Annotated in this window: 59 protein-coding genes (2 of these 59 running past the window's edge); 17 read left to right on the forward strand and 42 right to left on the reverse strand. The window is 61.9% G+C overall.

Annotated features, from left to right (window positions below; translation table 11 throughout):
• The 4 genes in view from AAC029_RS13845 to maiA are tightly spaced (at most 42 nt apart) and all read left to right on the forward strand, a layout consistent with a single transcriptional unit that may run on beyond the window.
• Positions 1 to 66, forward strand: the 3' end of a protein-coding gene (locus tag AAC029_RS13845) for a hypothetical protein (protein WP_339748878.1). Its footprint begins 396 nt before the window's first position; 66 of the gene's 462 nt are visible here — the last part of the coding sequence; the start codon falls outside the window, past its left edge; it ends in the stop codon at positions 64 to 66.
• Positions 67 to 108: 42 nt separating this feature from the next.
• On the forward strand, positions 109 to 639 hold the full coding sequence (locus AAC029_RS13850; protein WP_339748881.1) for a paraquat-inducible protein A: 531 nt from the start codon (positions 109 to 111) through the stop codon (positions 637 to 639).
• Between the two features lie 39 nt (positions 640 to 678).
• Positions 679 to 1,374 carry a fumarylacetoacetate hydrolase family protein gene (locus tag AAC029_RS13855; RefSeq protein WP_339748883.1) on the forward strand — a complete coding sequence of 232 codons (696 nt, stop codon included), beginning with the start codon at positions 679 to 681 and terminating at the stop codon, positions 1,372 to 1,374.
• Between the two features lie 23 nt (positions 1,375 to 1,397).
• Positions 1,398 to 2,042 (forward strand): maleylacetoacetate isomerase, encoded by a 645-nt coding sequence (gene maiA / locus AAC029_RS13860; protein ID WP_339748885.1) that lies wholly within the window; start codon positions 1,398 to 1,400, stop codon positions 2,040 to 2,042.
• A gap of 3 nt (positions 2,043 to 2,045) precedes the next feature.
• Here maiA and AAC029_RS13865 read toward each other — a convergent pair whose 3' ends face one another.
• Positions 2,046 to 3,248: a DUF418 domain-containing protein gene (locus AAC029_RS13865; RefSeq protein WP_339748888.1), complete on the reverse strand. Its 1,203-nt coding sequence runs from the start codon at positions 3,246 to 3,248 to the stop codon at positions 2,046 to 2,048.
• 137 nt (positions 3,249 to 3,385) lie between these two features.
• Between AAC029_RS13865 and AAC029_RS13870 the strand changes: the two genes are divergently transcribed.
• Positions 3,386 to 3,649: a hypothetical protein gene (locus AAC029_RS13870; RefSeq protein ID WP_339748891.1), complete on the forward strand. Its 264-nt coding sequence runs from the start codon at positions 3,386 to 3,388 to the stop codon at positions 3,647 to 3,649.
• A gap of 170 nt (positions 3,650 to 3,819) precedes the next feature.
• Complete coding sequence (locus AAC029_RS13875; protein WP_339748894.1) at positions 3,820 to 5,862, forward strand: hypothetical protein; 2,043 nt, start codon at positions 3,820 to 3,822, stop codon at positions 5,860 to 5,862.
• Positions 5,863 to 5,898: 36 nt separating this feature from the next.
• On the opposite strand, the gene AAC029_RS13880 is transcribed toward AAC029_RS13875, so the two are convergent.
• Genes AAC029_RS13880 through AAC029_RS13900 form a run of 5 tightly spaced genes read right to left on the reverse strand, consistent with a single transcriptional unit; the run spans position 5,899 to position 10,577 of the window.
• Positions 5,899 to 6,519: an ABC-type transport auxiliary lipoprotein family protein gene (locus AAC029_RS13880; RefSeq protein WP_339748896.1), complete on the reverse strand. Its 621-nt coding sequence runs from the start codon at positions 6,517 to 6,519 to the stop codon at positions 5,899 to 5,901.
• Positions 6,516 to 7,466 carry an MlaD family protein gene (locus tag AAC029_RS13885; protein WP_339748898.1) on the reverse strand — a complete coding sequence of 317 codons (951 nt, stop codon included), beginning with the start codon at positions 7,464 to 7,466 and terminating at the stop codon, positions 6,516 to 6,518. Before AAC029_RS13885 ends, AAC029_RS13880 begins: the two co-directional genes overlap by 4 nt.
• Positions 7,467 to 7,469: 3 nt before the next feature.
• A complete protein-coding gene (locus AAC029_RS13890; RefSeq protein ID WP_339748901.1) occupies positions 7,470 to 8,243 on the reverse strand; it encodes an ABC transporter ATP-binding protein in 774 nt (257 codons plus the stop codon).
• Complete coding sequence (locus AAC029_RS13895; RefSeq protein ID WP_339748904.1) at positions 8,240 to 9,394, reverse strand: ABC transporter permease; 1,155 nt, start codon at positions 9,392 to 9,394, stop codon at positions 8,240 to 8,242. Before AAC029_RS13895 ends, AAC029_RS13890 begins: the two co-directional genes overlap by 4 nt.
• Positions 9,395 to 9,404: 10 nt before the next feature.
• Positions 9,405 to 10,577, reverse strand: a complete 1,173-nt coding sequence (locus AAC029_RS13900; protein WP_339748907.1) for an MFS transporter — start codon at positions 10,575 to 10,577, stop codon at positions 9,405 to 9,407.
• Between the two features lie 125 nt (positions 10,578 to 10,702).
• On the opposite strand from AAC029_RS13900, the gene AAC029_RS13905 reads away from it, so the two are divergent.
• The 3 genes from AAC029_RS13905 to AAC029_RS13915 are packed head-to-tail and all read left to right on the forward strand — an operon-like array spanning position 10,703 to position 13,818.
• Entirely contained in the window at positions 10,703 to 12,001 is a 1,299-nt protein-coding gene (locus tag AAC029_RS13905) for a glycosyltransferase family 4 protein (protein WP_339748909.1), read from the forward strand.
• Entirely contained in the window at positions 12,001 to 12,720 is a 720-nt protein-coding gene (locus AAC029_RS13910) for a methyltransferase domain-containing protein (RefSeq protein WP_339748912.1), read from the forward strand. Before AAC029_RS13905 ends, AAC029_RS13910 begins: the two co-directional genes overlap by 1 nt.
• Positions 12,721 to 13,818 carry a hypothetical protein gene (locus AAC029_RS13915; protein WP_339748915.1) on the forward strand — a complete coding sequence of 366 codons (1,098 nt, stop codon included), beginning with the start codon at positions 12,721 to 12,723 and terminating at the stop codon, positions 13,816 to 13,818.
• Here the strand turns inward: AAC029_RS13915 and AAC029_RS13920 are convergent.
• Positions 13,775 to 14,380 (reverse strand): class I SAM-dependent methyltransferase, encoded by a 606-nt coding sequence (locus AAC029_RS13920; RefSeq protein ID WP_339748919.1) that lies wholly within the window; start codon positions 14,378 to 14,380, stop codon positions 13,775 to 13,777. The genes AAC029_RS13915 and AAC029_RS13920 overlap by 44 nt on opposite strands.
• Positions 14,380 to 15,054 (reverse strand): hypothetical protein, encoded by a 675-nt coding sequence (locus AAC029_RS13925; RefSeq protein ID WP_339748921.1) that lies wholly within the window; start codon positions 15,052 to 15,054, stop codon positions 14,380 to 14,382. Before AAC029_RS13925 ends, AAC029_RS13920 begins: the two co-directional genes overlap by 1 nt.
• A gap of 113 nt (positions 15,055 to 15,167) precedes the next feature.
• Here AAC029_RS13925 and pip point away from each other — a divergent pair, with 113 nt between their 5' ends.
• Entirely contained in the window at positions 15,168 to 16,133 is a 966-nt protein-coding gene (gene pip, locus AAC029_RS13930) for a prolyl aminopeptidase (RefSeq protein ID WP_339748923.1), read from the forward strand.
• Here pip and AAC029_RS13935 read toward each other — a convergent pair.
• The 19 genes from AAC029_RS13935 to AAC029_RS14025 form a co-directional block, all read right to left on the reverse strand.
• Positions 16,130 to 17,497 (reverse strand): sodium-dependent transporter, encoded by a 1,368-nt coding sequence (locus AAC029_RS13935; RefSeq protein ID WP_339748925.1) that lies wholly within the window; start codon positions 17,495 to 17,497, stop codon positions 16,130 to 16,132. The two genes, pip and AAC029_RS13935, sit on opposite strands and share 4 nt — an antisense overlap.
• Positions 17,498 to 17,690: 193 nt before the next feature.
• Positions 17,691 to 19,043: a sodium-dependent transporter gene (locus tag AAC029_RS13940; protein WP_339748927.1), complete on the reverse strand. Its 1,353-nt coding sequence runs from the start codon at positions 19,041 to 19,043 to the stop codon at positions 17,691 to 17,693.
• Positions 19,044 to 19,181: 138 nt separating this feature from the next.
• A complete protein-coding gene (rodA, locus tag AAC029_RS13945; RefSeq protein WP_339748930.1) occupies positions 19,182 to 20,327 on the reverse strand; it encodes a rod shape-determining protein RodA in 1,146 nt (381 codons plus the stop codon).
• Complete coding sequence (gene mrdA, locus AAC029_RS13950) at positions 20,327 to 22,201, reverse strand: penicillin-binding protein 2 (RefSeq protein ID WP_339748932.1); 1,875 nt, start codon at positions 22,199 to 22,201, stop codon at positions 20,327 to 20,329. Before mrdA ends, rodA begins: the two co-directional genes overlap by 1 nt.
• A 12-nt stretch (positions 22,202 to 22,213) precedes the next feature.
• On the reverse strand, positions 22,214 to 22,735 hold the full coding sequence (gene mreD / locus AAC029_RS13955; RefSeq protein ID WP_339748935.1) for a rod shape-determining protein MreD: 522 nt from the start codon (positions 22,733 to 22,735) through the stop codon (positions 22,214 to 22,216).
• The gene (mreC, locus tag AAC029_RS13960) at positions 22,732 to 23,661 is read right to left on the reverse strand and encodes a rod shape-determining protein MreC (protein ID WP_339748937.1); all 930 of its coding nucleotides are present in this window, start codon (positions 23,659 to 23,661) and stop codon (positions 22,732 to 22,734) included. The genes mreD and mreC overlap by 4 nt, the downstream gene beginning before the upstream one ends.
• A gap of 32 nt (positions 23,662 to 23,693) precedes the next feature.
• Positions 23,694 to 24,734, reverse strand: a complete 1,041-nt coding sequence (locus AAC029_RS13965) for a rod shape-determining protein (protein ID WP_339748941.1) — start codon at positions 24,732 to 24,734, stop codon at positions 23,694 to 23,696.
• Positions 24,735 to 24,855: 121 nt separating this feature from the next.
• Positions 24,856 to 25,599 (reverse strand): VTT domain-containing protein, encoded by a 744-nt coding sequence (locus AAC029_RS13970; protein ID WP_339748945.1) that lies wholly within the window; start codon positions 25,597 to 25,599, stop codon positions 24,856 to 24,858.
• A gap of 66 nt (positions 25,600 to 25,665) precedes the next feature.
• The gene (locus AAC029_RS13975; RefSeq protein ID WP_339748947.1) at positions 25,666 to 26,172 is read right to left on the reverse strand and encodes a hypothetical protein; all 507 of its coding nucleotides are present in this window, start codon (positions 26,170 to 26,172) and stop codon (positions 25,666 to 25,668) included.
• A gap of 60 nt (positions 26,173 to 26,232) precedes the next feature.
• On the reverse strand, positions 26,233 to 27,237 hold the full coding sequence (ilvC, locus tag AAC029_RS13980) for a ketol-acid reductoisomerase (protein ID WP_339748949.1): 1,005 nt from the start codon (positions 27,235 to 27,237) through the stop codon (positions 26,233 to 26,235).
• Positions 27,218 to 27,751 carry a DUF4440 domain-containing protein gene (locus AAC029_RS13985; protein WP_339748951.1) on the reverse strand — a complete coding sequence of 178 codons (534 nt, stop codon included), beginning with the start codon at positions 27,749 to 27,751 and terminating at the stop codon, positions 27,218 to 27,220. The genes ilvC and AAC029_RS13985 overlap by 20 nt, the downstream gene beginning before the upstream one ends.
• 158 nt (positions 27,752 to 27,909) lie before the next feature.
• Positions 27,910 to 28,827: a tRNA (adenosine(37)-N6)-dimethylallyltransferase MiaA gene (miaA, locus tag AAC029_RS13990; protein WP_339748954.1), complete on the reverse strand. Its 918-nt coding sequence runs from the start codon at positions 28,825 to 28,827 to the stop codon at positions 27,910 to 27,912.
• On the reverse strand, positions 28,824 to 30,212 hold the full coding sequence (locus AAC029_RS13995) for a Do family serine endopeptidase (RefSeq protein WP_339748956.1): 1,389 nt from the start codon (positions 30,210 to 30,212) through the stop codon (positions 28,824 to 28,826). Before AAC029_RS13995 ends, miaA begins: the two co-directional genes overlap by 4 nt.
• A gap of 123 nt (positions 30,213 to 30,335) precedes the next feature.
• A complete protein-coding gene (locus tag AAC029_RS14000; protein ID WP_339748958.1) occupies positions 30,336 to 30,524 on the reverse strand; it encodes a DUF2065 domain-containing protein in 189 nt (62 codons plus the stop codon).
• A gap of 2 nt (positions 30,525 to 30,526) precedes the next feature.
• Positions 30,527 to 31,408 carry a protease modulator HflC gene (locus tag AAC029_RS14005; RefSeq protein WP_339748961.1) on the reverse strand — a complete coding sequence of 294 codons (882 nt, stop codon included), beginning with the start codon at positions 31,406 to 31,408 and terminating at the stop codon, positions 30,527 to 30,529.
• Positions 31,405 to 32,562 (reverse strand): FtsH protease activity modulator HflK, encoded by a 1,158-nt coding sequence (hflK, locus tag AAC029_RS14010; RefSeq protein ID WP_339748966.1) that lies wholly within the window; start codon positions 32,560 to 32,562, stop codon positions 31,405 to 31,407. Before hflK ends, AAC029_RS14005 begins: the two co-directional genes overlap by 4 nt.
• Before the next feature lie 109 nt (positions 32,563 to 32,671).
• Positions 32,672 to 33,187 carry a dihydrofolate reductase gene (locus AAC029_RS14015; protein ID WP_339748969.1) on the reverse strand — a complete coding sequence of 172 codons (516 nt, stop codon included), beginning with the start codon at positions 33,185 to 33,187 and terminating at the stop codon, positions 32,672 to 32,674.
• Positions 33,184 to 33,516, reverse strand: coding sequence for a MazG nucleotide pyrophosphohydrolase domain-containing protein (locus AAC029_RS14020; RefSeq protein WP_339748972.1), 333 nt, complete (start codon positions 33,514 to 33,516; stop codon positions 33,184 to 33,186). The genes AAC029_RS14015 and AAC029_RS14020 overlap by 4 nt, the downstream gene beginning before the upstream one ends.
• The gene (locus AAC029_RS14025) at positions 33,513 to 34,376 is read right to left on the reverse strand and encodes a thymidylate synthase (protein WP_339748975.1); all 864 of its coding nucleotides are present in this window, start codon (positions 34,374 to 34,376) and stop codon (positions 33,513 to 33,515) included. Before AAC029_RS14025 ends, AAC029_RS14020 begins: the two co-directional genes overlap by 4 nt.
• A gap of 216 nt (positions 34,377 to 34,592) precedes the next feature.
• Here AAC029_RS14025 and AAC029_RS14030 point away from each other — a divergent pair, with 216 nt between their 5' ends.
• On the forward strand, positions 34,593 to 34,961 hold the full coding sequence (locus AAC029_RS14030; RefSeq protein ID WP_339748982.1) for a VOC family protein: 369 nt from the start codon (positions 34,593 to 34,595) through the stop codon (positions 34,959 to 34,961).
• Between the two features lie 528 nt (positions 34,962 to 35,489).
• Positions 35,490 to 35,966, forward strand: a complete 477-nt coding sequence (gene gspG, locus AAC029_RS14035) for a type II secretion system major pseudopilin GspG (protein WP_339748984.1) — start codon at positions 35,490 to 35,492, stop codon at positions 35,964 to 35,966.
• Between the two features lie 36 nt (positions 35,967 to 36,002).
• Here gspG and AAC029_RS14040 read toward each other — a convergent pair whose 3' ends face one another.
• The 10 genes from AAC029_RS14040 to AAC029_RS14085 all read right to left on the reverse strand — a co-directional run bounded on the left by AAC029_RS14040 (position 36,003) and on the right by AAC029_RS14085 (position 45,881).
• On the reverse strand, positions 36,003 to 36,437 hold the full coding sequence (locus tag AAC029_RS14040; RefSeq protein ID WP_339748987.1) for a hypothetical protein: 435 nt from the start codon (positions 36,435 to 36,437) through the stop codon (positions 36,003 to 36,005).
• Complete coding sequence (locus tag AAC029_RS14045; RefSeq protein WP_339748989.1) at positions 36,434 to 36,946, reverse strand: hypothetical protein; 513 nt, start codon at positions 36,944 to 36,946, stop codon at positions 36,434 to 36,436. Before AAC029_RS14045 ends, AAC029_RS14040 begins: the two co-directional genes overlap by 4 nt.
• Positions 36,943 to 37,824 (reverse strand): hypothetical protein, encoded by an 882-nt coding sequence (locus tag AAC029_RS14050; protein WP_339748991.1) that lies wholly within the window; start codon positions 37,822 to 37,824, stop codon positions 36,943 to 36,945. The genes AAC029_RS14045 and AAC029_RS14050 overlap by 4 nt, the downstream gene beginning before the upstream one ends.
• Positions 37,824 to 38,312 (reverse strand): hypothetical protein, encoded by a 489-nt coding sequence (locus tag AAC029_RS14055; RefSeq protein WP_339748994.1) that lies wholly within the window; start codon positions 38,310 to 38,312, stop codon positions 37,824 to 37,826. Before AAC029_RS14055 ends, AAC029_RS14050 begins: the two co-directional genes overlap by 1 nt.
• A 2-nt stretch (positions 38,313 to 38,314) precedes the next feature.
• A complete protein-coding gene (locus tag AAC029_RS14060) occupies positions 38,315 to 38,707 on the reverse strand; it encodes a prepilin-type N-terminal cleavage/methylation domain-containing protein (protein WP_339748996.1) in 393 nt (130 codons plus the stop codon).
• On the reverse strand, positions 38,704 to 39,891 hold the full coding sequence (locus tag AAC029_RS14065) for a type II secretion system F family protein (RefSeq protein ID WP_339748998.1): 1,188 nt from the start codon (positions 39,889 to 39,891) through the stop codon (positions 38,704 to 38,706). Before AAC029_RS14065 ends, AAC029_RS14060 begins: the two co-directional genes overlap by 4 nt.
• The gene (locus tag AAC029_RS14070; protein WP_339749000.1) at positions 39,888 to 41,525 is read right to left on the reverse strand and encodes a GspE/PulE family protein; all 1,638 of its coding nucleotides are present in this window, start codon (positions 41,523 to 41,525) and stop codon (positions 39,888 to 39,890) included. Before AAC029_RS14070 ends, AAC029_RS14065 begins: the two co-directional genes overlap by 4 nt.
• Positions 41,522 to 42,358 (reverse strand): hypothetical protein, encoded by an 837-nt coding sequence (locus AAC029_RS14075; RefSeq protein WP_339749002.1) that lies wholly within the window; start codon positions 42,356 to 42,358, stop codon positions 41,522 to 41,524. The genes AAC029_RS14070 and AAC029_RS14075 overlap by 4 nt, the downstream gene beginning before the upstream one ends.
• The gene (gene gspD, locus AAC029_RS14080) at positions 42,351 to 44,330 is read right to left on the reverse strand and encodes a type II secretion system secretin GspD (RefSeq protein WP_339749004.1); all 1,980 of its coding nucleotides are present in this window, start codon (positions 44,328 to 44,330) and stop codon (positions 42,351 to 42,353) included. Before gspD ends, AAC029_RS14075 begins: the two co-directional genes overlap by 8 nt.
• 144 nt (positions 44,331 to 44,474) lie before the next feature.
• The gene (locus AAC029_RS14085; protein ID WP_339749007.1) at positions 44,475 to 45,881 is read right to left on the reverse strand and encodes a right-handed parallel beta-helix repeat-containing protein; all 1,407 of its coding nucleotides are present in this window, start codon (positions 45,879 to 45,881) and stop codon (positions 44,475 to 44,477) included.
• 77 nt (positions 45,882 to 45,958) lie between these two features.
• Here AAC029_RS14085 and AAC029_RS14090 point away from each other — a divergent pair, with 77 nt between their 5' ends.
• Both AAC029_RS14090 and AAC029_RS14095 read left to right on the forward strand, forming a co-directional pair.
• Positions 45,959 to 46,219 (forward strand): hypothetical protein, encoded by a 261-nt coding sequence (locus tag AAC029_RS14090; RefSeq protein WP_339749012.1) that lies wholly within the window; start codon positions 45,959 to 45,961, stop codon positions 46,217 to 46,219.
• 243 nt (positions 46,220 to 46,462) lie between these two features.
• A complete protein-coding gene (locus AAC029_RS14095) occupies positions 46,463 to 46,921 on the forward strand; it encodes a transposase (RefSeq protein WP_339749093.1) in 459 nt (152 codons plus the stop codon).
• Between the two features lie 707 nt (positions 46,922 to 47,628).
• Here AAC029_RS14095 and AAC029_RS14100 read toward each other — a convergent pair.
• From AAC029_RS14100 to AAC029_RS14120, 5 genes are all read right to left on the reverse strand, one after another.
• Complete coding sequence (locus AAC029_RS14100) at positions 47,629 to 47,856, reverse strand: hypothetical protein (protein WP_339749014.1); 228 nt, start codon at positions 47,854 to 47,856, stop codon at positions 47,629 to 47,631.
• 11 nt (positions 47,857 to 47,867) lie between these two features.
• The gene (locus AAC029_RS14105) at positions 47,868 to 52,175 is read right to left on the reverse strand and encodes an RHS repeat-associated core domain-containing protein (protein WP_339749016.1); all 4,308 of its coding nucleotides are present in this window, start codon (positions 52,173 to 52,175) and stop codon (positions 47,868 to 47,870) included.
• 63 nt (positions 52,176 to 52,238) lie between these two features.
• Positions 52,239 to 52,439, reverse strand: a complete 201-nt coding sequence (locus AAC029_RS14110) for an RHS repeat domain-containing protein (RefSeq protein ID WP_339749021.1) — start codon at positions 52,437 to 52,439, stop codon at positions 52,239 to 52,241.
• Between the two features lie 480 nt (positions 52,440 to 52,919).
• Entirely contained in the window at positions 52,920 to 53,348 is a 429-nt protein-coding gene (locus tag AAC029_RS14115; protein ID WP_339749024.1) for an A24 family peptidase, read from the reverse strand.
• Between the two features lie 213 nt (positions 53,349 to 53,561).
• Complete coding sequence (locus AAC029_RS14120) at positions 53,562 to 53,807, reverse strand: helix-turn-helix transcriptional regulator (protein WP_339749027.1); 246 nt, start codon at positions 53,805 to 53,807, stop codon at positions 53,562 to 53,564.
• 453 nt (positions 53,808 to 54,260) lie between these two features.
• Here AAC029_RS14120 and AAC029_RS14125 point away from each other — a divergent pair, with 453 nt between their 5' ends.
• The 3 genes in view from AAC029_RS14125 to AAC029_RS14135 are tightly spaced (at most 55 nt apart) and all read left to right on the forward strand, a layout consistent with a single transcriptional unit that may run on beyond the window.
• The gene (locus AAC029_RS14125; protein ID WP_339749029.1) at positions 54,261 to 55,394 is read left to right on the forward strand and encodes a patatin-like phospholipase family protein; all 1,134 of its coding nucleotides are present in this window, start codon (positions 54,261 to 54,263) and stop codon (positions 55,392 to 55,394) included.
• 12 nt (positions 55,395 to 55,406) lie between these two features.
• Positions 55,407 to 56,153 (forward strand): acetoacetate decarboxylase, encoded by a 747-nt coding sequence (locus AAC029_RS14130; protein WP_339749034.1) that lies wholly within the window; start codon positions 55,407 to 55,409, stop codon positions 56,151 to 56,153.
• 55 nt (positions 56,154 to 56,208) lie between these two features.
• Positions 56,209 to 56,503, forward strand: the beginning of a protein-coding gene (locus tag AAC029_RS14135) for a 3-hydroxybutyrate dehydrogenase (RefSeq protein WP_339749037.1). 488 nt of this gene lie beyond the right edge of the window; the window shows 295 of its 783 coding nt (coding positions 1–295); it begins with the start codon at positions 56,209 to 56,211; the stop codon falls past the right edge of the window.

Consider the following 56,503-nt stretch of genomic DNA (forward strand, 5'->3'; position numbering starts at 1 on the left):
GTCGTCCTCGACAGCGAAGCCGGCTGTGAAGCCCTGCTGCAGAGCGCCCGCGAAAGGCTGCGTTAGCGCTGCCGTTGTTTTGCCTGTTTTCGGTTCCAACAATTGCTGATGGGGAAAGCTAACGGGGACATCGCGCCGCGCGCGCTGGCTGATCACGGCGCCGGGCAGGCCAATACGGCCCTGCTCTTGCTGACCTCCTGCCTGTTACCGCTCGGCCTCCTCCTGCCAGCCCTGCGCACGACTCAATTCGGGCTATGGAGCGGCGAGCACTCGATTCTCGGTTTCGGCTGGGCCCTGTTGCGGGATGGCGAATTCCTGCTCGCGGCTGTGGTCCTGGGATTTTCGGTCGTGTTTCCGGGCTTCAAGCTGATCTGGATGTGGCGGCTGCAATTTTCCCGCGCGCCGGGCATCGGAGCCGGCGATCTGCGCTTTCTGGAAATGCTCGGCAAATGGTCAATGGCCGATGTCCTGGTGTTGGCACTGGTGATTTTCAGCGTGCGCGACAGCTTCGTCTTCGCCGCCTCGACCCTGCCCGGCGTCTATATTTTCGCGACCGCGACCGTGTTGGCCATGCTCGCCTCGGGCCGGATCGCCCGCCAGCTGGGAACGCGAATCCGGGCGGTGACACCCCGAAGCTGACGGTTGCCTCAGAGGCTTCGGGCCGGTGAGGCAAACCGGTTGCAGCAACACGCCATTTCCGGCTCGACGTCGCCCCGTTTGTCGCGCTATTTCATCACCATGACCGATATTATCCCGACAGCCGACCTGCCAAGCCTGCCGATCGAAGGTGATGAGCGCCGCTTTCCCGTCCGCCGCGTTTTCTGCATTGGCCGCAATTATGCTGACCACGCCAAGGAAATGGGCGCTGCCGCCGAGGCGATCTTCTTCATGAAGCCGACCGATGCGGTTTTTACAGGCTCGCGCCTGCCCTATCCGCAAGCCACCTCGGACCTGCATCACGAGGTCGAGCTGGTGCTCGCACTCGGCGATGGCGGCGCGATCATGGGCTGTGCCGTCGGCGTTGACCTGACCCGGCGCGATCTGCAAGGCGCGATGAAGGCCAAGAGCGGGCCATGGGAGATCGGCAAGGCGTTTGAAAATTCCGCGCCGGTCGGACTGCTGCGCTTCGGACCGGTGCCCGAACGCGGCAAGATCTCGCTGAAGGTCAATGGGGTGCGCCGCCAGTCCGGCGATCTGTCGGAAATGATCCTGGCCCCGCGCCGCGTGCTGTCGGAACTGGCGCGCTATTTCACCCTCAAGCCGGGCGACCTCGTCTTCACCGGCACGCCGGCCGGCGTCGGACCATTGCAGCGCGATGACCGCGTCAAGGCCGAGATTGACGGCCTGCCACCGCTTGAGTTCACCATCACCTGAGCCCCGCCCGATTGGAGATCGCGATGAAACCTGTCCTTTATGGCTATTGGCGTTCCGGCGCCGCCTACCGGCTGCGCATCGCGCTCAATCTCAAGGGCGTCGAGTATGACCAGGTCGCGATCAATCTGAAAACGGGTGAGCAGAAGAGCGAGGCTTGGCTGGCGATGCAGCCGCAAGGCCTGGTGCCGGTGCTCAAATATGGCGATGCGCTGTTGATGCAATCGCCAGCCATCCTGGAATGGATCGAGGAGACCTGGCCTGAGCCCGCCCTGCTGCCCTCCGATCCGCTGGAGCGTTGCCGGGTGCGCGCCTGGGCGGCCGTGATCGGCTGCGATACGCATCCGGTGCAGAACTTGCGCATTCTCAAGGCGATCGGCGACGACCTCGGACAGGGCCCGGCGGGGATGAAAGCCTGGGCGCATCGCTGGACCCAGAGCGGGCTGGCGGCGCTGGAGACACTCGTCAAAGAGGTGCCTCGCAAGACAGCCTTCCTGCACGGCGACGCGCCGGGCATGGCCGAGATTTACCTGCTGCCGCAATTGGTCAATGCCCGCCGTTGGGAGGTCGATCTGGCAGCCTTCCCGACCCTGATGGGCGCCGAAGCCGCCTGCCTCGCCCTGCCGGCATTCCAGCGTGCGGCGCCGGAAAATCAGCCCGACGCCGAATAAGGATTAGCGCAGCCAGGCCTGAACCCGCCCGGCGGCGAGGGAGCGCCACAGCCATTCCACCGGGCCGTATTGGTAGCGCTGCAGCCAGAAGATCGAACCAAACACCTGCGCCACCCAGATCGAGAGCACGATCAGCGCCTGGCCGAGCCGGTCGACCTGGCCAAACTGGCCCAGCCCCGGAAAGCCAACGAACAAGAATGTCATCAACAGAGTCTGCAGGAAATAATTGCTGATCGGCATCCGGCCAACCGCCGCCAGCGCCGCACGCCCGGCCCGGGCGAGATCCAGCTGAGCCGCGAGCACGAAAGCGGCAGCATACCCGAGCGCCAGCGCGAGGCTGCCGAAATACTGCGTCACCCGGTTTTGCAACACGGCCGCCGGCGAAAAGCCTGACGCCAGTGAATGCCAAGCCCCGGCGGCGCACACGATCACGCCCAGCGCCAGGGCAATCGCCGCGATCAGGCCATACTGGCGCTGTGTCCAATGCCCGGTCAGAAAACCCGACCTCACCCCGGCCATGCCCAGCAGCATGCAGCCGGCGAGGCGTCCGCTCATGAAGACGATTTGCATCATCTCCGACTGCAGCGCGATGCTCATATTATAGCCCAGACGCGCCAGGAAGCCGGTTTGATACAAGGCCTCGATATGCGTGATTGCCTCGGGATTGAATCCCATCGCCTCGGCTGCGGTGATATTGCCGCCAATCAGGCTGCCAATCCCGCTGCCGGCCAAGAGCATCAGCCCGGTAAAGCCGATCAGGCCGAGCCCCAGTCCCCACAACCCGCGCACGGTCATGCTATTGGCGGTGACGACAATCATCGCCACCAGAGCCAGCGGCACCAAGAGGTCGCCAAACCAGAACAGATAGGCGTGCAGCAGGCCGAGCAGCAGCAGCCAGCTCAGTCTTGGCCATTGCCGCAGCGGGTTATCCCGCGCCGCCTGTGCACTCAAGACCAGCGCCGCCCCGAACAGGACCGCAAACAGGGTCGCGCCGCTCTGCGATATCAGGCTCTGGGTCACCAACCAGACGGCGCGATTGCCCCAGCCCTCAAAGCTGGCTTGCAGGGCCGGAATATCGGCAGATATCCAGACCCAGGCGAAGAGTTGAATATTCACCGCCAACATCGCCAGCACCGCAAATCCGCGCAGGGCGTCGAGGCTGTCATGGCGTTGCGATGGCGCGATTTCCGGCATTTTCACCCTCATCAGGCGAATTCGCCCGGTTTCCGCCATATTCTTACGAAGATTTCACGCAATAGACGACATTCAGGAATTGTATCGAGACTCAATAAAATTCATAAACAATTCGCACATGCGGACACGCCTTGGGGTGCGAATACGTCATGATCCAGCTTCTGATCTCTCTGATTGAATGGTTCGCGGTGATGGGCCTGTCGGTACTCGGCATCGCCTATGAGCCGCCGCAGCCCTGTTTCGCCCCCGAACCGACCGAATTCCGCCAAGCCGTCGTCTGGACCCCATCGGACGCATACGAATTGTCCGGCTTCCCGGCTGCAGCGAGCGGCGATTGCTTCGCCGGATCCGACGCGCTGATCCACAGCACCAAGCCGTATTTCGTCACTCCATCGGACCGCTACGACAGCTAATTCGGCTTTGAATTGGGCGAATTGTCGCGCGCAATTATCCAATTTGCATAGATTATCTGTGTCGGCGGCGCGCTTCTGTGCCTATCATCTGTCATTATGGCAAACTTGACCGTCCCGGTATCAGACCCTATCCGGGAGCGAAAACGCTTCATGGCCCGATCGAGCGCAATATGACCAAAAAAACGCTAGAAAAATCAATCCATCTTGCTGAAATCAGCGTGGCGGACCCAGACGGTGACCGCCCCGTCCCGGCAAGTCAGCGCGACACCGTCAACGCCGAACTGGCGGAATCGGTGGCGAGCGAACGGGTCACGTCCGGCGAACGCCCCGGCGGCGCGTGGTTGATCTGGCTGGCCAACAGCTTTGCCCTGCTCTGGGTGGGCGGTGCTGCCGCCTTCATTTGGGGCGCCCTCGGGGTGCAGAGTCTTGAACGCCTCGGCCAATACGGTTTCGGACAATTGACCGGTCTGGCCGTTTTCGCCATCGCGCCAGCCCTGCTCTTCATCATGAGCGGCCTAATGGCGCGCGAAGTTGTGCGCAATGCGCACAATACCCGCCGCGTCGAACACGCCATCCGCCGCCTCACTGATCCCGCCCAATATGCCCGCCAAGAGGTCCAGACCCTGTCGCAGGCGGTGACCGGCGAAGTGGAGCGCATCAATTCCGCACTCGAAAGCGCCCTCGCGCGCTTGGCCGCGATGGAAGAAGTGATCAGCCACCACGCCGAATCGCTGGAGTTATCGGCGACAGATGCCCGCGACCGGACCGAGGAATTGCTCAAGGGATTGCGCAAGGAAAGGCTCCGCCTCGGCGAAGTCTCCGAATCCCTCGACGACAAGGCCGCCCTGATTGCCGCCGCGATTTCCGACCAGTCCAAAATGGTGGCAGCGGCCTCCGAACTGGCAGCCAACCAGGCCAGCGATAGCGGCCGCCGCATACAGGCCAGCGTCGACAGCCTGCAGGATGCCGGCGCTTCCGTGACCGAACGCTCCAATATCGCCGCCACCAAACTGTCCGAACGCACGGCGCATCTGCACGAGCTGTCCGACACGCTCAAAGAGCGAACCGACAATCTCGACGCGGCTTATGTCAAGCATCGCGGTCGTCTCAGCGAAGCCGGCGAAGCCTTGCGCAAGGAACAGGAAAAGATCGCAGCCGCGCTCGATTTCCACCGCGCCGAACTGGATGTGATGGCCGCGACGGCCCGCGATGGCGCCGATTCGCTGACTTCGGCATCGACCAAGGGCGCCGCCGCCTTCAAGCAGGCCGTCGACGATGCATTGGAACGCGCCCACAGCTTGGCCGGTCGCGTCCGTGCGGAGTCCGAACATGCGGCCCGTGAACACGAGGCCGCCCTCGCCCGCCTCGTCGCATCGGCCCAGGAAGCCAAGGCCATCTCGGAAGCCGCAATCGAAGCGATCGAGGCCCAGGCCGATGCAGTGACGGAAAAAGTTGAACACGCCAATGAGATCGCCTTCAACGCGGCGAAGCGGTCGGATGATGCCTTCCAGCTGCGCCTCGCCGAAGCCGACAAGCTCACCGCCCGCGCCTCTCAGGTCGCCGACGAAGCGGCCGAATCCGTCCGCCGCCGGCTGGAAGCCGTGCTCGCCTCCGCCCGGGTCGAGACCCAGACGGTCGAGCGCCATATCGACACCATGACCACCCGGTTGGCTGAAATGCCGGTGATGGCGCGCGAACGTGCCCAGGAAGCGGCCGATGCCCTGCGTCGCGGTCTGGAAGGCCTCAATGCCGCCGCCATGGTTGCAGCCGAGGAATCGCAAGAGATCGACGCGGCTTTCCAGGCACGCATCCGGCAAAATTACGAATTGCTCAGCGATTTCATGTTGCGGATGGGCTCCGTCGCCGGAGGCCGGCGCGTGCCCGATCTAGGCAGTAATGAATTGCCCGATCCCCTGCTGGGCCGGCAGCGCAAACCGGTTGAAGAGGAGACGGCCGAGCCGGTTGTCACAGATACCGAACAGGACATGCACAAGCCGCTGACCGGTGGTCAACCACGCCGCAGCGCGCCGCGTGCGGTCGAAACCAGTGTTGGATTCCCTGAACGCGGCGGTCGCCCGGCGACCGAACCGGGCTGGCGCTGGAAGGATTTGCTCTCGAGCATGCCAGAAGAAGACGGCGAGGGCGAAACTGCCAGCGCCGCCAATTCCAGCCCGTCGAAACGGTCATCAAAACGGGACAAGGACGAGAGCTGATCCCCTCCGGTTTAAACCGGCCAGAGTGAAATCAGGCTAGTCGGCGGTTTGATCGGCGGTCCACTCGGCCAGATTCTGGCTGACCTGCCCGGCTGCCTGGTCGAAGGCGGCGACAATCGCACCGGCGCGATTGGCCGAGGCGCGGGCTTCACCACTGAACACATTGGATCCGGCGAGCTGGCGCCCATCGCTGGCAATCAGACGCGCGGCCAGCCGGATGCGGATCAGCGGCGCCCGTCCATCGCCCTGATCATAAACGGCTTCAAATTCGCGCAAATCCAGCCGCAGCTCATATTGGGCCCGCACGCCATCGTCCGGCACAACCGGTGCGACGCGGGAACCGGCCGCGTTGAACGTATCAACGATGAGATTCTGCATGATGCGCGGTGCCGGTGCGATCCAGCGCGCAGCCGCCATATAGGCAATATGCCCGTCAGCCATCTGGATAGCGATTTCGTCACCGGCAAGACCGCGCGGCGCCTGTGGCGACACGATCCTGACAATGGTCCTCCCCTCACCGGTCCAGGCGCTCGGCTCGGGCGAGGAGAGGCGATAGACGGAGGACGGGGTGGACTCCGGCAAGAGCGACACGCAGGCCGACAGTGACAGGGCACATAGGGTAATCAGAACCGGCTTGATGGAAGACAGGGATCTCATTGCGGCACCTCTACGGTTTGACGCGGTGAACCGGCCACGAAGCCGCCCGGATTGTTTTCAAATTCAGAGGCGCTGCGCTCGAGCGAATCAACCAACCGGCTGAGATCGCCGGCCGTCTGGGTCAGATCCACCAAACCCTCTTGCGCGAAGGACTGCAGCGCCGGGGTCACCGACATCATCAGCGTGCTTGTATCGGTCGCAGCCTGATTGACGGCAATTGCGGCGGCTGTGGTTTCATTGACCGCCGGCGCCATGTCATTGAGCAGGAAGGCCTCAGCCGTGGCGCCGAACTCTTGCAGGGAGATCGCGGCACTGGAGATATCTGCTGCGGCAGTGTCGATCCGCCCAATCGTCGTGCGCATGTCGTCTACGAGTGACTGCTCGGAATTGAGCCGGTCGGTGATCTCGCGCAGATTGACCAGGGTTGCCGAAAATTCCTCGACATTCTGGTCATTGAGCAATTCTGACAGTCTGAACAGCGCCAGCTGCGCTGCGTCGAGCACATCTTCAGAGCCCTCAACCAGACCTTCCAATTGAGCCCGGCGCGCGAAAATCCGCGGCGGTTGCCGGCTGGCCGGGCTGAGCAGGCGTTGTGCGTCGGCAGAGCCGCCCGTGATCAAAATATAGGACAGGCCAGTCAGGCCCTGCGGTTCCAGCTGGGCGAAACTGTCAACGCGAACCGGCGTTTGCGCCAGCACGCGGACGCGCGCGATCACGCGGCTTTGGCCATCGAGCCCGAGTGATGTGACCTCGCCGACCTGGATACCATTGAAGCGGACTTCGCCGGATTCGCGCAGGCCGCGGACTGGGCCCTCGAAGACGACATCGTAAAAAGCGTAATCCTCGTCGAAGGATACCTTGCCGAGCCAAACAGCGAAAATGCCGCCGCCCGCGATCAGGATCAGCGCAAACAGGCCGACAAGGACATGATGTGCCTTGGTTTCCATCGTCTAGCTCTCCTTGCCGGCATTGGCCGTGCGCCCGCGGGGCCCATGAAAATATTCCTGGATCCACGGATGAGGGTTTCGCATCAACGCCTCCAGGGGCGCAACTGCCGCGACACGTTTATCGGCGAGTACGGCAATTCGGTCACAGATGGCATACAGGCTGTCGAGATCGTGTGTGATCATCAATACGGTCAGGTTCAGCGCCCGCGACAATTCCAGAATGAGGGTATCGAACGCCGCCGCACCGATCGGGTCGAGCCCGGCGGTCGGTTCGTCAAGAAACAGGATATCCGGATCGAGCGCCAAGGCCCGCGCCAGGGCGACGCGCTTGCGCATACCGCCTGACAATTCCGAGGGAAAGCGCTCAGCGACACTGGGGTCGAGCCCGGCCAGGCCGAGCTTCATCCCGGCGATTTCTTCCATCAGCGCCACCGGCATATCGATATGCTCGCGCAGCGGCGCCATGACGTTTTCGAGCACGCTGAGCGAGGTGAACAGCGCCCCGTTCTGGAACAAAACGCCCCAGCGGCTGTCGACACGCCGCCGCTCGGCCGCTTTCATGGCCGAGAAGGGCCGGCCGTCGAACAGGATTTCGCCGGCCTCATATTTTTGCAGGCCAAGAATGGCGTTCATCAACACGGTCTTGCCAGTACCGGACCCGCCGACCAGGCCGAGAATTTCGCCGCGCCGGATATCCAGATCGAGACCTTCGTGCACGACATGTGGGCCGAAGGCTGTCTTCAGGCCGCGTATGGCGATCAGGACATCGTCGCTCATATGCCCAGCTCCAGATACATCATCGCAAACATCGCCTCGACGACAATCACGATGAAGATCGATTGCACTACCGAGGCGGTGACGCGGCGGCCGAGGGATTCGACATCGCCGGCCACTTTCATGCCTTGGCGGCACCCGACGATCGCCACCACAAGGCCAAAGACCGGTGCTTTCGACATCCCGACCCAGAAATGGCTCCAGTCGAGTTCGGAATGCAGGCGCGCAATGAAGACGGCCGGGGAAATATCCTGGGCAGTCCAAGCCACCAGCATGCCGCCGAAAATGCCGGTGATCATCGCTGCAAAGGTCAAAAGCGGCGCCATCAATACGCAAGCGACCACACGCGGCAGGACCAGAACTTCAAACGGGTTCAGGCCCAATACCTTCATGGCGTCGATTTCCTGCTGCATTTTCATCGCGCCAATCGAGGCGGTAAACGCCGAGTCGGAACGGCCAGCCAGCAGGATCGCCGTGATCAGAACCGCGAATTCGCGCAACACGGAAATCCCGATCAACTCGACGCTGAAAATCGCAAAGCCAAACTCGGCGAGCAGGTTGGCGCCCATATAGGCGACGACAGCGCCGATGAAGAAGGACAAGACCGCCACGATGGGCAGCGCATTGACGCCGACCTCTTCCATCGCCCATATCGTTGAGGTCAATCGGAAGCTCGACGGACGCACCAGGGTGCGCAGGCCGGTTGTAATGGTCTGTCCGAAAAAGGCGATCGTCTCAATGGTTTCCGCGAAGGCGGCTTCGAGTCCTGAGCCGATCCGCTCCAGCGCTTCGACGAAGCCGAAACCGCGTGGCGGATCTGGTGGACAGACCTGGCTGCGCCGCCGAACTTCTTCGATCAAGCGCCGCGCCGTTGGATGCCGGCCGAGATAGTGGAAATCGCCGTCGGGAACGCCGCAGCGCCGCGTCACCCGCCCGAGCATATAGGCACCGGAGGTATCAACGCGCCCAAGCTGGGTCAGGTCGACGACAATCATGTCGGGCTCGACACTGGTTTCAACATTGCGAATGGCCGTATCGACCCGGCTGATCGTGTCGATCGTCCAGTCGCCATGAGCCTCAACGACGGTTTTGCCCGCATCGTCGCGCAAATCCACCCGGGCACCGGTGTCAGACTTTGCTTGATTTCCCCTCATGGTCACAAGCCTAGTCGATTTCTTTCGTCGCAGGGAGTGGAGAAACACGCGCGAGCAGTATTGCTGCAGCCAGGCCTGCTGCAGCCGGCAGGATCATGATCGCAAAACCGCCCGTTCCCAGCCGGGCGAAGAAGTATCCCGACACCGCCGAAGCCACCGCCATCGCCACACCGCCGGACAGCGCCGAATTGATCGCCTGCCCGGTCGCGGCAAACCGGTCGGGCACCGAATGCGCCGCAAAGCGCAGAAAGCCCAGATAGGTCGCAGCGAAGCTCAGCGCGTGCAGGCATTGCAGTGCGAACAGGGCCCAAAGCGGCGGCGCCAATGCGGTCAACCCCCAACGCAGGATCGAGCCGCCGCCGCCCAGCATCAACAGACCCGCCGGGCTCAAGCGTCCCAGCCAACCGCGTCCAGACAGCCAGATAAAGACGATCTCCACCGCAACGCCGCAGGCCCATAGCGCCCCGATGGTCAGATCGCTATAGCCCTGTGCCGACCAAGCCACCGCCGAGAAGGCATAATAAAAGCCATGCCCGCCCTGGATCAGGGCCGACGCCGCCAGCGCCAGTCCAAACGGTCCCGCCACCAAACGGCGCAGCACGGTGAAGTCAGCTTCGAGTGCCGGTGGGTGCGGCGCCCGTTCGCCGGCCGGCAGACGTGCCGCCGCCACGGCGATCGCAATCGCACCGAACACGATGCACGCCAGAATCGTCTCGCTGCCGCGCCAGTCAATCAGTGCACCGACGGCGAAATTGCTGACGATGAACATCACCGAGCCGATGGCCCGCACCGGACCAAACACGAACAGACCATCGCGGGCCTGGCGCAGCGCAAAGGCGTCGATCACCGGGATCTGTCCAAACAGAACCGCACCGGACAGGAACGACAGGATAACGAGCACCCAGGGCGAGTGTACCGGGTAGTGAGCAGCAAATACGAGGGTAGCGGCCAGGGCAAAAAGCAGAATCGGATCGCGATTGCGCCGGGCATTATCGGCCCAGCGCGCACCCAGCGGCGAGACCAGCGTCCGCCCAGCCAATCCGGCCGCAACGATCCAGCCAATCCATTCCGCACTCAGATCCCGCCCGTCCAGCCATTTGGGGAAATACGGCAGGAAGGCCCCCAGAGTGAGGTAGAACGCCCCGTAATAGGTGGCAAAACGGAATCCGGGCGATCTGAACATTGCAATCCTTTGATGCGCGAAGCCCATAACCCGTGCCGCTGTTCCTGCATAGGCATGATGCGCTTGGCGAACAGTGTTCACCGCGATAGGTTCGCCGCCAGATTGAAGCTTGGGAATGATCATTCATGGATGCGGACACCGCGACATTGGACTGTGCGGATGCCAGTATTCACGAGGCATCCATCCGCCCGCTTCGCGTGTTGGTCACCGGTTATCGCTCACACCCGCATGTTGGCGGTCAGGGTGTCTATATCCGTGAATTGTCACGCAGTTTGCGCGACCTTGGCCACACCGTCACCGTCGCATCCGGCCCGCCCTATCCGCAGCTCGATGACGGTATCGAACTGATCCAACTGCCCTCGCTCGATTTGTTTGCCGAAGAAAATGCCTTCATGGCCCTGCGCCTGCGGCACCTGTCGTCCTGGGCGGATATGTCGGAATGGCTGGCCCATAATAGCGGTGCATTCGGCGAGCTTTACGCCTTCTCCCGCAGGCTTGAACGCTTGCTGGCCCGCGAGGGTGACCGCTTCGACGTCGTGCACGACAATCAGACGCTGGCGACTCCTTTCCTGCGCATCAATCGCCGCCTGCCGGTGATCACCACCGTGCATCATCCCATCGCCATTGACCGTGATTACGCCCTCGCCGCTGGCGCCAAATGGTGGCAGCGCGCCCTGACGCGCCGCTGGTATCACTTCGTCAGCATGCAAGCGCGCACCGCGCGTAACCTGCCGCGCCTGCTCGCTGTTTCCCAAGCTGCCAGCGACAGCCACGCCGCCCATTACGGCATCAATACCGACCATGTCCGCGTCGCCTTCAACGGCATTGACCATGACATCTTCCTTCCCGATCCAGCGGCACAGGTCGAGACGGGACTGATCGTCACCACCGCCAGCGCCGACGCCCCGATCAAAGGGCTCGACGTACTGATCGACGCCCTCGCCCGTGTCGCGGCCGCGCGTCCGCTGGCCCGGCTGCACATCATCGGCACCCTGCGCGACGGTCCCGCCAAACAGGCCCTCGCCGCCCATGGGCTGAGCGGCCGCGTCACCACCAGCGCCAATCTGACCCGCGAAGCCATCGCCCAACTCTATCGCCGCGCCCACATCGTCGCCTGCCCGGCGCGCTTTGAAGGCTTCGGCTTTCCCGCTGCCGAGGCGATGGCCTGCGGCGCTGCGGTCGCCGCCAGTGATGGTGGCGCTTTGCCGGAAGTCGTTGGCGATGCAGGACTGATCTCGAAGGCTGGCGATGCGGCAAGCCTGGCGCAAGACCTTGCCCGCCTGCTCGACAGCCCCGACGAGGCGCGCCGTCTCGGTATCCGGGCCGCCGCCCGGGCGAAGACAGAATTCAACTGGTCGCGCCACGCCCTGGCCGCCTCACGGCTCTATACCGAAGCCCTCGCCGAGCGGAGCCCGAACGCCTGATGTTGACGATGCGGCTTGAAGAGATGACGCTGGAGCCTGGCATGCGCGTGCTCGACCTCGGCTGCGGACGTGGCCGGCATTTGCACGCGCTCTACTGGAACGAGATCCCGCTGGAGGTCGTCGGCGTCGATCTTTCGCATGGCGAGGTCAAGGCGGCGCTCGATGGCTTCTTCCAATTGCCTCCGCCCGACCCGCACTCGCCCCTGCGCAGCGCCGTACTCAGCGCCGGTGATGCCGCGCGCCTGCCCTTCGCCGACAATAGTTTCGACCGGGTCCTGTGTTCGGAAGTGCTCGAACACGTCCCCGATCCCGACGCCGTACTGGCCGAGATTGCCCGCATCCTGAAACCCGGCGGAATATTCGCCGCCTCGGTGCCACGCTATTGGCCCGAAGCGATCTGCTGGAAGCTCTCGACCGCCTATCACAATACGCCGGGCGGTCATGTCCGCATCTTCAGGACCAAGGCCTTGCGCGACCAGGTGCGCAAGCAGGGCTTTGCCGCCCTCAAACGTCATTGGGCCCATGGCCTTCACAGCCCCTATTGGTGGCTGCAATGTGCCTTGTGGGAGCGCCGTGAGCGCAGCGCCGCCGTGCGGCTCTACCGCAAATTTCTCGAATGGGATTTGATGCAGAAGCCGCTGCTCACCCAGGGCTTGGAATGGCTGCTGGCACCGGTGATGGGTAAATCGCTGGTGATGTATTTCCGGAAGGTCGGCTGAATGTCGCGACAGATCAACATCGCCGCCTGTGCCGACCATATCGAGCGGCTGCAGCGGCCCGACGGCTCCATCCCCTGGATCGAGGCCGGCATATGGGATGCGTGGAATCACGGTGAGAGCACGATGGCGCTGGCGATTGCCGGTCGCGATCATGCCGCACGCAAAGCGCTCGACGCCTTGTTCGAGCGCCAAGACGATGATGGTGGCTGGCGCGGGGATCTCGGCGCCTCGGTACCGCTTGACGATGCCAATCGCCGCCTCGTTCCTGGCACGCCTGAGACAGCGCGCGACACCAATTTCTCCGGCTATGCCGCCGTCACCCTGCTGCGCTCCATGCTGGCGCTCGACACGCCGGCGGACCTCTCACGCTATTGGCCACAATTGCGCCGGGCGATCGATTGGGTGCTGAGCCATCAGACGCGTCATGGCGATATTGTCTGGCGCGCGCCTGACGCACGCGAACAGATGGCCGCACTGGACTCGCTACGCGCCGGCAATGCCAGCCTCTACAAAGCGCTGGAATGCGCGATCCAAATCGCCCGCCGGCTCGGCCATGACGAGCGCGAATGGGTCGTCGCGCGCCAGCGGCTCGGTGCCGCACTGCGCGAGAATGACGCCCGCTTTGACCGCACCGGCATCGATCGCCGCCGCTACGCGATGGACTGGTATTACCCCGTCCTCGCTGGTGTTCTCCCCATCGAGACCGGCCGCGCCCGGCTCTATGCCCGCTGGACCGAGTTTGTTGAACCGGGTCTGGGTTGCCGCTGCGTCGCCGACGAGCCTTGGGTGACCGCAGCCGAGACCGCCGAGCTGGCGCTGGCCTGCATGGCGGTCGGCAAGACGGCCCAGGCCGAAGCTTTGCTCGCCGACCTCGCGCCGCTGGCGGCCAAAGACGGCGGTTACTGGATGGGTTGGCAGTTCGAGGAAGGGGTCATCTGGCCCTATGAACGCCCGTCCTGGACGGCCGGCGCCTTGGTGTTGGCAGCCGACGCTGTTCAGGGTTTGAGCAAGGGCTCGACGCTATTGATCCGAAACGCCGTGCCCGAATACCCGCTCAAGCGCGGCGGCGCAGGACTTCCAGCGTTCCGACGCGATTGACGCTGTCGAACAGGCCGGATGCAACGGCCAGCTTCCAGATCTCATAGGGCGGACGGCCGCCGTCGGCGGGGTCCGGAAAAACGTCATGGATCGCCAAAATACCGCCGGACACCAGCCGGCCGGTCCAGCCCTGATAATCGGCCAGAGCGGCCTCCATCGAATGTCCGCCATCGATAAAGACCATGCCGAGCGGCGTCGCCCAATGCGCCGCAACAATCGCCGAGCGCCCGACGACCGGGATCACGCAATCCTCCAGCCCGGCCCGAAACAGGGTGTCGCGCAGGGCTGGCAGGGTTTCGACCGCGCCGAGCTCGGCATTGTATAATTCGGGGTCGTGATACTCTTCGCCGGCTTGGTGTTCTTCCGAGCCTCGATGATGGTCGAGAGTGTAGAGGACACTGCCGGCGGCCCGCGCTGCGGGGCCGAGATAGAGCGCGGACTTGCCGCAATAAGAGCCAATTTCCAGCACCGGTCCGAGACGACCGGCTTCGCGAGCCAGCGCGGCAAGCGCCTCCCCCTCGAGCGGGTCGAGGAAGCCTTTGACAGTCGCCGGATCAAGCATCAGGAAAAGGGTTGCGTGTCACGAATTTCGCGCCGCAGCCGTGCCAGTTCGTCGGCGCGATCCCGAAGGCTTTCGGACAGAAAGGCGAGCTGGTCGCGCTCGGTATTGATCTGCAGCACTTGTGCGTCTGACAGCCGCGTGGAGACAAGCACAACCGTTGCATCAAAAGTCGCAACGGCTTCGCGCGTCAAGGCGATTGCGGTTTCAACCTCGGCGAGGTCGCGGGTCAACGTCGAGCGGGTAAATCCGGCAGGCTGGATAATAATGGCGCGTGCGGCCTGGTCCAACTGGCGCGCCTGTGCACCCGCGAGTGCGACATCCGTGAGCAGGAGCTCATTCGCGTCATTCACCTGCAGAGTCAGGAGCTGCCGGTATTGAACATAGGCTTGGCCGGGTTGGTCGGGCGCGACAGATTCAGTGGCAGCAGGCTGTCCCGTCAGGCGATCCATCCAGCCGCGCGCGGTTTCCATCGCTCCGGCGGGACTGACCCAGGCATTCTCGCGATAGCTTGTCTGGAGGGTCTGAGCAGCATCGAGCAGGTTGGCCTGAGCCGGACTAACGCGCAGGTCTGCGTCGGAAACACCTGATCCCACAAGTGAAATAGGGTCGCTGGCACACGCAGTGATCAAACCGCAGGCGCAGATCGCCGCAAGAACACCTTGGTATCCACGCATCAACTGATAATTCCCAACACGAAGCCAGCCCCAATGGATGAGAAGATATAGCGAGTAGGCACAATAAGCTATGCAATATTATATTGATGCTGCGCTAACGACAGATGGATGCGATGGACACCGCTTACTCACGCCGCCTGCTCTACCCGCCAATCCGGCCCAGTCGCGCCTCGCGGCTGGCGGTCGGCGACGGGCATGAGCTTTATCTCGAAGAATGTGGCCGGCCCGACGGACTGCCGGTCATCGCCCTGCATGGCGGGCCCGGTGGTGGCATCTCCCCGGCCCTGCGGCGTTTTTTCGATCCGGCCCGATATCGCATCATCCTGTTTGACCAGCGCGGTTGCGGCCGATCAACCCCACACGGCGCGCTCAATGCGAATACCACAGCTGACCTCGTTGCCGATATCGAACGCATCCGCGCCGCGCTCGGCGTCGATAAATGGGTCGTGTTCGGTGGCTCTTGGGGCGCCACGCTCGCCCTCGCCTATGCCCGCGAACATGCCGCGCAATGCCTGGGACTGATCCTGCGCGGGGTATTTACCTGCCGCCAGGTCGAGCTCGACTGGTTCTACCGCCACGGCGCCAACATGCTGTTCCCCGACATGTGGGAGCGGCTGATCGGTCCGTTGAGCGAGGCGGAACGGGGCGATGTCGTCAAAGCCTATTATGAGCGCCTGCTGGAGCCAGACGTCGTGCGGCGGCGCCCCGACGCCCTCGCTTGGGCACGTTGGGAAAGCGCGCTGATCAGTTTGGGCGGCGAGCCCGCTTCACAGCTGGCCGATCCGTTGCGCGCCGATGCTCTCGCCCGGATGGAAACGCACTACTTCTTCCACAAAGGGTTTTTCGAACATGACGGCGCCCTGCTCGACAGCGTGCCGCAGTTCAAACATCTGCCAGGCATTATCGTCCAGGGCCGCTATGACGTGGTGACGCCGCCCCAGACAGCTTGGAGCCTCGCCCGCGAATGGCCGCGAGCAAGGCTCCGCATGATCCCCGATGCCGGGCATGCAGCCGGCGAGCCGGGCATTGTCGACGGGCTGGTCCGCGCAACCGACAGCTTCGCCGACCAGTTCAGCTAGCCGCCAAGCAGCATCTGCGTCAGACCCCATCCGAACTTGTCGTCCAGGCCAAGCACAAGGATCAGCGTCAAGGCAATCGGTGCGAGGAAACGCATCGAGAATCGGAAGAAGCCGAACAGCAGCGGCGAGGCATGCGAGAGTTGCGACTTGGCAATGTCGCGCCTGACCACCCAACCCATGAAGACCGCGATCAACAGACCAGCGAGCGGCAGGGCCAGACTGCCTGAAATGAAGTCGAGGAAATCAAAGAACGACATCGAGAACACGACGCCGACACCGACCAGCCAGATGAAACCACCGAACACCCAGGTGATGGTGTTGCGGCCGAGGCTGGAATTCTCCTCAGCCCAGGCGACGACGGCCTGCAGCAGTGAGATCGATGAAGTTAGCGCCGCGATCAGCGCCAGGGTGAAGAATGCCGCTCCGACAATATTGCCGCCAGGCATCGCCGCGAAGGCCGAGGGCAAAGCCTGGAAAAACAGGGCCGGGCCGGCATTCGGTTCCAGTGCCGTAAACGCAAACACGAAGGGGAAGATCGCCAGGCCCGCGATCAGCGCCACTGCCGTATCGGCAAAGGCGATAATCCCGGCCGACTGGCCAATATTGGCATTTTTGTCGAGATAGGAGCCATAGGTGATCATGATCCCCGAACCCAGCCCGATCGAGAAGAATGCTTGGCCAACGGCGGCCAAGAAGGTTGAGGGGCGCACTTCGCTGAGATCAACCGCGAACAAATAGCTCAAGGCCGCGCCGGCATCGCCAGTGACCATCGCATAGACCACCATGCCGAGCAGCATGATAAAGAAGAGCGGCATCAGCACGGACGACGCTTTTTCGATACCGCCCGTAATCCCACGCGAGACGACGAAAATCGTCATGAAGCTGAACAGGGAATGCCAAAACAGCACGGCATAGGGATCGGCGGTAAAGGCTTCAAATGCCGCCGCCACTGCGCCCGGCGCCTGCCCGGTCAGTTCGCCACCGAACATTTTGAAAATATAGGATGTCACCCAGCCGGCGACGACGGAATAGAAACACAGAACGAGAATGCCGCCGATCATCCCGATCCAGCCGAGCATGGTCCAAAATTGCGGTGAGCCATTATCGGCCGTCAATTTCTCGACCGAGCCAACCGCCGATCCCTGTCCGTAACGGCCGACCGAGAGTTCTGCCATCAAAACCGGAAAACCGATCAACAGGACGCAGACGACATAAATCAGCACAAACGCAGCGCCACCATTCTCGCCAGCTGTGTAAGGAAAGCGCCAGAAATTTCCCAGCCCGACTGAAGACCCGATCGCCGCCATCAGAAATCCGAAGCGTGACGACCAATGCGCATGAGCACTTGATGGCGCGATTGCCATGAAACCCCCTACCGCTCACGGCTGATTCAGCTGGAGCTATTGTTTCGACTGCAACAGATTTCCTCCAAGCTTTCAGGTCGGTCAAGTGACAGAATCGCACGACGGCCTGTTCTCAAACAGCAAGAAGCCCCGCCTGCTTTTTGCGCAGGCAGGGCTTCTCATTGTCAGGCTATGGCCCGTATTGCCGGACGTATCAGCCGAGGCCGACCAAAGCGCCAATCCGGCCGTCATTGAAGCGGTCATCCAGACCGACCACCAGGATGCTCCCGATCGCCAGCGGTACGAAATAGCGCACCGCGAAGTGGAAGAAGGCAAACAGCCCCGGCGAAGCCTGGTGCAATTCGCTGCGCATCAGTGATTTCGGGATCACCCAGCCAGCGAAAACCGCGACCAGGAAACCACCAAGCGGAAGCAGGATCTGGCCGGAGAGCACGTCGATGAAACCGCCGGCGAAGGCCTCCGAATAAACCGCGCCCGCGCCAATCAGGAAGGCAAAAGTGCCCAACAGCCAAGCCGTCATCGAGCGTCCGAAGCTCGCATTTTCCTCGACGAAAGCGACGGTTGCCTCCAGCAGGGAGATCGACGAGGTCAGCGCAGCAATGAAGGCCAGGGCGAAGAAAGCACCGCCGATGAGATTGCCGGCAGGCATGGTGGAGAAAACCTGCGGAAGCGCTGTGAAAATCAGACCAAGCCCCGCAGCTGGGTCCATCCCGACCATGAAAACGATCGGGAAGATCATCAGGCCGGCGATCAGCGCCACCATTGTATCGGCCGAGACAATCAGGACGGCCGAAGAGCCAATGTTTGAATCCCGCGGCAGATAGGAGCCGTAGGTGATCATGATCGCCGAGGCGACGCTGACGGAGAAGAAGGCCTGACCGAGCGCGGCAATGAAGGTTTGCCCGGTTACGGCGGTGAAATCAGGTGCAAACAGATAGCTGATTGCCTGTCCGGCGGCGCCATTCATCATCGAATAAACGGTCAGACCGATCAGCACGACGAAGAAGAGTGGCATCAGGATCGTGGCGACACGTTCAATGCCGCCCTTCAGGCCACGCGACACGATCAGGACGGTGAGCACCATGAATGCGAAGTGCCAGAACATCTTGATGCCATCGGTCTGGTAAAACATCGTGGCGCCATCAGGCTGGGCAAATCCACCGGCGAAACCGGCAAGCGAGAAGGCCATCACCTGACCCGCGATGACGCTATAGGTCGTCAGGACCAGGAAACCGGCCGCCGTACAGACCCAGCCGACAACCGACCACTTGCCGGATTTGCCGGCTTCGATCGCCATTTTGCGGGTCGAGGTAATCGCTGATTGCTGGGCATGGCGACCAATCGCCAGCTCGGCCATCAGAACGGGCAGAGCAAACAGCAGCACACAGCCGATATAGATCAACACGAAGGCCGAGCCACCATTCTGGCCCGTCATGAACGGGAAACGCCAGAGATTGCCAAGGCCCACGGCCGAGCCGACCGCCGCCATGATGAATGCAAAACGCGATGACCAATGGGCGTGCGTGCTCGCGAGCGCTGCTGCCATGAAACTCTCCCCTCAAGTCCGGCGATCTGCGCGCCTGAACAATTATTTACTGGTGCATACCCTTCCCCAACCCCAGAGCGGGGTCAAGCACAACAGGTCGGTCGGGCAGTCCGGCATGTCAGTCCGGTGCAGGGACGATCAGCCGAACAGGCCAACTCCGCGCGGAGGCTCGGCATTGCGGTGAATATGGGCGCCGAGGATCAGGCCGAAGCCCGCCAAAACCGCCATCATCACCGTGCCGCCATAGGATATCATCGGCAAGGGCACCCCGACCACAGGCAAGGTCCCCATCACCATGCCGACATTGATGATCACATACAGGCCGAACGTCGTCGCAACCCCCATCGTCGTCAGCCGCAAGAACGTCGATTTGCAACTCGTCGCAATGGCCACGGTATTGGCCAGAATCAAAGCGTACACGGTCAGGATCACCAGGCCGCCGACAAAACCGAATTCCTCACCGAGGATGGTGAAAATGAAATCGGTCTGCTTTTCCGGCAGATAATCGAGCTGAGACTGGGTCCCCTCCATGAAGCCCTTGCCGGTGAAGCCACCGGAGCCAAGGGCAATTTTCGACTGCAGGATCTGGTAACCGGCTCCCAGCGGATCGGAATCCGGGCTGAACATCGTCATGATGCGCTCGCGCTGATAATCCGCGAGGCCATAGCTGAAGAAGGCGCCGCCAGCGATGACGCAGGCCATAATGGCCGGCACGATCACCTTCCAGCTCAGCCCGGCCAGAAACACCACCGCGCCGCCAGTCGCCACCAGCAACAGGGTCGTGCCCAGATCAGGCTGTTTCAGGATGAGCAGCGCCGGAATACCGATCAGCGCGGCGGGAATCAGCAGCCCCCCCAGACGCGAGACGCGTTCGGTCGGCAGGTCGTGATAGAAACGCGCCAGCGCAAAAACCAGTGCGATTTTCATGAGCTCGGAGGGTTGCAGCCGGATCGGCCCGAGGTCCAGCCAGCGTTGCGAACCATTGACGGTCGCGCCAAACAATTCCGAACCGATCAACAGGATCAACGCCACGACATAGATCGGATAGGCAACGCCCATCCAGAAGCGCGGCGGAAACATCGCGATCACCAGCATGGCAACAAAGCCGACTGCAAACCGCATCGCATGGCGCGCCGCCCAAGGCTCCCAGGACCCGCCGCCGACAGAATACAACATCCCAACGCCGGCCGCGCCCAGCAGGACCAGGAGCAGGACCAGGGTCCAGTTGAGCTCCATCATCTTGCCCGGCAGGTCGCGTGGGACGCTTTCCCGGAAAACAGCCATCAGATACCTCTCCGCACGCCCGGTCCAAGATCGGCAAATACGCCGGGTCTGCTCGACGGATCACGCGCCACAACGCGGCGCAGGATATCGCGGGCCGGCCGCGTCGCGGCGCTGGAACCGCCGCCATGCTCGACCACAACGACGACAGCGTATTTCGGTGCATCGGCCGGTGCGTAACACATGAACAATCCGTGGTCGCGCAACCGCCAAGGCAGGTCGAGCTGACTGCGAACCCCGGAATCGCGCTCCGCAGTGGTGATGGAATAGACCTGTGCGGTGCCGGTCTTGCCGGCCATTTCGATGCCATCAATTCCAAGACCACCGAGTGAATAAGACGTACCGCCGGGCTCTTGCGCGGCGGCGCGCAAAGCGTCGCGCACGCGCACGAAAGCATCATCGCGCAAGCCCATATGCGGAGCCGGTGGCGCCATCGCATTGCGATACAGGGTCGGTTCAACCGCCCGCCCGGAGGCCACCCGCGCTGTCATCACCGCCACTTGCAGCGGCGAGGTCAGCATCGCGCCCTGGCCAATCCCGGTATTGAAGGTATCGCCGGTCGACCACCCCTCATTGCGTTGCGCCCGCTTCCAAGCCGGATCTGGCATGATGCCACGGGCTACGCCGGCGATGCCGATATCGAATTGCTGGCCAATGCCAAAGCGCTGCCCCATCGCGTGCAATCGCTCGATCCCGAGCCGCTGCGCAGTTTCATAAAAGAAGATATCGCAGGACGTTTTCAGCGCCGTCCGCAAGTTGACCGTGCCATGGCCCTGCCGGCGCCAGCAATGGAATTCGCGATTACCCAAGCGTACCGAGCCGGTGCAATGCACGGTCTCGTTCGGCCGGAAGACATTGTGTTCGATCGCCGCTGCCGCCGAAACCGCTTTGAAGGTCGAGCCCGGCGGATAGGTGCCCTGGATCGACTTCTGGAATAGCGGCCGGTGATCATTTTCGCGCAGGCCGGCGAAGTCCCGGCTGGAAATTCCGCCGACGAATAGATTGGGGTCGAAGCTCGGTGCCGAGACCAGTGCGATCAACTCACCACTATTGACGTCGATCACCACCGCCGACGCGCTGTCCTGGCCCAGACGTTCATAGGCGTATTGCTGGATATCGGCATCCAGCGTCATGACGACATCCTGCCCCTGCTGCGGCGCCACGGATTGTTCCGGCAATTCCCGGATGACCCGGCCGACCGCATTGACCTCGATCTTCAGGGCTCCCGCCGCACCGCGTAAATCCCGCTCGCGAGCGATCTCGACGCCAGTCTTGCCAACCCGGAAACCGGGATGGCGCAATAGCCGCTCGACTTCGCGCGTCTCGCCGGCGAGATCGTCATCATTGGGCGATTGCACATAGCCCACGACATGCGCGAACGCCGCCGCATAGGGATAGGCACGCACTTCGCCGACATCCGGCGCCATGCCAGCCAGCTCGGGCGCGTTCAGATTAATCGCTGAAAAAGTCTGCCAGTCGAGATCTTCCGCAACCGTGATGGCGTTAAATCTCTGGCCGGTTCTGGCCGCGCGCAAAACGCGCTCGCGCTCATAATCGCTCAACGGCATGAACTTCGAGAGCCGGTCCAGCGCCGCCGCGACATCACCGGCTTCTTCCGGCACGATCAGGACGCGAAAACTGTCGCGATTTTCTGCCAGCAGAGCCCCGAAACGGTCAAGGATGCGGCCACGCGAGGGCGGAACCAGACGGAAATTGAACTGGTTGTCCTCGGAGAGCAGCCGATAGCGCTCACCCTCCAGCACCTGCAGCGAATACAGCCGTGCGCTCAGCCCGGTAAAGGCCAGCGCTCCGCCACCGGCCATCAGCAAGGTCCGGCGGGTGAACTTGATATCCTGTTCCTGGCGATCAGCGCGCATCGTGTCTCGCGATCATCCCCCGATAAAGCCGGTTCGGCTGCTGCGGCGCCCCCGCAGCGAAAGGTAAGCGATCAGAGGGAACATCAGCATTGTCGCTGTCGCCTCAATGATCAAGGGGCGCAGATCGGCCCACTCGTCCAATGACCAGCTGCCCATCAGATAGGCAATGGCATGGGCCAGCAACAACGTGCCGGCAAATCGCGCCAGAATTGGGGGCAGATCGCGCGGCATGCCGTCTTCACCGCGGAAACGGAAGGCCGCGATGGCCACCAGGTAGGACAGCGCCCACACGCCCATCGGCGCGCCGGTCAGCAGGTCCTGGCAAAGCCCGATCGCGAAAACGATGATGGGCGGCATGAAATGCGGCCGCAAGCCAGCCCACAGGAAGATGGCGATCAGAGTCCAGGTTGGCATGATATTGACGCCGTCGATCAATTGTGTCGGCGCTGCTTGCACCACCAGTGCCGCGAACACCGACAGCGCACACGCGGCAGCAGCCCAATGGGAGGTTTTACGCTCGCTTGGTTTTCTCATTGATCACCCCCTGCCGGTGTCGGTTCGGCGGCGGTAGCGTCAACCGGGATGGCCTGTTCGGCCTCCGGCACGTCCGGCTCATCGACCGGCACCTCAACGCGTTGGTAGGGCCAGACCCAGACAAAATCGACCGGCGCCTGGTCGGAGTAGAGCTGGACGCGCCATGTGCCATCACGCGCTTCCACTGCTTCGCCAACCGGCAGGCCGCGCGGCAGGATGCCATCATCGCCCGAACTGACAATGCGGTCGCCGGGCTGGATATCGGCGTCGCGGCCGACATATTCCAAACGCGGAAAGGCTGAATTATCGCCGATCAGAATGGCGCGCGCATTGGAGCGGTCGGCCATCACCGGGATCCGGCTGTTGAGGTCGGTCAGAAGCAGAATGCGCGCCGAACGGCGGCCGGTCTCAAACACGCGTCCGACGAGCCCGTAAAGATTGATCACTGGATAGCCGTCATCGATTCCCGCATCGCGGCCCCGGCCGATCAGGCGCGCGCGCACGAAGGGGCCCTCAGGGTCAGCGACGGTCCAGGCGCCAATCCGGTCGCGGGTCGCGGGCGTGTCGATATCGAGCGCGGCTTCGTAAACTTCGATGCGGTCGCGCTGGCGATAGGCCAGGTCTTCCCAATAGCGGGCCTCGATCAATTGCTGTCGCAGGCTCGCATTCTCTTCGGCCAGCTCGCCCTGCTGCCGGAAATAGGGGCCAATATTCTTGAGCCAGCGGACCGGTTGCGCGGCGAGTTCCAGAACGGGTGCAGCGATATCGGTGAAGCCGGACCGGAAGTCGGACAGGGCGATCGAGCGCGAATCTGGACGATCAAACGCGATCAGGGCGCCTGAAAGGACAAGCAGGGCGATAAATAGTGTCCGTGAAAACCGAACCCCACCCTCACCTTCATGCCGTCCTGAACGACGAGAAGCCACGACTCACTCCTGCCCCTGCATGCACCGGCAGATTAGACCGCTTCAGACAGAATGGGGCGCCAAAGCTTAAGATCTTCAACCGCCTTGCCACAGCCCAGCACGACGCAAGACAATGGGTCATCGGCGAGACAGACCGGCAGGCCGGTGCGTTCACGAAGCTCGGTGTCGAGATTGCGCAGCAGTGCGCCGCCGCCCGTGAGGACAATGCCCTTGTCGACGATATCGGCTGCCAGCTCCGGCGGGGTCGCTTCCAGTGCCTGCTTGACCGCTTCGACGATCTGCTCGACCGGCTCGGAGAGCGCATCGGCAATCATCGCCTCGGTGATGGAAATCTCGCGTGGCACGCCATTCATCAGGTCGCGGCCCTTGATATCCAACGTCAGGCCTTCGCCCTTGATCGGCGGCATGGCCGAGCCGATTTCCTTCTTGATCCGCTCAGCGCTGGTTTCGCCGATCAGAAGGTTTGCCGAGCGGCGGATGTAATTGATGATGGCTTCGTCCATCTTGTCGCCGCCAACGCGCACTGAGCGCGAATAGACAATACCCGACAGGGACATCACGGCGACTTCCGTCGTGCCGCCACCGATATCGACAATCATCGAGCCGGTCGGCTCGTCAATCGGCAGGCCGGCACCGACAGCGGCGGCCATCGGCTCATCGATCAGATAGACTTTGCGGGCACCGGCACCGAGGGCAGATTCATGGATCGCGCGACGTTCGACGGCGGTGGCGCCCGAGGGCACGCAGATCACGACCTGCGGGCTGACCATGGCGCGGCGGTTGTGCACTTTCTGGATGAAGTGCTTGATCATTTCCTCGGCGACTTCGAAGTCGGCGATGACACCATCGCGCATCGGCCGGATGGCCTCGACATTGCCGGGCGTCTTGCCCAGCATCAACTTGGCTTCCGCCCCGACCGCCTGGACGTATTTGCGTCCTTTCTCGATCTTGTAGGCGACCACGGACGGCTCATTGAGCACCACGCCGCGTCCCTTGACGTAGACGAGCGTGTTGGCGGTGCCAAGATCGATGGCGATATCTGCAGAAAGTAAGCCGAAAAGATAGTTGAACATAGAGCGCGCTGATTTCGAGGGGTGTGGCGGCAATGCCGCGGGAAAGCTTTTTTTGTTGTGCGATGCTCCGCGCCATATTGCAAGGGGCGCGCTAGTGCAAACGCATACTATCCAAGTCGATTCACTGGGGCTCTCCATCATCTTTCGCCGGTGGAGCCACCCCATCAACCGGACGATTGCGCCGCAACCAGCGTCGGGCCACCAGCATCATGCCGATCCAGCCCGCCAGGGCAACCGCCAGCACGAGGCCCGTCAGCAATTGCCCCTCGCTCATCATCGCGCGAATGCTCTGGCCAGCCAGGGCCACGACCAGCAGTTTCGGTGCTGTGCCCAGCAAGGTGCCGAGACCGAAAGCCCAATAGGGCGTGCGCGCGACGCCAAAGCCCATATTGACGACGATGAAGGGCCCGGACGGCACCCAGCGCACAATCATGCTCGCCAACAGCCCGTTACGGCCGATGAAGTCGGATATCCGGTTGGCCCAATCGCCTCCGAAGCGGTCGAGCAATCCAGCGCCAAACCAGCGTCCGAGATAATAATTGACCGTCGCGGCCGCCATGGTGGCGATCCAAGCGTAGATAAAGCCGGTCTGGGGTCCGAATGCGACGATCGCTGCCGCCATCAGCCCAAATTGCGGCACGCCGAGAAATGACAGGGCAATAAAGACGACGATGGTTAGCGGCAGCGCATACCAGCGGCTCGCGGCGGAATCGAACCAGTCGCCGATAGCGCTCGGACCGATATCGAGCACGAAACGCCCGATCACGAACACAGCCGCGACCACCACAAACAGGGCAATCGACACGCCGATGGCGCGCGCGGCCCGCGCATCGAGGCGCAACATGAATTGAATCAGAGCGTTCATTCTCTCCGGCACCCAATGGCAATAGCCGAGCTAACTAAACGCGGATCCACGCGCCTGCAACGCAGATCATCCGTCACCCTGACCTGGTTCGTCCAACTTTTCGCCGGCGGCGATCGCCGTCAGCTTGGCGCGCTGCAGCGCCAGAATGCTCAGCTGTTCGTCCAGGAGTTTGAGAATTTCGCGCGCCTCCTGCTGATCAACCACGCCAGGCGAGCGCTCGGTCTCGCCCAGGGAATCCATCAGGGCCGCGATATTGCGCGCATTGCCCCGGCTGGCATCGCCGGCCAGCGACAGCCAATTGGCGTCGGCAGCCTTGTCGACCGGTACGAACAAGCCGCCGGCCAGCGCCGCGAGATGCTGAGCTGCCGCCGTCGCGCCGGATTCTGTCAACCGCGCGATACGGGCATACGAGATTTCATTGCTGGAATCAGGGTCAGCGAGGGCATAAACGCGCGTCCGGCTGAGATCGAGCAGGCTCATCACTTCCGGGATGCCCCCAACTTCCTCGAATACGCGTGCCACGACTTCTTTTGGTTCGCCGTAGCGGCGCTCCTTGACCGGATTGAATGCCATTTGTGTCCCCAGAATTGATAATGGATCCCTGTGACCGACAGAGATGAACAGCTTTATGGGCTATTTCGTGGCACGGCCCAAACGCGACCGCAATTCAGCACCGGCGGCCTCGATCGGCAAAGCGCGATCTTCAGCCCGTTCAGCCTCGAGCCCCTCGCCCGATTCATAGCGCTCGACCCATTTGCGCGCGAAACGGCCGGACTCGATATCCTCCATCGCGCCGTCGAACACTTTGAGCAATTCGGGGCCGGCGATGGCGTCCTCAATCTGCCGTGCGCCAAATTCAGCCGTATCGGAAATTGCCGCATACATGCCGGCAATGCCGCGTTGTTGGATCAGGTCGGCGAGATATTTCAGCTCGTGGACGCAATCGATATAAGCCATGCGTGGACTGACCCCGGCAGCCGTCAGACGGGTGAAGCTCGCCTTCGCCAGCGCCACCATGCCACCGACCAGCACGACCTGTTCGCCGAACAGGTCCGAGACGGTTTCCTCGCGAAATGAGGTCGGGAAGATACCGACATTGCCCGAACCAATCGCGGCGAGATAGGCCAGTGCCACGGCGCGCGCCTCGCCGCTGGCATCCTGTTGCACCGCCCAGAAACCGATCAGCCCCCCACCCTTGAGAAACTCCTCACGCACCGCCCCGCCCGGCCCCTTGGCCGCTGCCAGGATGATGTCGGCATCGGCAGGCGCGTCGATCAGCCCGTAATGCACCGAAAAGCCGTGGCAGACGATCAACGCCTGGCCCTGTTTGCGATGTGGCAGGATTTCTGCGGTCCAGATCTGGCGATGTGCCTCATCGGCCGCGAGGAGGGATATCGCATCGGCCCAGCCGGCGGCCTCAGCCACGCTGACAACCTGAAACCCGTCCGCCTCGGCCTTGGCGCGCGACGCGGAGCCAACACGCAGCGCGATCCGGATCTCACTCACACCGCTATCGCGCAGGCAAAGCGCGTGCGAGCGCCCATGATTGCCATAGCCGATAATCGCGATGCGCCGGCCCGTCACGGGACCGAGATCAATGTCGCGCGTGTAGAGCGGCTCAGTTGTCTCCGTCGGCATTGGCAGAATCATCCTCGGCTGGTGTCGGTTGATAGGACGCATCCTCATTGCCCAAGTCCAGCACGCCGCGCCATTCGCCCGCAGCATTGCGGTGCCAGACCGTGACATAGCGACCGCGACCGCCCGCAATGGAATCGGGATTGCCGTCGCCATGCAGCGACCACTCACCCCAAGTGACGCCAAAATCACCCGCCTCGGAAGCAAAGCCCTCGACCGGGTACCAGTGCAGCAACAGCCCGTCGGGGAAATTATCGAAGGCAGCGCGGATTGCCGCCTCGCCGCGAACCGGTTCGCCGCTGGCGCGGACCATCCGGCCCTCAACCGTGTCCATATAGGTGCCAAACGCGTCCTGCACGCCGTGCTCTGCCGCCATGGCGGCAAAATCGCGATCGGCCTGCATGATCTGCTCGACCGCAGCTTCGCGGCCGGGCCCGCTGGTTGTCCCATTGCTTGGCGTGCAAGCCGACAGCATCAGTGCGGCGCCGGTGGCTGCCAGTCCCAATTTCAATGCCATCCCCATCATGCCCTCCCAAGCACGAAGGCCCACCGGGCCCCAAAGCGACACTGGCAATGCATACGCTTCGGGGCGGCGTCTGGCGAGACAAGGCCACGTGATCGGTTCGGGGGATATCTTCGGGTGGATCGATTCTGACGCATCAGGAGGCCGCCACCTCAACCCTCCAGGATCGCCGCCAACTCGTGACGCGCCACATTGGCATCGAGCGCGTGAATGCGCGACCAGTCCGGATTCTGGTTGCGCAACCAGGTCAGTTGCCGCTTGGCGTAGCGCCGCGAATCCCGCTGCGCCAGTGAGGTGGCGTCATCCAGGCTGAGTTCGCCGCGCAAATGCGCCATCAGCGGCGGCACGCCCAGCGCCTTGCTGGCCGGCAGCAGCGGGTCCAGCCCGCGCCCGGCAAAGACTCGCACTTCATCCAGAGCGCCAGCCTCGAGCATCAATTCAAACCGCTGGTTGATCCGGTCATACAGCGCCTGGCGGTCCGGTTCGATGGCAATGCCGTGCCATTCGGCCTCACCCAGCAATGGGCGTGTCTCGGCTTGGAAAGTGGTCAGCGCTTCGCCCGTCGCATAGCCCACTTCAACGATCCGGCTCAGGCGTTGAAGATCGGCCGGTTTAACGCGCGCCGCTGCGACCGGATCGAGCCGCTCGGCCACTTCGCGCAGACCGTCCGGCCCGGAGGCCGCGAGCAGCGCGGCGACGCGTTGACGCGATTGCGGATCGATCTCCGGCACCGGCGCCAGCCCTTTGGTCAAAGCGAGAAAATAGAGGCCGGTTCCGCCAACCAGCACCGGCGTGTGGCCACGCGCGCGAATATCGGCGATCAGGCCCAGCGCCGCCTCGGCCCAATGCCCGACCGACCAGCGCTCACTGGGGTCGACTGTGCCGAAAAAATGATGCGGCACGCGTGCGAAATCGTCTTCGCCGGGCTGCGCCGTGATCAGTGGCAGACCGGCATAGATCTGCATCGAATCGGCATTGATGATCTCGCCGTCCAGCGCCTCGGCCGCAGCCAGGGCGAGCGCGGTCTTGCCTGCCGCCGTTGGCCCGGCAATCAGCAGGCAGCGCGTCACGGCCGGATGGATTGCAGCACGTATTGGCCGCCGCGATTGAGCTGGAAGCGAACCGGACCCGTCGGGATACCGGCCACGATACGGCGGATATCCTCAATGGTTTCGACCCGGGTAAACTCGACTTCCTCGATCACATCGCCCGGGCGCACCTTGCCCGAGGCATCGCTATTGGCCGCAACTTCGGTGACCAGAACGCCGGTGGCGTCGGGATTCACCCGGAAGCGCCGGCGCGAGGCGGTGTCCAGCACGGCAAGCGTCATGCCGCGAACCGCATTGGTCGGCCCCTGATTGGGTGTGATGACCGTCGCATTTGCGCCAGCCGGAGCCGCTGCCGTCGCGGCTTCCGCCAGTTCGCCGACGGTGACGCGCAGTGTCATCGGCCGGTCCTCGCGGATAATGCCGATCGAGGCGCTGGCGCCGATTTCGGTCTCGGCAACCAGGCGCGGAAAACTGCGGCTATCGCGGACGCGCCGGCCATTGAAGCTGACCACCAGATCGCCCGTGCGCAAATCAGCCGCTGCCGCCGGGCCGCCCGGCTCAACGCGGGAGATGATCGCGCCATAGGGCGAATCGAGCTCGAAGCTCTCCGCCAGCTCCGGGGTCACGGGTTGAACGCTGACACCAAGCCAGCCACGGCGGGTCTCGCCGAACTCGATCAGCTGTGCCACGACACGCGTCGCGATATTGGATGGAATCGACAGGGAAATCCCGACGCTGGCGCCGGTTGGCGACAGGATCAGCGTGTTCACACCGATGACATCGCCATCCATGTTGAACAAAGGTCCACCGGAATTGCCGGTATTGATGGCCACATCGGTCTGGATGTAATCGTCGTAACGCCCGCCCGCCTCACGCCCACGCGCCGAGACAACACCGGCGGTCAATGTGCCGCCGAGGCCGAAGGGATTACCGATCGCGATCACCCAATCACCGACCCTTGCGACATCGCTATCGCCGAAATTGACGTGCGGCAGGCTCTCATGGACGCCGGTCATGCGCAGGACAGCCAGATCGGTCAGCGTGTCGATGCCGATAATCTCGGCCGGGAAGACACGGCCGTCGGGCAGGGAAACCTCGACCTCGTCGGCCCCGTCGATGACGTGATTATTGGTGACGACCAGACCGGTCGCATCAATGATGAAGCCCGAGCCGAGTGAATTGGCGATCCGCGGCGCATCTCCGAAAATATCGTTGAAGCGTTCCAGCGGCGAGCCTTCGGGAAATTCCGGCAGGCCGTCGCCGGCGTCGAGCCGCTGCGCCGCCGCGATATTGACCACCGCGGGCGAGAGCCCTTCGGCCAGATCGGCAAATCCGCTCGAGCCCGGCTGCGCCAGAGCGACCGAAGGCAGGACAAACAGGAATACGAGGGCAAACAGGCGACGCATGAACTCAGCCGATCCGAAAAAGCAAAACCAGTCTTGACGCATAGAGTGATAGCGCCTTGCGGGGCGGTGCTGCAACCGCTGTGACGCGTTTGTCATCGCCATGACCGAGCCGTCATGCGCCCGCTAGAGCCGCAAAAAGGCGACAAGCGCAACCCCGGATACCAAAGCGACCAGCCCCGCAATGCGCAGCTGGTCGCCCGGCATATCCATAATCTGGATCAGAAACCGCTTCATCGCGTCGGGTGCCAAGGCATAGGCGGCCCCCTCAAGCGCCAGCGCGACGCCCAGTCCGACAAGCAGCGTCGTCAACACAATTAGTTACGACCCGTCTCGCTCCGGAAATAGTCGAAGAACTCCGAGTCTGGCGCCACGATGATTGGCGTACCTTCGCCGATCGCTTCCTGATAGGCGATCATCGAGCGATAGAAGGCGAAGAATTCAGGGTCACGGCCATAGGCTGCCGCGTAGATGGCGTTGCGCTGGGCATCGCCCTCACCCTTGATCCGTTCCGAATCTGCGCGCGCCTGGGCCCGGATAATCAGGCCCTGACGATCGGCATCGGCCTGGATTTCCTGGGCTTCCTGGGCACCAACAGCGCGGATTTGTGCGGCGCGTTGTTCACGCTCCGAACGCATGCGCTGGAAGACCCGTTCGGCGATCTGCTGTGGCAGATCGGCGCGAAGGATGCGGACATCGATCACTTCGATTCCGAGATCCTGCCGCGCCACTTGCGATTCAACCGCTGTCTGGACCCGGTCCATCAATTCGGCGCGCTGGCCGGAGACCACTTCCTGGGACGGGATCGAGGCGATCACGCCGCGAAGTGAGTCATCCATGATCGAGCGCAGGCGCGATTGCGCACCACGTTCATCGCCGACGGTCTGATAGAAGCGAAGCGGATTGACGATGCGATAGCGCAGGAAGGCATCGACGACGAGACGAACCTGATCCGATGCCTGGATTTCTTCCGGGCTCATGTCAAATTCCAGATTGCGCTTGTCGAACATCAGCACATCCATGACGAAGGGGAGCTTGAAATGCAGGCCCGGGTCTTCGTCACCGACTTCATTGACGGCATCAATCGGCTGACCGACGCGCAGGATCAACGCCTGCTGCAGCTCATTGACCGTGTACACACTTTGCAGTCCGACAAAAACGAAGCCGAACAGGAGGATTATTCCGAGGGTGCGGATCATTGGTTGGTCCCCTGACTGCGAGTGCGGTTCTGACCAAGCTGGTCAAGCGGAAGATAAGGCACAGCGCCGGACTGACTATCGAGAATGGTCAGATCGGAATCGCGCAATACGCCTTCCATGGTCTCCAGATACATGCGGTGACGCGTGACTTCGGGCGCTTGCACATATTCCTCATAGATCGACAGGAAGCGGTCAGCCTGGCCTTGCGCTTCGGCGATCACCGAGTCGCGATAACCTTGGGCCGCCTGGGTCAGACGAGCCGAATCACCACGCGCTTCCGGAATCACCCGGTTGGAATAGGAGGTGGCTTCCAGACGCAAACGCTCGGCATCCTGCTCGGCGACATCCACATCACGGAAGGCGTCGATCACGCTGGCTGGCGGCTGCGCCGTCTGCAGATTGACCTCGAGAATTTCGATACCGGCGGCATATTCCGTCAGCGTCGCCTGCAGCAATTCCTTGGTCCGGCGCGAAACTTCGCCACGGCCCTCGGTGATGATGTATTGCAGGTCCGAGGTGCCGATCACTTCGCGCATGGCGCTCTCGGCCACGGCGCGAACCGTGTTCTCCGGATTTCTCACATTGAACAGATAGTCGCGCACGCCGTCGGGATAACCGATATTGACGCGCCACTGCACGGCAAAGTCGATATCGACAATATTCTGATCGCGCGTCAGCATCTGGCCCTCGGGGCCGGTGCCGATGGTCAGGGTATTGGTCGTGGTCACCTCGGGCAGGAAGACGGTCTCGATCGGGGTCGGGAATTTGACATGCAGACCTGGCGAGGTCGTGCGGCTGTACTCGCCGAAGCGCAACACAACGCCATTCTGGTTTGGTCCGACCTGATACCAGCCACTACCCGGAAGCATAAACCAAACGCCGACAAGAATGAGCAGCACCAGACCGACGCCGAAAAACCCGCCGCCCTTGCCGCCATCCTTGCCGCCGGCTTTGCCGCCGCCGCCAAACATGCCGCGGAAGCTGCGCTGCAATTGGCGCACAACTTCGTCCAGGTCAGGCGGCTCTTGGCCACCACCGCCACCACCCTCGGGCTTGCGGCCCCAGGGATTTTGACCGTTTCCGTTATTGCCGCCGCCAGAGCCCCATGGGCCTCCGCCGCCGCCGCTACCGCCGGTATTATCGTTCCAGGGCATGGATGCTTCATTCCTCTCGATACAGTGTCGCCATAGATGGCCGTTCGCGGGCAAAGGTTCAAGGTTAATCGGGGGGGACATGCAGACTGCCAATCCCGTTGACCCGGGCTCAGACGCGTTCCAGCACCCGGCAGACGAAGGCGTGATCATCGCCCGGCCCGGCCTCGCACACACGGCGGGAGACCTCCGACCAATGCCCGGCGGCCAGCGCCGGGAAGACAGCATCACCTGCCGGATCGGCCTCAACTTCAGTCAGATAGAGCCGATCCGCCCGCGCCAATGCGGCCGCATAGATCTGGCCCCCACCAATCACGAACACCTCATCGACCGAATCGATTCGCGCCTGTGCGGTCGCGAAATCGAATGCCGTCTCGAGATCGCCCGCCACTTGCCCGCCCTCGGCGATAAAATCGGCCTGGCGCGTCACCACAATGTTCAACCGCCCCGGCAAGGGCCGTCGCGGCAGGCTGTCCCAGGTCTTGCGGCCCATGATGATCGGCTTGCCCGTGGTCAGCGCCTTGAACTGTTTGAGGTCGGAGCTCAGCCGCCAGGGCATGTCGCCCTCACGCCCGATAACGCCATTGCGGCCCCGCGCCACGATGAGACAGATCGCTGGTTCGCTCACGCCCCCTCCTCGCGCTCAAGCCAGCTGAGCCATTTATCCTGCACCGCGTCATCGAGATCGATGCCCTCATCGCGCGCCATGAGCAGCAACATGCCGAGCACATCGGCCATTTCGCGCGCCAGATGCTCACGCGCACCATCATCGGCCGGCTTGCGGCTGCGGCCTGTTGTGGTGAGATAGGCTTGGGTCAGTTCGCCGAGCTCTTCCTGCAATTTGAGCAGATACCAGTCGCCCGAGCGGTCGATGTCATAATGCTTGGCATAGATATCGGAGACCTGGGCGATGCGGGCTCCCAATTCGCCGAGCCCCAAAGAGCGGGTCTCGCTCATACCGCCACCGGTGCCTTGATGCCGGGGTGCGGATCATAATCTTCGAGCATGATGTCCTCATACTCGAAGCCGAACAGGTCAGTGGCATCGGGATTGAGCCGCAGGCGTGGCAGGGCGCGCGGCGTGCGCGAGAGCTGTTCGGCGACCTGGTCCATATGGTTGGAATAGATGTGGGCGTCGCCGAAGGTGTGGATGTATTCGCCCGGCTCCAGCCCGCACACCTTGGCCACCATCGTCGTCAATAGGGCGTAGGAGGCGATGTTGAACGGCACGCCAAGGAACATGTCGGCCGAGCGCTGATAGAGCTGGCAGCTCAGCTTCCCGTCGGCGACATTGAATTGATACAGCGTGTGGCAGGGCGGCAGCGCCATTGAGGGCACATCGACCGGGTTCCAGCCCGAGACGATCAGGCGCCGCGAGGCGGGATTGGTACGGATCTGCTCGAGCAGGTTGGAGAGCTGGTCGATTTCGGTGCCATCGGGCCCGGCCCAGCGCCGCCACTGCTTGCCATAGACCGGACCAAGCTCGCCATCGGCATCAGCCCATTCATCCCAGATCTTGACGCCGCGCTCCTGCAACCAGCGCACATTGGTCTCGCCGCGCAGGAACCAGAGCAATTCAATCGCGATCGATTTGAAATGCACCTTCTTGGTCGTCAGCAGCGGAAAGCCTTCGGAGAGATCACAGCGCAATTGCCGGCCAAACACCGAGCGCGTGCCGACACCGGTGCGATCATCCTGCTGCGTGCCGTGTTCGAGAATATCGCGCAGCAGATCGAGATAGGCCGCTTCCGCCGCCGAGCCGGTCGCGGCCGCGCTTCCGGTTTCGACACCGGGCTCCAGTACGGCTGCATCGGCCATTGCGATCTCCACTGCGCCTGTTGATCGCACACTCTACATCCGATTCGCCGCGACCGAACCTTCGGCGTCAGATTGATCCACATATATTGTGCCGCGCCGCCGCGATCACGATTCCGTGCAATACACCGCAAAAGGACTTGCCTTGGCCGCGTTCGGCGCTAGCTTGGCGAGATTGGAACATAAAAAGAACATCAACATCTCTGAGGGAGAACCACAATGCTGGGCTATGTCACTTTAGGAACCAATGACTTGCAGCGCGCTGCCGCGTTCTACGACAAAATTTGCGCCGAATTCGGCGTTGGCCGGATGATGGATTTCGACACTTTCATCGCCTGGGGCAAGCCCGGTGGTGGTGCCGGCATCGGCCTGACCAAACCGTTCGACGGCAATCCCGCCACCGTCGGTAATGGCGTCATGCCCGCCTTCCAGGCCGAAAACCCGGCCCAGGTCGACAAGGTCTACGCCCTCGCCATCTCGCTCGGCGCCCAAGACGAAGGCCCCGCCGGCCCACGCGGCGATGGCGGCTTCTACGCCGGCTATTTCCGCGATCCGGACGGCAATAAGCTGAACGTGTTCTGCATGTAATTCCCGTCGTCTGCGAGTTCCCGGTTCGTCGGCCTGCGCCTTGCGTGGGCCGGCGCTGACCATCTCCCCCTTTTTGGGCTCCCCCCTTTTGGGCACTTTCAGCGATTGCGTTGCCGGCGGATAGAGCGGCAAATACCACCAACGGTTCATGCGCACGTAGGTGATCGAGACCGCGATATGGACCCGCTCTCGGGGGCCTGAGATCTCGATTGCGAATAAATGGTGATGGGCGATAAATGGTGACAGGCACCCATTTCAATGCGCATGACCAATGGCGAGGCAACAGGATATACGTTCGGGCGGCGATGGCGGCTTCCAGCCGACTATTTCCGCGACCCGGACGGCAACAAGCCAAATTGGATCAAGGTGGCTCAAATACGGACAAAGCCAGCGCGCAATCGCATCACTCAGTCGACGATGCTGCAACAAGTCTGCGCCGATCCCAACTCTGCCACCAATTCAGCTTGCATCGTAGATACGGGCGGCACAACCTCTATGCGGTGATGACGCTGAAGCGCGGGAGCAAACATGGACAACAAGAAAGCTGAGGCGACGCGACCGGCCGGCTGCTCCATCAACGATGAGCGCGGCTTCACGCTCACAGAGATGCTCGTCGTGCTGGTGATCATAGCATTGCTCATGGCGATCCTTGCTCCCAATATCATCGGGCGCCTGGGCGGTGCGCGAAGCCAATCCGCTGAGATTCAGATGGAAAACCTCGCCGGTGCGCTTGAACTCTACCTCATCGACACAGGTCGATATCCGACTCAGGATATCGGATTGAGTGCTTTGGACACGGCGCCAGCTGGCATCACAGGCTGGTCCGGTCCCTATTTGCGCCGAGGCGGCGTGCCCGACGATCCATGGGGTAACGCCTATATTTATCAAACCCGCGCGTCAGACCATTTCACCCTGCGAAGCCTCGGCCGCGATGGCGAAGAGGGTGGAACGGGTGAGGATGCGGATCTGATCGTGACAACGACGCTTCCCGATCAAGATAGCTAGGCGGGAGTTGGTGAACCACCTGGCGCCTTTTTTGCCCTAATGCCCCGAAAACAGACGCAACGCTTCGGTCCGGCCAGGCGCGCGAAGCTGCACCTCGCCGTCACCGATCTCGACAACCTCATAGGCGAGAAATCGATCTCCAACCCGTAGGGCCACAGCTTCTGCCTCACCGGTCGCAATCCAGCATATCGGTCCGTTTTCATCGACCCCAATGCCGGCAAGCCGCAGGTCTTGATCAAACTCATCGACAACGGGCGTATCCAGGGTCGGCGCGATCTCGATTGGGGACGGCGCCTGTTGGAACAATAAAGCATGGGTGAAGCGCGCCGCTGGTCGTTCAGATGCATCCCCAACACGCAAATTTTCCGTCAACGGGTCCGCTGTCTCGTGCCCGTGCGGTAACTGGCCCAGCACGACGGATGTCAGCAAAAGCAACACACCTGCGCTCGCAAAAAGGCGATTCCACATCATAGCGTGGGCTCCCATGCCTGTCCGAGAATGGCCGAAACTGCCACATCCCCCTCGCCTGCTTGATCGAAAGCGCGAAGAGTCAGATCTGCCACCGCCAATCGCGGCTGTGTCTCGGCAAGATTTTCCAACGCGGCGCGCAATTGATGTTCGCTGCCACGCCAATCGACCCGGGCTTCAAGAACACCGTCGCGAACTGTCATAACATTGAGGTGCAGCAGCTCGCCGGTAGCGAAACTGGTGCGGATCGCCGCGTCCAATTGCTCCCTTGCCACGGCAAGGTTGGCGGCGAGGACGGGCTGGGTCCAGGCGAAATCGGACAGCGACCGCGCGCGGACCTGCAATACCTGCTGGCGCGAACTCAACAAAGCCGTCTCTGAGCCGAGAATCGCGGCCTCGCGATAGGCATTCGCGGCGCGCCAAACATTGCCTGCGATCGACATGGTCAAGACGATCACCAGCAGGCCGAGCGCTACCCAAATCGAAGCGCGTTTGACGGTCTGGAAATTCACTGGCCCGCCCCCAACAAGCTGGCGGACAGCATAACCTGGTCGAGCCCTTCTGAGAGCGCGGCGCGTTCAATTGAAACACTGCCAGGCACCGCTATCGCATCGAGCAAAGCGGTCATTTCGCCGGTCGGTGTCCTCACGGCAGGTGAGGCCTGCCAGGTCAATTGAAGTTGGCGCCCGTCGAGTTGGAACGCCTCGACCTGCATCGCCGATGAGACAGACGTGGAAACAGCGTCGATCAAGACGATGGTATCTGCCACATCAAACTCACCCAGATCGGCCAGACGCTCGCGGCGCGCCACCGCTTCAGAAAGCTGCCGCAGGTCAGCCAGACGCGCCTGGTGAAAACCACGAGCGTCAGAATAAACCTCCTGCGCCCGCGCGCTCATGACGGTTGCAAGCGCCATCATACCCGCCGCCAGTAGCGCGAGCGCCGCTGCGCGGGCGGCAAAGCGCACGCGGCGCTGGTGCCGGTCCGCCTGCGTGCGAAAAACAAAACGCTCCCCGGTCGGCGCAATGTACAAAAACCCGCCCGTCGGAGCGGATTTGCCCTGTCCATCAGTGATAATCGCCTGCAGCGCATCACTGGCGGTCATCGCCGCGGCCCAGTAGCTCTGATCAATGCGGGCGACAGCCCAGGACAAGGTGTCTATGGGTGCTGGTGCCAGTCGATCAGCTTGAAACGCAAACACACGGGCGGCCTCGGCCGGTTCATCGGTGCACACCGGGAAGCGCGCGACGAACACATCGCCAGCCGTCAGCGTGTGATAGCTGGGCTGAAGCCGATCTCGCAAAGCTGGCGGTAACCATAGTGCGGCATCATCCACCGCATCCAAAACGGTATCGATAGTCTTGGCCGCATAATTCCACAATGCTGACACTAAAGGCCTCCTGCCAGACAATGCCGGCTTGCGCGATCATATCGGCAATTGCGGACCAGTGACGCGGGCGCGCGCGATGACGCCCGAATGCGATCATCGTCCAACTGCACCTGGGTCAACACAACCATTTGCCGACCGTCTCGCGCCTGCCGCACTTCGAGACGATACCCATGTCCCGCAAGCAGCATGCTGCGATCAGGGCCGCCGCGCACGCGCCATTGAAGACGCTCTTCGTGAGATTGCACATCGATGTCCAACCAGAGCCGGGTCGGGAAATCGCCGCGATTATCCTCACGGTCCGGCTCACCAATCACCAGCGCATCAGAGCGCGATTGCATCATGACCTGACGCAAGATGTTGTTGGCCGCCACAAGCGCGCCGCGATCCTGGGCCGCGGCACGAATATGGCGATACCCCTGCATGGTGCCAAACAAAGTCTGCGTGGCCAGACCCGCCATCAGGGCAAAAAGAGCGAGCGCGACGAGCATTTCTACGAGTGTGAACCCTGCTGCGCCGGTGCGATCTCGACGCGGCCCAGGGTACGGCGATTTTCGCGACCTTTCCATATCCAGACCACCTCCGAGCTAACCGATACCCATGTGACTGCAACCCCCGCCAGCTCACCATCATAGAGCGGCTCACGGCGCACACGCCAGCTCGCCTCAACCTCGCCGCCGTCGAGTTTGGCCCGCCCGCTTGCCGTTTCGCCCTGCTCGGAGTGATAAACCAGAACCGCCCATGCGGACGCATCCTGATCCAGCATCGCCTGCTGCGACAACGCGTTTGCAAGAACAACTGTCACCCCAACCGATGCGAGCGCAAAGATCATCAACGCCACCAGAGCCTCAAGCAGGGTGAATCCCGATGTTCGATGCGCACTCATCGCACGGCCGCATCGGGCAGGCTCGCCAGACTGGAAAACAGCGTAATCACGAACAGACCAATCATCGAGCCCAAAACAATGATGATCATGGGCCCGGCAATCGCTGCAAGGCGTTCCAGGCGAATTTCCGCACGCTCGGATAGCGACAGGCCTGCATCGGAAACGAGTTCGGCAAAACCCCCACCCCGGTTTCCCAGCCGTCCGGCCTGCACGATCAGGTTTCGCTCCCCGAGCGCGCCGCTCAGTGCGCCGGACAATTCGCCGCCCTGACGGACAACACCGGCTGCGAAGGATAGCTTTTCACGCAAAATCGAATTTGAGACGGCAGCGCTCGCATCCTCGATCGCATCGCCCACCGGCGTTCCCGCTTTGAGCAATGCCGCAAAGATGCGCGCAAACAGCGCCGTCTCAATCGATGCGGCGATCCCCAGGCCAACCGGGCTCATCACAAACCGGTCGCGCCAGCGGTCCAGCGTCTCGCGAAAGCTTGGCACCTGAACCAGCAATATTCCGGCAAGGACCGCCAGAAGAACCGTTGCCAATACAAACGGCGCTGCGTCCGACACGGAGAGCAAAACGCGTGCACCAGCTGGCATGGCATCGCCGAGGTCTTCAAGCACGGGACGCAGGCTGGGAATGACAACCAGCAGAAACACAGTCAGCACACCGATGGCCGTCAATCCAACGACGGCGGGGTAAATGAGCAAAGAGACGATGCGTTCGCGAAACTTGGCCGTTGCCGAAAACAGCGGTGCCGCCGCGCCCAGCGCATCCGCCAGGCGGCCCGCGCGTTCACCGGCGCGGATGATCGCGCTGAGGGCCTGGCCCGGTGCCCCGCCAAAATTATTAAACGCCTCGCCCGGTCCAGCTCCGGCGCTGAGCCGGCTGGCAGCATGCCCAAGCGCCCGCCGGGCCGCCACGCTATCCTGGGCTTCGGCGGCAAGGCGCGCGCCTTCTTCCAGCGGAATACCCGATGCGATGAAGCGGGAAAGTTCCGCAGCCAGCCGCGCCGCATCGCGATAGTTCAACTGATCACCGCCGCGCTTCGGTGCCGGCTCAACCCGGATCGGCGCCAAGCGGCGCGCGGCGATCATCTCCGCCGCCTTATCAGCGCTGTGCGCCTCGACTTCGCCGTGCTGCCGGCGGCCATCCTGGCCCAGTGCCGTATAGCGAAAAATCGTCATGTCGATTCCAGACGCAACAGCACTTCAGCCACGCTGGTCAATCCGCGTGACGCCTTGATAATCCCATCGACCAGCAATGGTTCGGCAATGAAATCGCGCAGTCGCGAGGCGGGCGCCTGGTCGCGTGTCAACGCGGCAACCTCGCCCTCAAACACCAAGGTCTCGGTGACAACCATGCGCCCGCGGTAACCGCCATCACAAGCAGGACAGCCCACAGCGCGGCGAAAACCACCCGTGGCGAGCATCGCCAAGCCGTTGGCCTCCAACAGGGCGTGTGGCGCATCGTCAGGAGCTGCGCAAGCGGGACAAAGTCGGCGTACCAGACGCTGCGCGGTCGTTGCCGTCAGCGTCGCGGCTAAAAGATAGGGCTCCACCCCCATTTCAATTAGGCGCAAGGCAACGCTGGCCGCATCATTGGCGTGAATGGTCGATAGGACGAGATGGCCGGTAAGGGCCGCCTGAACGGCCGTGCGCGCCGTGTCAGGGTCGCGGATTTCACCGACCAGAATGATGTCCGGATCATGACGTAAAAAGGCCCGCAGCGCATTGGCAAAACTTAAATCGGCCGCCAGATCGAGCTGCGTCTGGTGGACATCATCGAAATAATATTCGATTGGATCCTCGACGGTCACCATTTTGCGGTCCGTTGCCCGCAGGGCGTTCAGCGCCGCATAGAGCGTCGTGGTCTTGCCGCCGCCGGTCGGTCCGGAGACCAAAAACAGACCCTGCGGCTTGGACGTCGCCGCCTTGATCTTGGCGATTTCCTCGGTGCGAAACCCCAGATCGGCAAAGGCCAGCCTGACATCGGCACGATCGAGCAGACGGATCACCGCGCTCTCACCGTGCGCCGATGGAATGATTGACAGCCGCGCATCGATCGGACGACCGCGGGCGCTGAGGGCCGTGCGGCCGTCTTGCGCCCGGCGGTGATCGGAAACATCCAGATCGCCGAGCACTTTCAAACGCACGATCAGACCATCCGTCATGGACGGCGACAGGCGCTGACGGTCCTGCAAGCGACCATCGATGCGAAAGCGCACCCGCCCGCCTTCCGGCTTGCGCTCAATATGAATGTCGGAGGCGCGCATTTCGGCCGCCTCGGCCATCAAGCTTTCCGCCAGCCGCACCGCCGGGGCGTCTAGGGATAGATCGCGGATACCGCCCGCATCATCGGTCCAGCGGGCACTGCCGACCCGCGTTGGACCATCCTGTCCGCTCGCGACCTCGCCGTAGAGATCGTCAAATGCCCGCCGCCAGGCATGAAAGCCGATGACGCGGCAGCTCACAGCCAGACCCGTAACGAAGCGCACGCCCGCGACAGCCTCGTGATCCGTTGGATCGACCACGGCTAGAATCAGCGCGCCGGCCTCTGTCGACAAGGGCAGGCAACGGTGTTGCTTGAGAAAGCCTGCTGTGACCGTGAGCGGCAAGGCTGCGCCGGGCAGCTCTCCCGGTTCGACGGGGCTCAGGCCATAGACTGCGGCCAGCGTTTCAACGACGGTTTCGTCAGGCAGGAGGCCAAGGCGGCTGATCACAACCGGCAAGGGCTCACCAGTCTCCTCCTGAGCTGCCCGCGCACGAATGACAGCATGTGAGGTCAAACCGGCGGTCTCAAGCTGATCGAGCATGATCATGAGCGCGCGCCGTTACAGATGGGGTCGCTCGCAGCGATACGGTCCCAAGCCTGGAGCCGATACGGCGCCTGCGGATCGCCGGTCAGGCGCACCAAGGCCCAGACCCCCGCGCCCCGATCCGGCCCCTCGTCCAGGCTCATATCGAGCCCGATCAGATCGCCGGTGCCGAGCGTGACGGGCGGGGCGGTCGCGTCGGGTTGGCCCGGCGCAATCAAGTGTCGAAGCCTTGGCGGTGCCAGCGTCGGATCGGGCGCCTCGCGCCAACTGGAAACCGTCACATAGGTTTTCAGACATGGCAGGATCTGCTGCGGCATGCCGAGAATATCGGCCAACTCGTCTTCAGAGGCAAAAGGGCGGTTGGCCGGCGGCGGCAGGCCGGCGCGCAGATAAGCCTGTGCCTCGGCGCCATGATTGCTGACGAGATCGTCCGCGTCGCGCCAATCGAGGATCGCCGAAGCGAGACGGTCCGGAGCATCCGCGCCGGCCGCCTGTAGTGCGAGCGCCAAAAGCGTCGGCGGCGCGGCGTTGAGATCGACACGGCCGTCAGGCGAAAACCAGCGCACCGAGACCGCGCCGGCATCGGTCTCGATCCGGGTCGCATCGCCATATTGTATCGGGTCCGAGCGGGACGCCACCTCATGCAAAGCTAGCGCAAACGCTGTCTGGAAAGCCGCATCGAGGCGGTCTTCCTCGCGCACGCCCTGCTGGAAAAACGCCGTGTCCAGCACGAGATGGATCGACAGGACCGCGAAAGTCGCGAGCACGACCGTCATCGCCACGGCCGTAATCAGGGCGGAGCCGCGATCGGCGCGCTGGCGCTGCGACCTAGTCATCGCGGAACCCGAAATTGCGCAGATAATCCATCCGCTCGCGCAGACGCTGGGTCACATCGATACTGTCCTGGCGCGAATGCATGACGTGTGGGGTCAGAAACACCAGCAATTCGGTGCGCCGCGTCGTGTCAGACGTGTCGCGGAACAGATTGCCGAGGCCGGGCAATCTCTGCAGGCCGGGAATGCCCGAGCGTGTACGCGTCTGCTGCGAGCGGATCAGGCCACCCAGCACCACAGCCTCGCCATCATACAGCGAGACGGTCGATTCCAGGCGGCGCTGTTGAATGGTGGGCGAGTCGATCCCGGATGTCGTCGTCGCGGCGACCGACGAGACTTCCTGGGCGACATCGAGCACGATCAATCCGCTTGGATCGATCCGCGCCGTCACCCGCAGCACTACGCCGGTATCACGAAACTGGATTGAATTGACGATCGGCGCATTGGGATCCGCGACGCTGACCGCACTCTGGGTCACGATCGGCACCTGGTCGCCAACCTGGACGATGGCCGAGTGATTATTGCGCACGACGATTTGCGGCGACGCGATGGTGTCGACCTGGGTCAGGGACGAGATCGCATTCAGCGCAGCGCGAACAAAGTCGGCGCTATAGGTGTAGGAAAAGCCGGGGAAATGCGCCGAGATGCCGCCACCCGAATTGCTGGTAGAGGTCAGCTCGCCGCCATCGCGGGTGTCGAAATACCATTGCACCCCATAGCGAAGATCATCGGTCAGCACGACTTCGACAATCATCGCCTCGATCAATACCTGGTCAGGTGCGTGATCGAGCTGGGTAATGACGGCCTCGATCTCGCGCTGGGTGTTTTCGTCGGCGGCGATCAGCAGGCTGTTCATGCTCTCATCGGCGCGCACGGTGACCGGTATCGCGCCGGACGAGCCGGGCTGCGCCGCGAACAGATCGGTGAGATGTTGGGCCACGGCGGGTGCTTCGCTATTGACCAGATTGCGGACCCTGATCTGGCGGCCATTGGCCGGACGCACATCGAGTCGTGTGATCCAGGCCTCGACCTGGTCGAGGCGGTAGCTGTGATTGGCAATCGCTATCACCGCATTGAGCCGGTTCAGCGCGACGAGTTCAAGCTGACTGCCGATCGGGCCGTCCTGGCCACCCATCACCGCATTGAGTTCGCCGACCATCGCATCGGGCGAGGCGACGCGAAGCGGATAGACCGCGATCGACATCTGGCTCAACCAGTCGGCATCGAACAGGGTGACCATATCGAGCATGGCTTCAACATCCTCGGCGGAGCCGGACAGAATCAGGGTTTCGCGCGGCTCGTCGGCGATCACCTCGCCGCTCTCGCGCGTCATTGGCCGCAACAGATCGGCCATTTCATGCGCCGAGATATAGCGCAGCGGCACGATGACGATGCCCTGTCCCACAGGCAAGCCGGCGGAGACTGGCTGCGGTCGTGCGCGCACTGCGCTGCCGCGCCCGACCGGCGTAACCAGATAGGTGCCATCGCTGCCGCGCGCCAAGCTGACGCCCGCCATGGCCAGGGATTGCTCGAGAATTCGCGGCACGTCCGCACGCGGCACCAGCCCGGCCGAGCGTAGGCTCACCAAGCCGGAAACCGACGGATCGATCACGAAGGCTTCGCCGAGCAGATCGCCGATCACGGCCGAGACGACTTCGGCAATCGGGGCCGAGTCGAAGGCCAGTTCGACACCATTTCCGGTGTCACGCGCCTGATGGCGCGGCGGTGACGCGACCGCTGCCGTCGCATCGCGGCGCCAAGGCTCAAGCGCCGGTGGGGCGGGATCGCTGACCGGAGACGTGGTGGTTGCATTGATTATGGCCGCCTCAGCCCGCGGAGGGGGCGGCGCGGTGCCGGCAATCGCGGTCGGGCCGGCCGCGCGGAAAAAACCGTCTGGACCTGACGCAGTCGCACAACCGCACAGCAACAGGCAGAGGCCGGAGCCGATGACAGAGATGACTGGTTTCAATTGCATAAAGCCCCTAAACGCGCCCCGGCTGCACAGTTTGACATTGTCTGTCAGCGAAGTGCAAGGCCGCGGCGTCGCTGGGCTGTGGGAATTCCCGGGCGGGGCAATGGGGCGGGCAAATTGCTTGTGCCCCCCTATTTCATCCATTCTCTAGTTCATGTTGAAGGGAATGAAGGCGCCGGTGTAAACAGGGCGTCCCTCCATACTCGTGCAGTTGCCTATTTTACCGGTCGTGAAGCGCGGGCTGTGGATAGAAAGGTAATTCCCGGTCACGGCGCTGAAACCGCGTACGCCCTCAACAAGAATCGCCGACACAGTAATGCTGGCCTGGGGCACAAAATATATCGCCTCATTATTACTGGATTGCTGATGGTCAAAATCGAAACCGTCGATCTGAATTTTGCCCCAGTTCGTCCGCGGCGAGCGACCATTTACCGAACTGATATCGACCATATGGATCCCTCGGCCATACCCCGGACGAGTAAATCGTTCGGAACACTTTTTGACCGTCAAGTCATCAACATCAAAGATCGCGTAATTGTTCGTTCCGACGGTATCTTCAACATGACAATTTTCGATAGTGAGGCGTTTTGAGAAGAAAAGTCCGACCCCAGCCGGTGGCCCGGATACAGCGCAAGTGTCAAAAAACTCGCTGTTTTTGATCGTAATGTCTTCGTTGAAAATGGTGGAGTAACTCGCATTCGCTGAAACTTCCAAGCCGGCCCCTTGGGCGCCATTCACACGGCATCCAATAATGGCGCAATCGTTCGCGTATTGAAGCAGAAACCCTCGCCAGCCGGCGTTGTAAGCCACGCAATTCAGGAAGCGAACATTTTTGACCGTGTTGGCGTAAGCCTCATAGCCAACGGCGGCGAAACTGTCATCGCCAGTATCGCGGGCGGTACACGCCTCAAATATGACGCCGTCGGCATTGTTGACATGAAAGCCATCGCCTTGGGTGTTGTGGGCGTAACAACTGATGACCTGCACGTCCTGGGTCGGGATTGCGTTGGTGTGATCACCGATTTGCAGGCCGAAATCGGAGCAGCCATAAAACTCACAATTCTCAATGACCGATTTTGAAGCCCGAAAACGGAGATGCACGCCATTGAGACGCGATGTCGCTGCCCCACCGAATGTCAGGCCGCGTACGGTGATATTTTCACAGGTACGGTCAACAACCCAAGTGTTGTTTGCCTGGCTGATCTGGTTGAGCACTGCGGAATCGCCAAACACGGTCACATATTTTCGGTTGGACAAAGTGGACAGACCACTGGTCAGGTATTTTCCTGGCGGGAAATACAAGGCGGAATGATCGGTGAGCGCTGCGATCGCGTTATTGATCGCAGTCGTGTCGTTCGTGAATCCATCACCTAACGCACCATAATCGCGTACATTAAGGAGAGTCGGAGCACTTAATGTGCCCGCCGAAGCGCTGCCCGTTACCGCGCCCGCCAACACCGTCGGAATTACGACCGACGCCGCTGCAACCGTTACCGGAGCGGCCGCAAGAGCAACCGGCACTTTGAACAAAAACTTGCGTCGTGAAACTGACATGAAACATCCCCATCAAGTTATCTTAAATCACGGTTTAAAACACGGTCACGCTCACCCGGTTTCGTCTCGGTCGACAGGTGCAAAATAAAGAACAGCACGGATATTTAGCAACACTACCAAAGTTGATTTTGGAGCAAGATGAGCTTGGCCCCCAAATTATTGAATCAGTTCAAAAGCTGCACTCCAAGCAGCAATACTCACAACCTCAGCGGCTTATCGATCAAACCACCAACGCTCCGGTCGCGGGGCGTGCCAGAACTGTATCTGAAGCACATTTCACAATCAAGGGGTGCATTTCTATCCGTCAACAAGCGTTGGGCAATGCATTATCAGTATAATTTGGAGAGCGAATTTTGAATGCTTCGCACTGGATACATCGCCCCCATCTCGACGAGAACGGTCGGATCCGGTCGGCCAGAACAGGTGCGTGTCACTGTTTATTCAGCAGTCAAGCCGACCAGCCGCCAGTCTCCAGGCTCCAGAACGACCAGTTCCAGTGCATCCGACAGATTGGCAATCGCGCGGGCAATTGAAGTCGTAAAAAACAGGGACACCTTGGATTCAACCGGTCGGCGGACCACATCACCCAGCGCGGCAACCGGCGGCAACAAACCTTCTTCAATGAGGAGGATTACGCGCTCTATCGCGATTTGATGATCGCGGCCTGCGCGGCCCAGCGTGTCCTGTGCTGGGCCTGGTGCCTGATGCCCAATCACGTTCATCTTGTTCTCGTGCCCGCCCGGCCGGCGGCGCTGGCGGCGTTGATGCAGCGTGTGCATCAGGCCTATACGCTCGCGGTCAATGCGCGCGAGGGACGGACGGGGTGTTTGTGGCAGGGCCGTTTTGCTTCCTATGCCATGGATGAGGGGCATGCGCTGGCGGCGGTGCGCTATGTCGAGCTCAATCCGGTGATGGCGCGCCTGTGTGACAGCGCCCGGGACTGGCCCTGGTCGAGCGCGGCGGCGCATCTGGATGGCCGGCTCGACCCACTCCTGACCCGCCCGGCCTTCCTCGACCGCATCCCCGATTGGGCCGCCTAGCTGGAGACCGGGCTCAATGCGCAGATCGAGGCCCGGATCGGACTGTTCGATGGGCCGGGTTATCCGATGGGCGAGGCGGGCTGGCTGTGCGAACTGGAGCGGCGGCTCGGCCAGTCCCTGCGGGCAGCGCCGCGTGGGCGGCCACGCATGGCGGCGCGCGAGCCAGGGTAATTGACGTTGGAATGGGTGCCTGTCACCATTTATTTTGAAATAGGTGCCTGTCACCATTTATTTTTGGCGAAGGTGCGCACGCCATCGCCGGTCATATTGTAGCGACCGTCATAGGTCGGTGCTGTCTGGCCGGTGACGCTGGTGATCCGGTTGAGGCCATCCGTGCCATAGATCAGGTCAAGATTGACATGTCCGGTCCAGGCATAGGCATCATTGGAAGCGCTGCGCGTGGCGATCTGGCCGGCCGGGTTATAAGTAAAGCTCGTGGTCTGATCGCTCGTGGTGCCTGCCAGATTGTGCGTCAGTGTGCTCAGACGCGAGGCGTTGTCGAATGCATAGCTTGTGGTAACGCCATTACCGCGCGTGATCGAGGTGCGGCGGCGTCACGACCGCTGCGGTCGCGTCGCGGCGGAAGGGTGGATCGGTGTTGGGCTGTGGGGACGGACAGGGATTGATGAATACCGCCGACTATTCTCAATGACCGTCACTCACGGACGGGGTGCAGCCTATTGCGTCTGTCCCGGTACTCACACGGTCTATTTGCTATCGTCCTCGCTATCGTGATCGATAAATGGTTTGAGGCCAAGCACCCAGAAAACGATCACAGCTAAAATTGGAGTTATACCAAAAATAACGTTGTCGTATTCACCAAATACTCCAAGATGAAACCACACGTTTATTGACGATGCCACAACCAATACAATCAAAACTATCGTCAAAACCCGTTTCTGCCCACTCGTCAATACCATTTTAAGAGGTTTCATGTGCGGTCATCCTACGTTTCGCAATATTGGTGGCTGCTGGGTACTGCAAGGCTCGTAAGGTTAAAGCCAAGGCCAGCGGGCACGACTAGGCCTGCTAAGTTATTATGAAGCAATCTACCCGATGCCGAAAGCGTGCTAACGGCTTTGAAGCCTCTGGCTCCCCAAGCCATGAAGCCCAACGCTCCCCCTGTGGCCAAGGATCCTGCTCCGAGGATCGCGTTCTGCGGCGTACCTCCACCTGCCCAATGTGCTGCGGCGGAGACCAAGTATGCGCCTCCTCCTACGAGCCCAACCACGGTCGCGGCCACAAATAATGTAGGCGCGGTAACTGTCGTTGCTCCCATTACAAGCGCGACTGTCCCAAGGACCGCAGCTCCTGCGCCGACCCTCCCAAGGACATCTCCAGCATCGGCAAGGAAATTCCCAGCAGTCATCAGATCCACATTGCAGGGATTTGGGGGCTCCCGCTCATCCCCACGATTCCGACCACCGCCACCGCCGCCCGCACCATCCCCATCTGGACCGCTCGCAGACGGCCCCACAGGATTCGCCCAGTTCAAATAAAGGAAAATACGCCGCGGGTAGGACACGCAATGGTGGGTGTGATTATCCGCATCTGCCGGGTCACACGCCAACCCCAACGGATCCCGCGCATTCACCGGATCCCCACCCACATAAGCATAGATATTCATCCCCCCTGCCTGACCGATCGGATCGGTCTGCATGAAGCGGCCGAGGCGGGGATTGTAGGCGCGGTTCTTGTAGTGATAGAGGCCGGTCTCTTCCAGCCAGACCTGCCCGGTATAGCCATAACGGCCACTGTTGGAGGCGCCGGGCAGGCCGTATTCGTCATAGCTGTTGGTGGCCGTGGCCGTACCCGAGGCATTGGTGAGCGCAACGATGGAACCACGCTCGTCGGCGATCAGCCATTCCGGAGTCGAGGTACCGGAACCGGTATAGTGAACCAGCGGTTCATCCGTGGCCGGACCATGGACATAGCGGTCCTGCAGCACGCCGCTGCCATTATATTCGGCGATCATGTCAACGCCGTCATAGAGGAAGCCGGTTGACACCGAACCGACCTGAAGCGTGCCCAACCGGCCCAGCGGATCGTAGGCCAATGTCACCCCGCCGGAGACTGAGGTCAGCCGGTTAGAATAATCATATCCGAAGGTGTGCGCGCCATCGCCGGTCATATTGCCGCGGTCGTCATAGACTGGTGCGGTCTGGCCGGTGACGCTGGTGATCTGATTGAGGCCATCGATGCCGTAGAGCAGGTCCAGATTGACATGCCCGTTCCAGGCATAAGCATCGTTGGACGCGGCCCGGGTCGCGATCTGGCCGGCCGGATTATAGGTGAAGCTCGTCGTCACATCGTTCGTCGTGCCGGCGAGATTTTGCGTCAGCGTGCTCAGCCGCGAAGCGCTGTTGAAAGCATAGGTCGTTGTGACACCGTTTCCGCGGGTGATAGCGGTGCGGCGGCCCTGATTGTCGTAGGTGAAGCTGGCGAGCAGGGTTGAGCCGGCGCCTTGACGGATCGCCGTGACTGCGCCAGCGACATCGTGGTCATAGGTGACATAGAAGGCATCCGGCCAGGTCATCCGCGTACGTCGACCGGCGACATCGTATTGATAGGACACCGCGCCGTGCGCACCGCTCTGCGTCACCATCCGGCCAAGCGCGTCATAGGTCTGGCTCGTGGTCTGGCTGCCGGCGACAACGCTGAGCACCCGGCCAAGCAGGTCATAGGTATAGGTTTCGTCGCTTTGCCCCGACGGCGCGTCGACATTGGTGACCCGGCCAAGATTGTCATAGGTGTAGAAGAATTGCTGATTGGTCCGCACCCGCCGATTGGCGAGACGGCCATAGACATCATAGGTATAGATCTCGTCATCACTGCCCGTATTGGTGCCCGGCGTGGTCGGGCTGGGGTATTCAATCGAGGCGAGCCGGTCGAAACCGTCGCGCAGATACTGGGTGCGATTGCCTTCGCCATCGGTCAGGCTGACCAGCTGGCCATTATTGCTGTAGGCACGCGTTGCCTCGACGATCGGATCAACGCCATAGCCGCTGGTCGTGGTGAGGGCGCGGCCGAGCAGATCATAGGTATTGCGGCTGATACGGTCTGGCCCGTAAGAGCCCGCCGTGGCCGGCGTGCAGGCCGAGCTGGGCGGGGAAGCCCAGGTGGCGGCATTCATCCGCTGCGCGACACAATCAATCCGTCCGGCGCTGTTGTAGGAATACTGGATCAGCGCCTGGACCGAGCTGGCCCCGTTGATCAGACGCGCCTGGGCGGCGCGCCCGGCCGCATCATAGACCACTTCCTGCCGGTCGATCAGGGCGAAGGCGGACCAAGCCGCATCAGACTGGCTGGTCACGGTGCCAAACTCGACCTTGGTCGGCTGGCCATCGGAATTATAGGTGGTGCGCTGGGCGGGATAGGCGAGCGAGCCGGTGCCATCGGGATCGGGTCCGACCTGGCCGATCATCTGGCGCGCATTGTCATAGCGATAGCGCGTCGTATCGGCGGTGCCCGAAAGCGGGCCATCGACGGTCAGCAGATTGCGGACATGGTCATAGGCCAGCGTGGTGGTCGCGATCAGCGTGTTATTGCCGGCTTGGGCGGTGGCGGTAACCGGGACAAGATTATTGGCCACGCCGGTCGCGCCATAAGCGACGATGGTGCGTTGTTCGTTGGCGGTATTGATACAGCTTGGCGATGTGCCGCTGGAGCAGGTCGAGGATTGGGTCGGCAGATAGACCGGCGTGGCCGCCTGGATGATGCTCGAGGAGGTGCGCTTGTACCAGGCATAGAGCGGGGCATAGGTGATGCGCGTCTGCGGCCGGTCGCCGCTGCCGACCGGCGCACTGCCGGACGGCGCCGGCGCAGTTGCGGTCAGCACGCCGCCATGGGTCGGATCATAGGTGAAATCAGTTCTGCGCCCGGCCGCATCGGTCACCGATATCGGCTGATTGCAGGTGCGCGGGTTTGAGCAGCTGGCAGGATAAGCAGCGCTCGTCGTGATCGTGGTCAGACCGGAACCGGGTTTGGCAACCTGGCTCACCGCGGTGACATTGCTACGGCTGTCATAGCTGTATTCCGTATAATTACCTTCCGGCGCGGTCACGCGCGACAGACGCAATGAGGCGTCATAGGTGAAGAGTGTCCGCTTGCCGAGCGCATCCTCGGTCGCGCTGACCAGGCCCGTCGCCAGGCTGGATTCGACCTTGGTGCTCCCGCCGCCGGGATTGGTCACCGTCATGGTGCGGGTCGAACCGCCATTGACGGCGCTATAGCCCCAGCTCAGCCCGTCGAGATTGATCGCCGTCACCAGCTGATTGCTGTCATAGCTGACCGTGACATTGTCCGAAGCACTGCCCGGCCGGCGTATGCCGGTCACATTGCCGGCCGTATTGACGGTGAAGCGGGTGACGCGTCCGAGCACATCGGTATAGGTGCGGCTCGTCGAGCTCAGCTCCGCGACGGCAAGGTAGGGCCAAGTCTGGCTGTAGGAGCAGGCATTGGCGGTCGGTGAGCAGTAATCGACGGCATTATTGAGCAAGGTGGCGCGGTCCATCCGCGTCCAGGCGCCGAGATCGATGAAATTGGTCGGCGTGGCATCGCGGCCGTAATCCATATGCAGCTGATAGCCGCGATTGGAGGTCACAGATTGCAGACGGTAGGTGGTCCATGTCTTGACGATCGGATTACCCCAGGGATTCTGGATCGTCGTGTTGAACGTGGTGCTGGCATAATGATAATCGAGCCGGTCGCCATTGGGCATGGTCAGCGAAACAATATTGGCGACATCACCGCCATAGATCGGATTATTGCCGATCAGGCCGGTCGATAATACGGCGACAGCACCCGATGGCGAGGTGTAGGTGTATTGGTAAGGCGATCCGGAGGCGACCAGCGTCGAGCCATCGGCATGGACCGGTTGCCATTGCCCCCCCGACAACCCAAACAGTGTCGCCTCCCCCATCACAGTGACGAGCAGTCGGGTCGTCCCACCGTACGGCACGACCGTAACCGTGCCCATCACATCATGGCGCCAGTCATCACCGATATAGGTCTGGCCATAGGACAGGCCGCCGCCCGGCGCACCGATCGAGATAACCGGCGAATGCGCGGTGAAATTCGCCTCAACCAGGTCGACACCCGTGGGATCCGTTACCGGCACGTCGAGCGGCACAGCGCCGCCACCCACGGGAGGCGGCGCGCCCCCGCCGCCAGGCTGCAGTGCCAGACCAGCCCCGGTCAGCGCCAGCGCGCAGGCAAAACCGGACACAATGGATGAGATGGTAAATTTCGGCATGGCGGTTGCCCCGGGCTAGCTGGCGGAGTTTTGTGAAGGAATTCAGACGAGATCGGAGCGGCGTCAGGCGCCGGTCGTCTTCTTCTCGATGCGATTGCCGGCATCGTCATAGGTATAATCCGTCGTGACGCCGTTATTGACCGAGCCGGAATGGACAACCTTGATGACGCGGCCATGCGCGTCATAGGTATAGGTCACAGTCTCGGTCGCGAAGGCGGGCGCGGACAATGTCAGCACCCCCGCAATAACCAGAAAAAATCGCATGCAATCCCCCTTGGTTTAGTCAAACCCCACATCAAAGGTTGCGCGAAACAACCGGTAATGCACGCTGTGGATGATGGTAAACACAAGCGGGATACTCAATCAACACGAATTTTGCGACCGAGCACCCGTTGAGCGTTTAACCCTGCGCACGCTTGAAAACTAATTTCGCTGGTGGGAACTCGCCGCTGCGTTGGCCGCACGAACACCAACCCAAACTTGAGGTGTTTTCCAGTCTCAGGTGGTCAATTCGACGAGTCCCGAGGCGAATTCCCGAGCCCACGAGGCACCTCCCCCAAAGAAGGCTTCGCGCCGCCTGCCAAAGCCAGACTGCGTACAAGGTTCTACCACTCGGTGCGTGAAGGCCTGTGAGCCTCGCTACGAAGGCACGGCCGCTCCTCCCCCACACCCCCCTTTGCCGGAAGACCAACCTCCAGCCAAAACGTTCCACGTTGTGCTGAGCCACGGTTTGAGAATCGACACCTAGGCGAGCGGGGCGTTGTTCCAAATCCAGACCACCGCAATGCCGAAGGCCAAAAAGGGACCAAAGGCTATCCGTGTCTTGGCGGACAATGTGATGGCACCGGCAAGTCGCGCGGTGAGCACGAAAATCAACGCACTCGCGCTGGCCAACAACAGGATATAGGGCAAGGCGATCAGGCCGCACCAAGCGCCTGCCGCCGCAAACAGTTTCGCGTCGCCTCGCCCGAGACCATCCGCGCCGCGCACGCGTCTATAGCCAATTTCCATCGCGACCATGCTGGCATAACCAATGGCGGCGCCGGAAACTCCCGACCATAGAGGCATCCCGTTGAGAAAACCGGCGATCAAGCCGAAAACCATCAAGGGCAGCGTGAGGATGTCGGGCAGGCGCTGTTCGCGAGCGTCGATGAAGGCAAGCGCGGACAGCATGGTGAACAGCACGGCGCCGCTGATGATTAACGATGGTGATGAGAATATAGGCAAGCTCATTTATGTAAGACTTTTTCCGTAGGGCTGCTCTGAAGAACAGCAGAGTTTGGCCGTGGAGCATACCGTCCATGGTCGGCGCTGCCAGGTGTCGTTTCTCGATGGTGGTGAAGAACCGCGCGAGAGCACGTACTCGCTGGTCCTGGAATACGCGCGTCACCGGGTCTTATAGGCGGCCATTTTGCCGTCGATCTGAGCGAGTTCGGCAGGATCGGGATACCTTCCATCCTCCCATTTGCGGACGCTGCGCTCATTCTTGCCCAACCATTTCGCCATTCGCTCCAGCGACCAGCGACGCTGCGCGCGAAACCGATAGAGCCTCGCGTCGAATGAACCGTCCGGCAACCAGCTATCGTCTGGGAGAAAATCGATCAGAGCCGGAATATACTTTACGCGGCTCATACTCGCCCCGCTCCCACAACCCAACTACCCCCCGATGGACATTGAGGATTTCAGCGACCTCATGCTTGTGCAGGCCCAGGCTTTTACGGCGTCAACGTAACAGGTCAGGCAATCCCTTTTCGGGCGTCCGCGCCGCCGCTGGACTAGCGGCGATCAGCGTCATCCGCGCGTTCGGGAAACAAGGTGCAGCAACCAATGTGTTCTGCATATAAGCCCGGGCCGTCTGAGAGCGCCTTGTGCGCCAGCCTGCGCCTCGCGTGGGCTGGCGCAAGGCGTTTTCCGCCCACTTTGGGCACATTCAGCGATTGCGTTGCCGGCGGATAGAGCGGCAAATACCACCAACGGTTCATGCGGCACGTAGGTGAGCGAGACCGCGATATGGACCCGCTCTCGAGGGCCTGAGATCTCGATTGGGCGAATTCAGCAAAGTCGGCAGACGGCTTGGAGCGAGCGATGAATACGAGGTCCGAACACAATGTGCTGGTATTGCAGGGCGGCGGTGCGCTCGGTGCTTACCAGGCTGGCGCTTTCGAGGCGTTGTTCGCCAGCGGGCGACGCACCGAGTGGGTGGCGGGCGTGTCGATCGGCGCCATCAATGCCGTGTTGATTGCCGGAAATCCGCCGGAACATCGGGTCGACCGGCTTCGCGCCTTCTGGGATATGGTTTCGTCCGGCAGCACCGAAATGCCTTTTATCGCCGATCTGATGCCGCGCGGATTCTACAACGAGATGAGCGCCAATGCGACGATGGCACAGGGGGTGTCCGGGTTCTTTTCGCCGCGTTTTCCGCCCGCGGCCCTGATGCCCGCCGGCACTGCCGACGCCAGCAGTTTTTATGATACGGCACCGCTACGCAAAACGCTGCTGGAACTGGCAGATTTTGACTATCTCAACACGGGTGCCGTCCGGCTCTCGACCGGCGCGGTCAATGTTGAAACCGGCAATATGACCTGGTTTGACAACTCGAAACAGACGATCACACCCGAACATATCATGGCCAGCGGGGCCTTGCCGCCGGGCTTTCCAGCCATCGAGATCGACGGGCAATATTACTGGGACGGTGGCTTGGTGTCGAACACGCCGCTGCAATATGTCTACGACGAACGGCAATCCGAGGATTTGTGCATCTTCCAGGTCGATCTGTTCAATGCCCGCGGCAAGATCCCGGCGTCGATCTGGGACATCGAGGCGCGGACCAAGGATATTCGTTTTTCCAGCCGGACCCGTCTGAACACCGATCTTCTGTGCGACATGCATCTGACGCGCACGGCCGGCAAACGGCTCTATGACAAGCTTCCGCCCGAATTGCGCGATGACCCCGATGCGCGCGCATTATTGTCCAATGACAATGATCCCAATCTCACCATCGCCCACCTGATCTATCGACAGACCCGACATGAAAGCCGGTCAAAGGATTACGAGTTTTCACGCGCCTCGATGCATGACCACTGGCAGGCCGGCCAACACGACGTCGCGACCACGCTGAATCACCCGGACTGGTTGGCGCGTCACACGGACGACGAGATGAGCGCCCATATCCGGGTTTTTGATCTAACCAGAGCGCAGGCAAAACAACAGCCTGCCTGAAGGAAGCTGCACATGGACCTGAAACAGATCCGCAACACCGCCTTTGCGATGCCGCTGACCAATCCGTCCTATCCGCCAGGGCCCTACAGATTCGTCGACCGCGAATACATGATTATCAGCTACCGCACCGATATGGACGCGCTGCGGGCCGTGGTGCCCGAACCGCTGGAAGTCCTCGAACCCGTCGTGAAATACGAATTCATTCGGATGCCGGATTCGACCGGCTTCGGCGACTACACCGAGTCCGGGCAGGTCATTCCGGTCAGCTTTGAAGGCCGCAAGGGTGGTTATGTCCACTCAATGTACCTCAATGATGAAAGCCCGATTGCCGGCGGACGGGAGATCTGGGGCTTCCCCAAGAAACTGGCGGAACCTTGCCTGCATGTGGAAAAAAATGTGCTGGTCGGCACCCTCGACGTCGGCTCGATCCAGGTGGCCAGCGGCACCATGGGCTACAAGCACCGCGAGATCGACCACGACACGGTACTTCAAAGCCTGCTCACGCCGAGTTTCCTGCTGAAGATTATCCCGGATGTCGACTGCTCGCCGCGCATCTGCGAACTGGTCGAATATTATCTCGAGGATGTCACGGTGAAGGGGGCCTGGAGTGGCCCGGCCGGGCTCGAGCTGCACAGTCATGCTCTGGCGCCGGTGGCCGACCTGCCGGTGCTTGAGGTCTTGTCGGCCACACATATTCTGACGGATCTCACGATTGGGCTCGGAAAAGTCGTTCATGATTACATACCGCATTTCAAGTGAGCCGCCGCACCTGGTGCCGGCCGGCCCCTAACCGAAGATCAGAAAAGGACCCGTCATGGATTTGAATGGAAAAGTTTGCATCATCACCGGTGCTGCGCGCGGGATCGGCGCCGAGATCGCCAAACGCTATGTGCGCTCGGGCGCACGGGTCGCGATTGCCGATCTGGCGCTGGACGCAGCCGAGGCAACGGCCGCCGAACTGACTCGGATGGGCCCGGGAGAAGCAATCGGCGTCGCGATGAACGTCACCGACGAGGCGGCGGTCAATGCCGGTGTTCTCAAGGTGGTGGACCATTGGGGCGGCGTCGATGTGCTGGTGTCGAATGCCGGCATCCAGATCGTGCATGAAT

Source organism: uncultured Maricaulis sp., assembly GCF_963975345.1.
Taxonomy (GTDB): domain Bacteria; phylum Pseudomonadota; class Alphaproteobacteria; order Caulobacterales; family Maricaulaceae; genus Maricaulis.

Coding starts and splice junctions, on each gene's coding strand:
- AAC029_RS14085 (WP_339749007.1), bottom strand. CDS start 45,881: ATGTCAGTTTCACGACGCAAGTTTTTGTTCAAAGTGCCGGTTGCTCTT.
- AAC029_RS14020 (WP_339748972.1), bottom strand. CDS start 33,516: ATGAGCGAGACCCGCTCTTTGGGGCTCGGCGAATTGGGAGCCCGCATC.
- AAC029_RS14105 (WP_339749016.1), bottom strand. CDS start 52,175: ATGCCGAAATTTACCATCTCATCCATTGTGTCCGGTTTTGCCTGCGCG.
- AAC029_RS13895 (WP_339748904.1), bottom strand. CDS start 9,394: ATGAGGGGAAATCAAGCAAAGTCTGACACCGGTGCCCGGGTGGATTTG.
- AAC029_RS14125 (WP_339749029.1), top strand. CDS start 54,261: ATGAATACGAGGTCCGAACACAATGTGCTGGTATTGCAGGGCGGCGGT.
- AAC029_RS13900 (WP_339748907.1), bottom strand. CDS start 10,577: ATGTTCAGATCGCCCGGATTCCGTTTTGCCACCTATTACGGGGCGTTC.
- AAC029_RS14030 (WP_339748982.1), top strand. CDS start 34,593: ATGCTGGGCTATGTCACTTTAGGAACCAATGACTTGCAGCGCGCTGCC.
- AAC029_RS13940 (WP_339748927.1), bottom strand. CDS start 19,043: ATGGCAGCAGCGCTCGCGAGCACGCACGCCCATTGGTCATCGCGTTTT.
- AAC029_RS13865 (WP_339748888.1), bottom strand. CDS start 3,248: ATGAGGGTGAAAATGCCGGAAATCGCGCCATCGCAACGCCATGACAGC.
- AAC029_RS14130 (WP_339749034.1), top strand. CDS start 55,407: ATGGACCTGAAACAGATCCGCAACACCGCCTTTGCGATGCCGCTGACC.
- gspD (WP_339749004.1), bottom strand. CDS start 44,330: ATGCAATTGAAACCAGTCATCTCTGTCATCGGCTCCGGCCTCTGCCTG.
- AAC029_RS14120 (WP_339749027.1), bottom strand. CDS start 53,807: ATGAGCCGCGTAAAGTATATTCCGGCTCTGATCGATTTTCTCCCAGAC.
- AAC029_RS13920 (WP_339748919.1), bottom strand. CDS start 14,380: ATGCTTGATCCGGCGACTGTCAAAGGCTTCCTCGACCCGCTCGAGGGG.
- AAC029_RS14040 (WP_339748987.1), bottom strand. CDS start 36,437: ATGATGTGGAATCGCCTTTTTGCGAGCGCAGGTGTGTTGCTTTTGCTG.
- AAC029_RS13905 (WP_339748909.1), top strand. CDS start 10,703: ATGGATGCGGACACCGCGACATTGGACTGTGCGGATGCCAGTATTCAC.
- AAC029_RS14025 (WP_339748975.1), bottom strand. CDS start 34,376: ATGGCCGATGCAGCCGTACTGGAGCCCGGTGTCGAAACCGGAAGCGCG.
- AAC029_RS13870 (WP_339748891.1), top strand. CDS start 3,386: ATGATCCAGCTTCTGATCTCTCTGATTGAATGGTTCGCGGTGATGGGC.
- AAC029_RS13880 (WP_339748896.1), bottom strand. CDS start 6,519: ATGAGATCCCTGTCTTCCATCAAGCCGGTTCTGATTACCCTATGTGCC.
- AAC029_RS14005 (WP_339748961.1), bottom strand. CDS start 31,408: ATGATCCGCACCCTCGGAATAATCCTCCTGTTCGGCTTCGTTTTTGTC.
- AAC029_RS13915 (WP_339748915.1), top strand. CDS start 12,721: ATGTCGCGACAGATCAACATCGCCGCCTGTGCCGACCATATCGAGCGG.
- AAC029_RS13935 (WP_339748925.1), bottom strand. CDS start 17,497: ATGGCAATCGCGCCATCAAGTGCTCATGCGCATTGGTCGTCACGCTTC.
- AAC029_RS14060 (WP_339748996.1), bottom strand. CDS start 38,707: ATGAGTGCGCATCGAACATCGGGATTCACCCTGCTTGAGGCTCTGGTG.
- AAC029_RS13850 (WP_339748881.1), top strand. CDS start 109: ATGGGGAAAGCTAACGGGGACATCGCGCCGCGCGCGCTGGCTGATCAC.
- AAC029_RS13965 (WP_339748941.1), bottom strand. CDS start 24,734: ATGTTCAACTATCTTTTCGGCTTACTTTCTGCAGATATCGCCATCGAT.
- AAC029_RS13885 (WP_339748898.1), bottom strand. CDS start 7,466: ATGGAAACCAAGGCACATCATGTCCTTGTCGGCCTGTTTGCGCTGATC.
- gspG (WP_339748984.1), top strand. CDS start 35,490: ATGGACAACAAGAAAGCTGAGGCGACGCGACCGGCCGGCTGCTCCATC.
- AAC029_RS14055 (WP_339748994.1), bottom strand. CDS start 38,312: ATGCTCGTCGCGCTCGCTCTTTTTGCCCTGATGGCGGGTCTGGCCACG.
- AAC029_RS13975 (WP_339748947.1), bottom strand. CDS start 26,172: ATGGCATTCAATCCGGTCAAGGAGCGCCGCTACGGCGAACCAAAAGAA.
- AAC029_RS14065 (WP_339748998.1), bottom strand. CDS start 39,891: ATGACGATTTTTCGCTATACGGCACTGGGCCAGGATGGCCGCCGGCAG.
- pip (WP_339748923.1), top strand. CDS start 15,168: ATGGACACCGCTTACTCACGCCGCCTGCTCTACCCGCCAATCCGGCCC.
- AAC029_RS13985 (WP_339748951.1), bottom strand. CDS start 27,751: ATGGCATTGAAATTGGGACTGGCAGCCACCGGCGCCGCACTGATGCTG.
- rodA (WP_339748930.1), bottom strand. CDS start 20,327: ATGGCTGTTTTCCGGGAAAGCGTCCCACGCGACCTGCCGGGCAAGATG.
- AAC029_RS13995 (WP_339748956.1), bottom strand. CDS start 30,212: ATGCGTCGCCTGTTTGCCCTCGTATTCCTGTTTGTCCTGCCTTCGGTC.
- AAC029_RS13910 (WP_339748912.1), top strand. CDS start 12,001: ATGTTGACGATGCGGCTTGAAGAGATGACGCTGGAGCCTGGCATGCGC.
- AAC029_RS14070 (WP_339749000.1), bottom strand. CDS start 41,525: ATGATCATGCTCGATCAGCTTGAGACCGCCGGTTTGACCTCACATGCT.
- AAC029_RS14100 (WP_339749014.1), bottom strand. CDS start 47,856: ATGAAACCTCTTAAAATGGTATTGACGAGTGGGCAGAAACGGGTTTTG.
- AAC029_RS13925 (WP_339748921.1), bottom strand. CDS start 15,054: ATGCGTGGATACCAAGGTGTTCTTGCGGCGATCTGCGCCTGCGGTTTG.
- AAC029_RS14115 (WP_339749024.1), bottom strand. CDS start 53,348: ATGCTGTCCGCGCTTGCCTTCATCGACGCTCGCGAACAGCGCCTGCCC.
- AAC029_RS13970 (WP_339748945.1), bottom strand. CDS start 25,599: ATGAACGCTCTGATTCAATTCATGTTGCGCCTCGATGCGCGGGCCGCG.
- AAC029_RS13890 (WP_339748901.1), bottom strand. CDS start 8,243: ATGAGCGACGATGTCCTGATCGCCATACGCGGCCTGAAGACAGCCTTC.
- maiA (WP_339748885.1), top strand. CDS start 1,398: ATGAAACCTGTCCTTTATGGCTATTGGCGTTCCGGCGCCGCCTACCGG.
- mrdA (WP_339748932.1), bottom strand. CDS start 22,201: ATGCGCGCTGATCGCCAGGAACAGGATATCAAGTTCACCCGCCGGACC.
- AAC029_RS14110 (WP_339749021.1), bottom strand. CDS start 52,439: ATGCGATTTTTTCTGGTTATTGCGGGGGTGCTGACATTGTCCGCGCCC.
- hflK (WP_339748966.1), bottom strand. CDS start 32,562: ATGCCCTGGAACGATAATACCGGCGGTAGCGGCGGCGGCGGAGGCCCA.
- AAC029_RS13875 (WP_339748894.1), top strand. CDS start 3,820: ATGACCAAAAAAACGCTAGAAAAATCAATCCATCTTGCTGAAATCAGC.
- ilvC (WP_339748949.1), bottom strand. CDS start 27,237: ATGCCGACGGAGACAACTGAGCCGCTCTACACGCGCGACATTGATCTC.
- mreD (WP_339748935.1), bottom strand. CDS start 22,735: ATGAGAAAACCAAGCGAGCGTAAAACCTCCCATTGGGCTGCTGCCGCG.
- AAC029_RS14075 (WP_339749002.1), bottom strand. CDS start 42,358: ATGACTAGGTCGCAGCGCCAGCGCGCCGATCGCGGCTCCGCCCTGATT.